The following is a 55,700-nucleotide window of genomic DNA, read 5'->3' as shown; positions in this document are numbered from 1 at the left end:
ACGACGGGCAGGTGGTCCGGACAGTACGGCCGAAAGCCGCGATAGGCGCGCAACACCGAGGCGCCGGCCAGGACCGGGAACAACTCGATCGCCTGCGCGGCCAGTCGGCGCAACACCGGCACCGAGAACGAGGGGTCGAAGTCCACCCGCTCCCGACTCGCGCCGATCAGGACGGTCCCGGCCGGGGTGCCCTCGATCACCGCCGACGAGGCGAGGTCCGCCTCGTCGCTGGCCACGTCCCCGGCATAGGCCGCCGCGTACACCTTGTGCCGCACGATCGGCGGCAGCGGCTCGGTGACCAGTACGAAGCCCCGGCGCGGCAGGATCGGCAAGGGGATCCCGGCGAGCGCGGCCACCTCGCCGGACCAGGTGCCGGCGGCGTTGACCACCGCGCCGGCGGCCAGGTCGCCGTGCGAGGTCCGCACGCCCACCACCCGCTCGTCGGCCCCGCGCAGGAAGCCGGTGACGCTCACCCCGGTGTGCAGCCGAACGCCGTCGGCCCGCAACATCGAGGCGGCGGCCAGGGCCGGCTGTACCTGGGCGTCCTGCGGATAGTGGGTGCCGGCCACGACGGCGCGCGACAGGTGCGGCTCGTAGTCGGGCAGGCGCGTGGCGTCGACGGCGTGCGCGGTGACCCCGCGGGCGCGCTGGGCCGCCGCCGTCGCCGCCATCGCGGCGGCCTCGGCCCCGGTCCGGGCGACGATCAGGCCGCCCTTGGGCTCGTATTCGAAGTCGTCGCGTTGTTCCGCGAGTTCGGCCCACAGGCGGAGCGAGAGCAGGGCCAGCGCGAGTTCCGGGCCGGGCTCCTTGTCCGAGACGAGGAGGTTTCCCTCACCCGCGCCGGTGGTCCCGCCCGCGACCGGACCCCGGTCGAGCACGGTGACGGACAGGCCCGCGCGCGCGGCGAAGTGGGCGCACGCGGCACCCACCACGCCCGCACCGATGACGACGACATCACTGAGACGGAGTTGGCTCACGTCAGTAAAATGTCACATTGCCCTTACGAGGTAAAGGGTTTGTCGACGCGGTTCCGTGGACAGGACGGCCCGCGACCCGTCCGAAAGCGGGGTTTCGGGTCGGTCGCGGGCCGTTCACGGGCCGTTCGTCGGCTCGGTTCAGTGGCGGGCGCCCTTCCCGGGGGTGTGCCGCCCGCTCCACGCGACCAGGTCGGCGCTGCGGTTGGTGATGATCCCGTCCACCCCCGCGTCGTTCAGCTTCGACCACTCGTTCGGGTCGTCGGGGGTCCACGCGAACACCGCGACGCCGGCCGCGTGCAGGCGGCGGACCAGGTCGGGATGCTTGGCGACCAGGTAGTAGGAGGGGTTGTACGAGGTCAGCCGCAACTCCCGGGCCAGCGCCACCGGATCCGCCTCGTCCTCGTCGCCCAGCAGGCCGAGCGGCAGATCGGGGGCGAGATCGCGGGTGATCCGCAACGACTCCCGATCGAAGCTCTGTACGAACACCCGGTCCGACATGCCGCTGTGGCGCACCTCGTCGACGATGCGGGCGATCTCCTCCCGGGTCTGCGGGTTCTTGATCTCCAGGAGCAGCCGCCCGCCCCGGGAGCGCAGATCCGCGAGTTGCCCGCGCAGGGTCATCACCTTCGTGCCGGCGAACTCGGGCCGAAACCACTTCCCGGCATCCAGACCGGCCAGCTGGGCCGAGGTCAGATCGCGAATGCGCCCGTGTCCGTCGGTGGTTCGATCCACCGTCTCGTCGTGCATGATGTGCGGCACGCCGTCCCGGCTCGGCTGCACGTCGTTCTCGATCCAGTCCGCACCCGAACGCCGGGCCGCCTCGTCGGAGGGCAGCGTGTTCTCCGGGGCCAGCGTGGGTGCGCCGCGGTGCGCGAACACGGTCATCCGGGCGCCGGCAGATCGCATGTACCGGCGACCGTCGATCACCGAGGAGCCGTTCGGCGCGCCGGCGCCGTCCAGGGACGGGCGCATCGCGGCCGGCTGGGGCGGCTCGGTGGTCGTCGCCACGCCGGCGGCGGACGCCTTTTTGCCGTCTTTGTGCATCCAGGCGGGCTCGGCGCACCGGACGGTGCCGACGGCGATGCCGGCTATGGCGAGCGCGACGCCGATCCGCCGCACGGGGTATCCCCGGCGGCGGTGCCGGTGTTGGGGTGGATCGATGGGCATCCCGGCATCGTAGAAGGTATGTCGAGCTGCCATTCGAATCCCCCCTGGATGACAGTGTGTGATCCTCGACATGCGTACCGTCACGAACGGTGTGAGAGTGGTCGGTGACCGCCCAACGGCTCTCTCCAGGAGGAAACGGTCATGGCCAAGCAGAAGCAGAAGCCGCATCTGAAGAGCAAGAACCCGATGCTCGCCCACACCGAGCACACCGACTCCGCCCCGGCGCAGCCGACCGAGGCGATCGACACGCTCGAAGGCCCCAAGGCCGACCGGCGCGGCAAGAGCGACCGACCCAAGGGCCGTCGTCGCTGACCGTCCGGTCGCTCCGGGGCGAGGGCCCCGGGGTGTCGACCCGAAGACTTCGCGGATACCCGGGGGAGGGGCGTGACGGACACACCGCCCCGCCCGGACGCACCCGAGGACCCCGCCGACCACCCGTCGGCGGGGTCTTCGGGTGTCCCACGCGGAGCGCGGGCGCCGCGACCGCGGGCAGGCGCTAACCGCGCGTGGGTCCGTACACCCGGCCGGTCCGGGTGGACACGTTGCCGAACAGGGCGCGCGGGGTGAGCCGGGCCAGGCCGACCACCGCCTTGTAGCGCAGGTCCGGCACACTGACCGACTTGCCCACCGCCAGATCGCGAATCGCCGCGGCGACCACCCGATCGGCGTCCAGCCACATCCAGTTGGGGATGTTGGACGTGCCCATCCCGGCCCGCAGGTGGAACTCGGTCCGCACGAAGCCCGGGCACAGCGCCATCAACCGCACACCGCTGCCCGCGAGTTCCTTGGCCGCGCCCTCGGTGAAGCTCACCACCCACGCCTTGCTCGCGCCGTACGTGCCGCGCGGCAGGAAGGCGGCGACGGAGGCCACGTTCACCACCCAGCCGCGCCCGCGCTCGCGCATCGCCTCGCAGGCGGCGGCGGTCAGCCGCAGCACCGCCTCGCAGTGCACCTTGAGCATGCGCAACTCCTCCGCGGTGGACGCGTCGAGGAAGCCGCCCTTGTTGCCGAACCCGGCGTTGTTGACCAGTACGTCCACCGGCGCCTCGCGGTCGGCCAGGCGGGCCTCGACGGCGGCGATCCCCTCGTCCAGCGACAGGTCGGCGGCCAGCACCTGCACCGACACGCCGTGCTCCTCCCGCAGTTCGCGGGCGCATTCGGTCAACCGTTCGCGGTCGCGCGCGACCAGGACGAGGTCGTGCCCCTCGTGGGCGAGGCGCCGGGCGAACGCGGCGCCGAGCCCCGCGGTGGCACCGGTGATCAGTGAGGTCGTCATACCTCCCCACCCTAGTAACCGCGGACCGGCCGGCCGGTCCACGCCATCCGGGCGGGGCCGGTTCGGCGCGTGGCCGCCGCGGGCGGCGGCCGGCTGGAACAATGGCGCGCGGGGGCGGATCCCGGAGGGAGGTACGCGATGGCGGCTGCGGTGCGCAAGGTCGGCGGACTCGTGCCGCCCGCCCGGGGGACCCGGCCGCGCAATCGACGCGAACTGATCCTGGCCGCGGCGGCCGACCTGTTCTACCGCCGGGGCTACGCCGACGTGGCGATGAGCGACATCGCCGAGGCGGTGGGCATGGGCCCCTCCGCCCTGTACCGGCACTTCCGCAGCAAACAGCACCTGCTCCTGCAGGTGGTGCTCGACGGGATCGCGCCGGTGCGCGACGCGCTGGCCCGCAGCGCCGTGGACGACCCGGACACCGTGCTGCGCGCGGTGGTCGCGGCCACCCTCGACCACCGTGAGGTGGGCGTGTTGTGGCAGCGCGAGGGCCGGTTGTTGCCGCCGGAGGAACGCGCAGAGGTGCGCCGCGAGGTGCGCGCGGTCACCGCCGTGGTCACCGCGCTGATCCGCAAGGCCCGCCCGCGATTGTCCGCCGGGCAGGGCGAGGTGCTTGCCCGCAGCGGCCTCGGGGTGCTGCTCAGCCCGTCCTTCCACCGGATCGACCTGCCCCGTCCGGAGTACGTCCGCCTCCTGGTGGACCTGTGTCGGGCGGCGGTCACCGCGGATCCGGCGGCGCTGGGGCCGATCGCCGAGGCCCCGACGCCGGCCGGGATCGGGCTGCGCTCGCGGCGCGAGGCGCTGCTCGGCGCGGCGGTGCGGATGTTCGCCGACCAGGGCTACGCCGGGGTGGCCATCGAGGACATCGGGGCCGCCGCCGGGATCGCGGGCCCCAGTGTGTACAACCACTTCGAGAGCAAGGCCGACCTGCTGTGCGCCGCGGTGACCCGGGGCCTGGAGTGGCTTTTGCTGGACATGACGCGCGCGCTCGCGGGCGCCGACGACGCCGAGACGGCGCTGCGCGTACTGCTGCGGTCGTATGTGCGCTTCTCCCTCGACCGCAACGATCTGGTGCAGTTGTTGGTCGCGGAGGTTTCGCACCTGCCGACGCAGGCGCGCCATCGGGCCCGGCAGGCGCGGGTGGACTACCTCATGGAGTGGACCCGGTTGTTGTGCGCGGTCCGGCCGCAGTACGGCGTCGCGGAGGCGCGGATCCGGGTGCACGCGGCGCTGAGCGCGATCAACGACGTGGCCCGGATGCGGCATCTGCGCGAGACCGACGGCGTGGCGCCGACCCTGGCGGTGGTGGCCGGCGCCGTGCTCGGCCTGACGCCGGCCTGACCCCGCTCGGGGGGCGGGTGGTTCAATCGGCGGCCGGGGGCTCCGGGAGCGGGTCGGTGCCGCCGAGGCGTCGGCCGAGCCGGACGGCGATCTCCTGCATCCGGCCGGTCATCCAGCCCTCCTCCATCGCCCGGATGCGCGCCTCGGGGCCGGAGATGGACAGCGCGGTCGCGGTCGGCGCGCCCGGCACCACCACCGCCACGCAGCGCACGCCGAGTTCCTGCTCCTGGTCGTCGATCGCGTAGCCCCGGGCCCGGATCGTCGGGAACTGGGCCAGCAGTTCGGCGGGATCGGTGACCGTGTGCTCGGTGTGCGAGGCCAGCGGCCGCCCGCCGAGCACCCGTGCCGCGTCGGCCTCGGGCAGTTGGGCGAGCAGCACCTTGCCCACCGCCGTGCAGTGCGGTTGCACCCGGCGGCCGACCTCGGTGAACATCCGCATCGAGTGCCGGCTGGGCACCTGGCCGACGTAGACCACCTCGCCCGCCTCCAGGACCGCGAGGTTGGCGGTCTCGCCGGTGGCCTCCATCAGCTCGGCCAGATACGGCCGGGCCCAGCTGCCGAGCAGGCGGCCCGCGGTCTCGCCCAGGCGGATCAGCCGCGGGCCCAGGGTGTAGCGGCGCGACGCGTCCTGGCGCAGATAACCCAGTGACACGAGGGTGCGTACCAGGCGGTGGATCGTGGGCATGGGCAGTCCTGAACGCGCGGCGAGTTCGCTGAGCGTCAGCACCCCGCCGGCGTCGGCGAGCAGTTCGAGGAGGTCGAACGCGCGTTCCAGGGACTGGACGCCGCCACCCGTGCCGTTGCTGCCTGCGTTGACTGCGGCCACCGACGATCCTCCACACGACTCGGTTCGACGGGATTCGTCGAGACTGAGTTCAACATGTTGTTGAACTTCCGTTTCCCGGAAACTAATGTCCACTCTACAAAAGAACGTCGACGGCGAAGGAGAGCCACCCATGAGTGCACCGACCATCGTGGTCAAGCACGGCGGCGCGAGCGGCGGCTCCGTGCCGCGGGCGGACGAAGTGCTCGGCCCCGAGGCGCTGCGCTTCGTGGCCGCGTTGCAGCACCGGTTCGGCGGTCGCCGCCTCGAACTGCTCGACCGGCGCCGCGCCCGGCGCGCGGAGATCGCCCGCACCGGCCGGCTCGACTTCCTCCCGGAGACCGCCGACGTGCGCGCCGCCGACTGGCGGGTCGCCGAGGCGCCACCCGCGCTGCGTGATCGCCGGGTCGAGATCACCGGGCCGGCCGACCGCAAGATGACGATCAACGCGCTCAACTCCGGGGCCCGGATCTGGCTCGCCGACTTCGAGGACGCCTCCGCGCCCACCTGGCACAACGTGGTGGCGCACCAGCTCAACCTGATCGACGCCTACGACCGGCGGATCGACTTCTCCACCGCCGAGGGCAAGAGCTACCGGCTGCGCCCGGACGACGAACTGGCCACCGTGGTGATGCGCCCGCGCGGATGGCACCTGGACGAGCGGCACATCGTGGTCGACGGCGCGCCGGCGTCCGGCGCGCTGGTCGACTTCGGGCTGTACTTCTTCCACAACGCGGCCCGGCTGCTCGATCGGGGCCTGGGACCGTACTTCTACCTGCCCAAGATCGAGAGCCACCTCGAAGCCCGGTTGTGGAACGACGTGTTCGTGCACGCGCAGGACCTGCTCGACATCCCGCGCGGCACGATCCGGGCCACCGTGCTGATCGAGACGGTCACCGCCGCGTTCGAGATGGACGAGATCCTGTACGAACTGCGCGAGCACGCCTCGGGGTTGAACGCCGGGCGGTGGGACTACCTGTTCAGCATCGTGAAGAACTTCCGGGACGCGGGCGAGGCGTTCGTGCTCCCCGACCGCAACGCGGTCACCATGACCGCGCCGTTCATGCGCGCGTACACCGAACTGCTCGTGCGCACCTGCCACCGGCGCGGCGCGCACGCCATCGGCGGGATGGCGGCGGTGATCCCCTCCCGCCGGGACGCGGGGGCCAACGCGGCGGCACTGGCGAAGGTGCGCGACGACAAGGACCGTGAGGCCGCGGACGGCTTCGACGGGTCGTGGGTGGCCCACCCGGACCTGGTCCCGGTGTGCCGCGAGGCGTTCGACGCGGTGCTCGGCGATCGGCCGAACCAGCTCGAACGTACCCGCGACGAGGTCGAGGTGACGGCGGATCAGCTCCTCGACGTGGCCTCCGCCCAGGGCTCGCCGACCGCCGCCGGGCTGCACGGCGCGGTCGGTGTGGGCCTGCGCTATCTGGAGGCGTGGCTGCGCGGATACGGCGCGGTCGCCGTGTTCGGCCTGATGGAGGACGTCGCCACCGCGGAGATCTCCCGCTCCCAGGTGTGGCAGTGGATCAACAACGGCGTGGTGCTCTCGGACACCGGCGAGAAGGTCACCGCGGACCTGGTCCGCCGCCTCGTCGTCGAGGAACTGGGCGCGCTGCGCGAGGACTTGGGCGATGAGAACTTCGACGCGGGCCGCTGGACGCACGCGCGCGAGCTGTTCCTGCGGGTCGCCCTGGCCGAGGAGTTCGTCGACTTCCTCACCCTGCCGGGATGCGAACTCATCGACTGAGTCGAGCCGTTCGTTCATCCCCACACGCGCGGAACGGCCGGGTCCATCCCGGCGGTCGTGGGGCGCGTCCGATCGGACGGGCCCGGCCGTTTCGCACCCTCCCCCCACACCCCTGCCGACTTCGAACAGGAGACAGCCGATGGCCCGCATGTTCCTCAATGGTCAGGCGATGGAGGGTGGCCCGTTCCACCACCACCTGGAGGGCGCGCCGCTGGTCGCCCGGACCCGCACCGCCCCCGGATACCGCTTCTTCTCGATCGGCGACCGCTGCCCGGGACTGCTGCCCGACCCGACGAGCGAGGCGCGGATCGCGGGCGAGGTGTACGAGGTCCCCGACGAGGTGTTGCGGGACAACCTGCTGCCGACCGAACCGCCGGAGTTGGAGTTCGGGATCATCAAGCTGGAGGACGGCTCGGCCTGCTTCTCGATGATCCTGCGCCGCGGCGAGTCGGAGTCCGGCCGGCACAGGGAGATCACCGAGTTCGGCGGGTGGCGGGCGTACCTGCGCACCCTCGGGCGCGAGGCGTAGCCGTCGGCGTGGAGTGCTCCGCAGGCCCGAGCACGGGCGCGACGTGTGGGCGAAACGCCTCGGCGGCGCCCATATGATCACGGTATGACTGCCGAGAACGCCGCCCTGGCCGCCGTCCTGGAGGACACCGACGGGGAGATCGACCCCGCCGACCTGCTCGCCGCGATCGTGGCCGGCGGGGTGGTGGTGGCGATCGACGACACCGAGTCGGTGGTCTTCATCCACGGGCAGGACGGCAAGCCGTGGTTGGCGGCGTTCGTCGACGCGGCCACCTGCGCCCGGGACGTCCCGCACGCCCGGCCCTACGTGTGCGACGCGGCCCGGCTGGTGGACATCGCCGGGCGGACCGGGGTGCGGACCATGACGGTGGCCTCCGCGACGCAGTGCGCGACGGTACCGCTGGCCCTGGTGGCCAAGGCGTCGGCCGCCCGGGACTGACCCCTGCCCGCCGGCGCTACTTCGCGCGCAGTCGGGCCGCCGCGCGGCTCACGTTGCGGGCGATCTCCTCCTCGTCCACCCGGGACAGGTGGCCATGCTCGACCACCTCGCGGCCGTTCACGAGCAGCAGGGTCAGCGGAGCGGCGGCGCCCAGGACCAGCGCGGCCACCGGGTCGGCGATGCCGGCGTGCAGCACGTCGTCGATCCGCCACATGGCCAGGTCGGCGAGCTTGCCCGGTTCCAGGGAGCCGATCTCGTGCTCCCGGCCGAGCACCTTCGCGCCGCCCGCGGTGCCCAGGCGCAGCGCCTGACGGACCGTCAACGCGCCCGGGCCGCCGCGCAGTCGGGCGATCAGCAGCGCGTTGCGCAGCTCGGTACCCAGTTCCCCCGACTCGTTGGAGGCGGCGCCGTCCACGCCGAGACCCACCGGGACGCCGGCGGCCAGCATGTCCGGCACCCGGGCGATGCCCGCCGCGATCCGGGCGTTGGAGGAGGGGCAGTGCGCCACGCCCGTGCCGGTGGCGGCGAACTTGGCGATGTCCGAGTCGTCCATGTGGATGCAGTGCGCCATCCACACGTCCTCGCCCAACCAGCCCAGGCTCTCCAGGTAGTCGGTCGGCCCCATGCCGAATCGTTCCCGGCAAAACGCCTCCTCCTCCACCGTCTCGGCACCGTGGGTGTGCAGCCTGACCCCCTTGGCGCGAGCCAACTCGGCTGCGCCGCGCAGCAGTTCGGGGGTCACGGAGAACGGCGAGCAGGGTGCGGCGGTGACCCGGACCATGGAGTCGAAGGAGGCGTCGTGCCAGCGGTCGATCGCCTCGGCGGTCGCGGCGAGCGCCGCGTCGGTGTCCTCGACGCACGCGTCCGGCGGCAGTCCCCCCTGCGAAGTGCCCAGGTCCATCGATCCCCGGGTGGGTTGGAACCGCATGCCCAACTCGGCCAGTGCGCGGATCTCCGCGCCCAGGATGTCGCCGCCGTCCTCGGGGAAGACGTAGGCGTGATCGGCGGAGGTGGTGCAGCCCGAACGCAGCAGCGCGGCGGCCGAACCCTGCGCCGCGGCGTAGCACATCTCGTCGTCGATCCCGGCCCAGACGGGGTAGAGCGTGACGAGCCAGTCGAAGAGGCCGCACTCCTGCGCGAGGCCGCGCGTGATCCATTGGTAGAAGTGGTGGTGGGTGTCGACCAGGCCCGGGGTGAGCAGGTGCCCGGTCCCGTCGATCCGGCGCACGACCCGTTCCAGGCCGGCGGGGGCGGGTCCGGCGCCGACCGCCTCGATGCGGTTGCCGGCGACCACGACGTGGCCGAAGTCGTATTCGGTGTCCCCGGCGTCGACGGTGGCGATCGCGCAGTTCTCGATCACGATGCGCCCGGGGGTGGTGGTGTCGCCGGCGCCGGCGGAGGTGGTGGGTCCGGTGGAGCTGTCGACGGACATCGGCGGTCCCTTCGCGGCAGCGGTGTCGGTGGGTTCAGTCCACCGGGATCAGTGGTGTGACACCCTCACGGTGCACCGTGCCCTCGATCAGACCGTAGGGCCGATCGGAGGCGTAGTACACCTCCTTGTCGTTCTTGATGCCCATCCGCTCCATGTCGACCAGGAAGTGGTGCTTGTTCGGCAGCGACAGGCGGACCTCGTCCACTTCGTGCCGATGGGTCAATACCCGGTCCGCCATCGCGTACAGGCTCTGCTGGAGCGAGTGGGAGTAGGTCTCGGCGAACGCTTCCAGCAGATGCCGGCGCACCTGTGTGTACGAGCGTTCCCAGTCCGGTTCGCCCGCGCCGGCGGAGGCGTCGAAGGAGAACCGCCAGCGGGCGCAGACCCGGGTGGCCAGGATGCGGTCGTACGCCTCCTGGAGGGTGGTGTAGCGGTCCTTGATGTAGCCCCGGAATTCGGAGGCGGTCGTGTTCATCACGACCAGGTCCTTCAGTCCGGAGACCACCTGCGCCCGTCCGTGTTCCCAGACGATCTCGGTGGTGCGGGTCTCGCTCGCGTCGCGGACGAACGAGTGGTGGATCTCGTCCGCGCCGACGAACCGCTCGCGCCCCGGGGCCGAGGTGATCCGGTTCCACGGGTATTCCTCGATCCGGATCCGGGCCCGGGTGATCGACGGCCGCGATTCGACGAAGTGCCGGGCCAGGCGTATCCCGTAGGCCTCGGCGGAGTCGATGCCGTGTTCGCGGGCGAAGGCGAACACGGTGTTCTTCATGGTGTCCGTCGGCAGCACCTTGTCGTTGCCGCCGGTCAGGTGGGTGTCGGACAGGTCGCCCGACAGCGCGACGCCGACGTTGAGGTCCTTGACCTCGTGCCGCTCGGTGTCGCGGCGGACCCGGACGACGCGGGTCTCCGCCTTTCCGTACTGGTTCTGCCCGAGCACCATCGGCATGTTGTCAGCTCCCTCGATAAACGGAATATCCGTACGGGTTGAGCAAGAGCGGTACGTGGTAGTGCGTTTCGGGATCGGCGGTGAAGACCACCCGCACCTCCGGGAAGAACGGCGTCTCGCCGCGGGCGCGTCGGTAGGCGCCGACGTCGAAGACCAGGCGCACGTCGACGGGGCCGGCGGCCGGATCGACGCCGAGCGCCGGCAGGTCCGGGCAGCGGCCGTCGGCGTTCGTCGCGGACGTGCCGAGCACGATCCAGGTGCCGTCGGCGGTGCGCCGGGACAACTCGACGGGGACGCCGGGGGCCGGGCGGCCCTCGCTGGTGTCGAGGATGTGGGTGGAGATCACGCGCGGATCAGCCCTTCCAGGCGCAGGCGGTTGATCTTCCGCAACTCCTCGCGGGTGACCTCCCACTCGGTCGCCGGGTCGTTGTCGAGTCGGTGGCGCAGTTCGGCCAGGATCTGCGCGGCGCCGCGCCCGCTCGCGCAGATCAGGAAGACCCGGCCGAACCGGTCCCGGTACGCGATGTTCCCGGCCCGCAGTTCGGCCGACAGTGTGTCGTCCGCCTGTCGTACGCCCGCCTGCTCGCGGGTCGACCGCGGATCGTCGTGCCGGGGGCGCCCGATCACGGCGTGTCCGGCGATCGCCTCCAGCAGATCGTCGGTGGTGAGCGCGGCGGTCGCCGCGTCGGAGCCCGCGAACAGCGTGTCCGGGTCCGCGTAGGGGCGTCCGGCCAGCACCGCCGCGATCCAGGCGCGACTGGCGCATACCTGCCCGAGCAGTCGGATCCCCTCGTCGATGGACGCGTCGTCGAGCCGTTTCAGCCCTGGGGTCGATGGCATGTCGAGACCTCCTCGCTCCGCGGGTACTCCCGTCCAGAGGTGAGCACCACGCCCGAGCGAGTACCCGGCGTCGGCACTGGCCGGAACGCTAGGCGGTGCGAATCCCGATCGTCAACAGTTTGTTGAAGTGCGTCATCGGAGTGATCGTGCGACCTCGGTTCAGGGGCGCGCGTCGCGGTTCAGGTAGTTGTAGACGGTGAAGCGGCTCACCCCGAGGGCCGCGGCCACCGTCTCGACGCCGTGGCGGATGGTGAACGCTCCGCGTTGTTCGAGAGTGCGGACCACCCGCTGCTTGTCCTCGCGGCCGAGGTCGGCCAGCGGGCCGTATTGGCGTTCGGCCTCGCCGAGGAGGCGGTCCAGGGCGCTGTCGAGGCCGGGCAGGCGTACGGCGACGGCGGGGTGGCCCTCCCAGTCGAGCACGACGTCCTCGGGGCCGGCGTCGCCGACCGGGACGAACTCGGCGCCGATCGCGGTCACCAGGGGCTTGATCGCGGCGGACAGGGGGTGTTCGGCGGTGCTCACGCCCGGCCTCCCGGCGTCTGCGGCACGGTCGTCACCTGGATCGAGATGCGGGACGCGCCGACCCCGAACGCGCCTCGGCACACCCGGTCCAGCGCCGCGAGCACCACCGCGGCCTCGCCCTCGGCGGTCGTACCGAACGGGCCGACCTCCACGTCGAGACCCGCCTCGTCGAGGGCCCGTCGGGCCTCCAGGGCATGGGCCGGCACGCCGTCCAGATCGAACGGCTCGGTCGAGAACTCCATCCGCAATCGCACGCCCGAACCCTAGCCGGCCGATCCGGGGCAGGCCAGGCTGCCGCGCACCCACCCTTGACAAAGTGTTGAAACCGCGTGGCATGATTTCGTTCAGCAGAATATTACTTCCGCATTATGGAATCGACGTGGAAGAGGTGATCCCGTGAGCGCTCGCGAACTGCGCTTCGACGTCAATCTCTCGATCCTCTTCACCGAACTCCCGCTCCTCGAACGGCCCGCGGCCGCCGCCGAGGCCGGCTTCACCGAGATCGAGCTCTGGTGGCCCTTCGCCGGGCCGATCCCCGCCGACGCCGAGTCGGACGCGCTGGCCCGGGCCGTCCGCGACGCCGGCGTCGCCCTGGTCGGGCTGAACTTCGACGCCGGGGACATGCCCGCCGGGGATCGTGGCCTGCTGTCCCGGCCCGCCGAGGCGGCGCGCTTCCGGGCCAACATCGACGTCGCGACCGGCTTCGCCGGGAGCCTGGGCTGCCGCGCGCTGAACGCGCTGTACGGCAACCGGGAGGACGGCATGGATCCGCGGGCCCAGGACGAACTCGCCCTGGAGAACCTGGTGTCGGCGGCCGTCGCCGCCGAGCGGGTCGGGGCGACCGTGCTGATCGAGGCGCTGAACACGCCGGAGAACCCGCGCTACCCGCTCGCCGGCGCGGCCGACGCGCTCGCCGTGGTGGACAAGGTGAACGCCGCGACCGGCCTGGGCAACACGGCCTTCCTGGCCGACTTCTACCACCTCGCCCGCAACGGCGAGGCGCCGGCGGGAGTGATCGACGCCCACGCCGACCGCTTCGGCCACGTGCAGATCGCCGACACCCCCGGACGGGGGCAACCCGGCACCGGCGAACTGGACTTCGACGACCTGTTCCGCCGACTCGTCGCCGCCGGGTACACCGGGCGCGTCGGCCTCGAATACAAGCCGGTCGGCGCCGCCGCGGACAGCTTCGGCTGGCTCGCGCGCGAGCTGCGCGGCAACAAGGGAGGGACCGGATGACCGGCGCGGCGGACACCGGGCGGATCGGCTTCGTCGGTCTGGGCATCATGGGCGGCCCGATGGCGGCCCATCTGGTCCGGGCCGGCCACCGGGTCACCGGATACGACCTGGAGCGAGCCGCGATCGACCGGCTGATCGCGGCCGGCGGCGAGGGCGCGGCGGGCATCGCCGACGCGGTGCGCGAGGCGGACGTGGTGATCACCATGGTGCCGGCCGACCCGCAGGTCGAGCGGGTGATGTTCGGCGCGGGCGGCGTCTTGGCGACCGTCGCGCCCGGCACGCTGGTGATCGACATGAGCTCGATCAAGCCCGGCACCTCGATCGCGGTGGCCGGGGCCGGCGCCGAGCGCAAGCTGCGGGTGCTGGACGCGCCGGTCAGCGGCGGCGAGGCGGGGGCGATCGAGGCGGTGCTCTCGATCATGGTCGGCGGCACCGAGCGGGACTTCGCCGCCGCCCGGCCGCTGTTCGAGGTGCTCGGCCGCACGGTCGTGCACGTCGGTCCACACGGCGCGGGCCAGACGGTCAAGGCCGCGAACCAGCTGATCGTCGCGGGCAACATGCAACTCGTCGCCGAGGCACTGCTGTTCCTGGAGCGCGCGGGGGTGGACACCGAGGCGGGGCTGAAGGTGCTCGCCGGCGGACTGGCCGGCAGTACCGTCCTGGACCGCAAGGGGCGGGTGATGCGCGACCGCGACTTCGAGCCGGGGTTCCGGATCGACCTGCACCACAAGGACATGGGCATCGTCACCGAATCGGCCCGCGAGTTCGACCTCGTGCTGCCGCTCGCCGGACTCACCGCGCAACTCGTCGCCTCGCTGCGCGCCCAGGGCGGCGGCGGGCTGGACCACTCCGGCCTGCTGCTCGGCCTGGAACGGCTCAACGGCGGTCCCCGCGAGTGTGGTTCGGCGACCGTCGGCACCAAGGACAGTGTTTCGAAGCAGGGAGACAACTGATGGCACCCCGTCGTGTTCCGGTCATGAACGCCGTGGTGGAGGTGCTGAAGTCGGAGGGCGTGGACACCGTGTTCGGCTGCCCCGGCGCGGCCATCCTGCCGCTCTACGCGGCCCTGGAGGCGGTCGGCGGGATCGAGCACCTCATCGTCCGGCACGAAGAGGGCGCGACCCACATGGCCGACGGCTGGGCCCGGACCAACGGCGGTGTCGGCGTCGCGATCGGCACCTCCGGTCCGGCCGGCACCAACATGATCACCGGCCTGTACACCGCGCTCGCCGACTCCGTCCCGATCGTGTGCGTCACCGGTCAGGCCGTGTCGAGCAAGCTGCACCAGGAGGCGTTCCAGGCGGTCGACATCGTGGAGGTCGCCAAACCGGTGACCAAGTGGTCGGTGCAGGTCAAGGAGGCCGCACAGGCTCCCTGGATCTTCCGCGAGGCGTTTCGGCTGGCCCGCTCGGGCCGCCCGGGCCCGGTGTTGATCGACCTGCCGCTGGACGTGCAGCGCCGGGAGATCGGGTGGGACTCCGAGGTGGACGCACCGCTGCCGGTGACCGAGGTACACCCGCACCAGCCGCGGGTGGACGCCGCGCTGGACCTGCTGCTCGCCGCCGAACGCCCGCTGCTGCTCTCCGGCGGCGGGGTGATCATCGGCGAGGCGCACGAAGAACTGGTCGAACTCGCCGAACTGCTCCAGGTCCCGGTGCAGGTCACCCTGATGGGCAAGGGGTCGATCGACGAGGACCACACGCTCTACAGCGGGATGACCGGCGTGCAGACCTCGCAGCGCTACGGCAACGCCTCGTTCCTGGAGTCGGACCTGGTGCTCGCGCTCGGCGCCCGCTTCGGCGACCGGCACACCGGCACGCTCGATGTGTACCGGGGGGAGCGGAAGTTCATCCACGTCGACATCGAACCCACCCAGATCGGCAGGGTGTTCGAGCCGGACCTGGGCATCGTCTCGGACACCCGGCTGTTCCTCCAGGCGATCCTGGCCACCGCCGAGAAGCGCGGCATCCGCCGTGAGGCGGGCGCGTGGGTCGCGCGGGTCCGGGAGTTGCGCGCGTCGTTGACCCGGCGCGAGGACTTCGACACCGTGCCGATCAAGGCGCCGCGCGTGTACAAGGAGATCAACGAGATCTTCGACGCGAACACCTACTTCGTCACCGCGATCGGGCTCTACCAGATCTGGGGCGGCCAGCACCAGAAGGCGTACAGGCCGCGCCACTACCAGGTCTGCGGTCAGGCCGGCCCGCTCGGCTGGGAGATCCCGGCGGCGATCGGGGTCAAGAAGGCGCTGGGGCACAACGATCCGGACGCCGAGGTGGTGGGCATCGTCGGCGACTACGGCTTCCAGTATCTCGTCGAGGAACTGGCCGTGGCGGCGCAGTACAACGTGCCGTTCGTGATCATCATGATCAACAACGAGTATCTGGGCCTGATCAGGCAGGCGTCGATCCCGTACGAGATGAACTACCAGGTCGACATCCACTACGACGAGGTGGGCACCGACAACGTCAAGTTGATGGAGGCATACGGCTGTTCGGGCACCCGGGTGATCGAGCCGGGCGACATCCGCCCGAGCATCGAGTGGGCCCGCGAGGAGGCGCGGCGCACCTCGCGGCCGGTCCTGGTGGAGATCATGATCGAGCGCGAGGCGAACACGCCGCACGGGCCCGCGATCGACGCGGTCGAGGAGTTCGAGCCGGTGCCGTAGCGGACCGCCGCTCCCATCGACTCCGTCCGGTGGCGTCGACCCATTCCGGTGTCGTGCCCGCGTCACCGGGCGGTTGCCGTCCCCGTCGGTCCTGCCCGAAACGGCGGCCGCGTAGTTGACTGTGCCCTCTGTACAGCCCACCCGACAGCTCACCCGAAGGAGCAGCGCATGGGCCCGGTCGTCGTGCTGGCCCCCGACAAGTTCAAGGGGACCCTGACCGCGGCGGAGGCCGCGGCCCGGATCGGCGCCGGGATCCGCCGGGCACGCCCGGACGCACGGATTCGCGAGGTGCCCGTCGCCGACGGCGGCGAGGGCACGGTCGACGCCGCGGTGTCGGCCGGCTTCACCCGGATCCGGGCGCGGGTGAGCGGTCCCACGGGGCGGCCCGTCGACGCGGCCTTCGCGGTACGCGGCGCCACCGCCGTGGTGGAACTGGCCCAGGCATCGGGGCTCGCCCGGCTGCCCGGCGGACCCGAGCCGCTGACCGCCGACACCACCGGGGTGGGCGAGTTGATCGCCCGCGCGCTCAAACTGGGCTGCACCCGGATCGTGCTCGGCCTGGGCGGCGCCGCCGCCACCGACGGCGGCTCGGGCCTGGCCCGGGCGCTGGGGGTGCGCCTCCTCGACGCGGCCGGTGCGGACCTGCCCCCGGGCGGGGCCGCGCTGCGCGAGCTGGACCGGATCGACGGAGCCTCTGCCCTGGCCGCGCGGCTGGCCGGCGTCGAGGTGGTGATCGCCTCGGACGTGGACAACCCGCTGCTGGGCCCCAAGGGCGCGGCGGCGGTGTACGGGCCGCAGAAGGGCGCCACACCCGACGACGTGGCCGTGCTCGACGCGGCCCTCGCGCGCTGGGCGGAGGTGGTCGCCCCGGACCTGGCCGACGCCCCCGGCGCGGGAGCGGCCGGCGGCGCCGGATTCGGCGCGCTGGCGCTGCTCGGCGCGACCGTGCGCCCCGGCATCGCCCTGCTGCTCGACCTCCTGGGCTTCGCGGAACTGCTCGACGGGGCCCGGCTCGTGGTCACCGGCGAGGGCAGCCTGGACGCACAGACCCTGCACGGCAAGGCACCGGCCGGGGTGGCCGCCGCCGCCCGGGCCCGGGGGGTGCCCGTGGCGGTGGTGTGCGGCCGCGTCGAGTTGAGCCGGGAGCGACTCGACGCGGCCGGCATCGTCGCCGCCTACGCGCTGACCGATCTGGGCCCCGACAGCCCGTCCCGCGCAGGCGCCCTCGCCGAGATCGCGGGCGAGCGGTTGGCCCGCGACCTGCTCACCGCATCGGAGGACGCGCCGTGACCCACACCCCCACCCTCGTGCTGCGCTCGCGCCGGGTGCTCACCCCCATCGGCGAGCGGCCCGCCGACGTGGTCGTGGCCGGCGACCGGATCGCCGAGGTGCTGCCCCACGGCACCGCCCGCAGCGCGCCGGTCGAGGATCTGGGCGACGTCGCCCTGCTGCCGGGCCTGGTGGACACCCACGTACACATCAACGAGCCGGGCCGCACCGCGTGGGAGGGCTTCACCAGCGCCACCCGGGCCGCGGCCGCCGGCGGGGTGACCACCCTGATCGACATGCCGCTCAACTCGATCCCGGCCACCGTCACGGTCGACGCGCTGCGAATCAAGCGGGACGCGGCCCGCGGGCGGGTGTACGTGGACGTGGGCTTCTGGGGCGGGGCGATCCCGGGCAACACGGGCGAGTTGGCCGCGCTGCACCGGGCCGGCGTGTACGGCTTCAAGAGCTTCCTGGCGCCCTCCGGCGTGGACGAGTTCCCGCACGTGAACGCCGCCGAGCTGACCGAGGCGCTGACCGAACAGGCCCGGCTGGGCGCGCTCGCGATCATCCACGCCGAGGCGCCGCAGGTCCTGGACGCCGCGCCGCGGGTGCCCGGTCGGGCCTACGCCGACTTTCTCGCGTCCCGACCCGACGCGGCGGAGACGGTCGCCGTCGGGCAACTCTTGGACACCGCGGGGCGCACCGGCGCGCGGGTGCACGTGCTGCACGTGTCCTCGGCGGACGTACTGCCGCTGCTCGCCGCCGCGCGCGCGGACGGGATCGCGGTCACCGCCGAGACCTGTCCGCACTATCTGACCCTGGTCGCCGAGGGGGTGCCGGCCGGCGACACCACGTTCAAGTGTTGCCCGCCGATCCGCTCCGAGGACAACCGCGAGCGGCTGTGGCGCGGGGTCGAGGCGGGCGCGTTCGCCGCCGTGGTCTCCGACCACTCGCCGTGCACCACCGACCTCAAGCGGCTCGACGTCGGCGACTTCGCCGCCGCGTGGGGCGGCATCGCCTCCCTGCAACTGGGCCTGCCCACGGTGTGGACCGCGGCCCGGGCGCGCGGCCTGGCGCTGGCGGAGGTGGTCGCGCTGATGTCGACCGGACCGGCACGCCTGGTCGGCCTGGCCCGCAAGGGCACGATCGCGCCCGGATACGACGCGGACCTGGTCGCGTTCGACCCGGACGCGGTGTTCACGGTGGACCCGGGCGGGCTGCACCACCGCAATCCGGCCACCCCCTACGCCGGTCGCACGCTCACCGGCGTGGTCCGCACCACGTGGCTCGCGGGCGCGCCGGTGAACGTACACGGCACCCCGCGCGGGCGCCTGCTGGATCGTGTGGGGACGGCCGCGTGATCACCCCCGCGATGCGCCGCCCGCGCGGCCACGGCCCACCTTCCCCGAGCGGTCTCCCGTAGCCGCGAGCGCCCGCCCGCGGTTGTCGACTCCCGTTCCGGGCGAGGAGATTCCCCATGACCACCGACTTCACCGCATACGTCAATCTGGCCTCGCGCGCGCTCGGCGCCGGCGTGGTCGCCGCGAACGACGAGTGGTTCGCGGAGAAGGAGAACCTGCTCCGGGCCGAACCGCCGGTCTTCGCGCCGCACACGTTCGGCCCCAGGGGGCAGATCATGGACGGCTGGGAGACCCGCCGCCGGCGCGGCCCCTCGGCAGCGCACCCGCACCCCGAACCGGACGCGCACGACTGGGCGATCGTGCGCCTGGGCGTGCCCGGCATCGTGCGCGGGGTCGTGATCGACACCGCGTTCTTCACCGGCAACCATCCGCCGGGCGCCTCGATCGAGGCCGCCTCCGTGCCCGGCACACCCTCGGTCGAGGAACTGCTCGACCCGGCGGTCGCGTGGACCACGATCGTCGCCCGCACCGAGCTGCGGGGCGATACCGCGCATCCCTTCGAGGTGGCCGTGGCACGGCGGTTCACCCACGTACGGCTGAACATCTTCCCCGACGGCGGGGTGGCCCGACTGCGCGTGCACGGCGAGGCGGTACCGGATCCGGCCTGGCTCGACGGGCTCACCGTGGACCTCGCGGCGCAGGAGTACGGCGGGGTCGCCGAGGCGGCCAGCGACCGCTACTTCTCCTCGCCGCACAACCTCAACGCGCCGGGCCGTTCGCGGGTGATGGGCGAGGGCTGGGAGACCCGCAGGCGGCGCGACGCCGGCCACGACTGGGTGCGGCTGCGCCTGGTCGGACGGGCCGAACTCCTGGGCGCCGAGATCGACATCGACAACTACCTCGGGAACGCGCCGGGTTGGATCGCGCTGGCCGGGAGCGACGCGGCCGTGGATCCCGACGCCTGGTTCGAACTGCTGCCGCGCACCAGGGTCCAGCCGGACACCCGACACCGATTCCGCTTCACCGACGTGCCCCCGGTCACGCACGTACGCATCGAGGTCTTCCCGGACGGCGGGGTGGCCCGACTGCGGCTGCCGGGCCGACTGACCGAGGCGGCCCTGACCGCCCTGCGCGACCGCCTCCACACCGCCGGACCCGCATAGCCGACGAGGGAGTCGGATCCGAGACGAGCGAGCAGATCCCGCGGGAAGCCTCCGTCAGGGCTACTTAGCCCGTTCGCACCCCCACCAGTCTCACTCGTTCGGGTAATGGCCGGCCATCGGCGCAGCGGCGACGATTGACCGCGCAAACGGGTTCATCCAGGGGAGGCGGAATCGTTGTCGATCGATGCTGGGGCGCGCACGGAAGGTGACGCCCAGGACACGCAGGCCCGTTCGAGTCTTGCGACGGAGGCGGCGCGAAATCTCGCGACGACCACCAAGACCGTCCCGCAGATGCAGGACATCACGTCGCGATGGCTGCTGAAGATGCTGCCGTGGGTCCAGGTATCGGGTGGTACGTACCGGGTCAACCGACGGCTGAGCTACCGGGTGGGGGACGGCCGGGTCCAGTTCGTCCAGACCGGTTCCGATGTGCGGGTGATCCCGGCGGAGTTGGGCGAGTTGGCGCCGCTGCGCGGATTCGGGAACGAGGAGGTGCTGCGCGCGCTGGCGGACCGGTTCGTGCGGCGGGAGTTCGCGGCGGGGGAGACGCTGGCGACCCTGGGGGAGCCGACCGACCGGGTCTTTTTGGTCGTGCACGGCAAGATCAACCGGTTCGGCGAGGGCCGCTACGGCGACCGCACGGTGCTCGGACTGCACGGCGACGGTGACCACTTCGGCGAGCGCATGCTCGTCGACCGGGACGCGACGTGGGGGTACACGGCGACCGCGGCCACCTCGGTGATCGTGCTCGAGATGACCCGGGAAGCGTTCGACGCGGTGGGGGCCGACGCGTTGCGCACGCACCTGGCCGAATACGCCGAGGACACCAGTCGGCCGCAGAACGCCAAGGGCGAGGCGGAGATCCCGATGTCCGCCGGCCACCACGGCGAGGCGCTGTTGCCGGGCAGCTTCGTGGACTATGAACTCAAGCCGCGCGAATACGAGTTGAGCGCCGCACAGACCGTGCTCAAGGTGCACAGCCGGGTGGCGGATCTGTACAACCAGCCGATGGATCAGATCGAGCAGCAATTGCGGCTGACCATCGAGGCGTTGCGCGAGCGCCAGGAGCACGAGCTGATCAACAACCGCGAGTTCGGGCTGCTGCACAACGCGGACTACGATCAGCGCATCCAGGCCCGGTCCGGCCCGCCCACCCCCGACGACATGGACGAACTGCTCAGCCGGCGACGCGGCTCCAGGCTCTTCCTGGCCCACCCGCGCACGATCGCCGCGTTCGGCCGCGAGTGCAGTCGGCTCGGCCTGTACCCGACCACGGTCGACGTGGGCGGCAACCAGATCCCGGCCTGGCGCGGCGTGCCGATCTTCCCGTGCAACAAGATCCCGATCTCGGCGGGGCACACCAGTTCGATCCTGGTGATGCGTACCGGCGAGGACGACCAGGGCGTGGTGGGCCTGCACCAGACGGGCCTGCCCGACGAGTACCAGCCGGGCTTGTCGGTGCGCTTCATGGGCATCAACGAGCAGGCGCTGATCTCCTACCTGGTCACCGCCTACTACTCGGCGGCGGTACTGGTTCCGGACGCCCTGGGGGTCCTGGAGAACGTCGAGATCTCCCGGGCCCGATGAGCGGGAGAGATCACCCCGTGTGCGGCAGGGGTGATCGGATGAGAAGGATCACGAAAACCATGTATGGGTGTCAAACCGGTCGTTTTCGGTTATAGGTCGGGCCGGACGTCGCGCGATCAACGGACGCGCGCGGTCTACCGCGACAGGAGACCCGAGACATGGGCATCGACGACAACATCCGCAACAAGGCCCAGGACGCAGCCGGCCAGGCCAAGGAGAAGGTCGGCGAGGCGACCGGCAACGAGGACCTGCGGGACGAGGGCCAACAGGATCAGGGCTCGGCCAAGGCCAAGCAGGCCGTCGAGGGCGCCAAGGACAAGGCCAACGAGGCGATCAACAAGATCAAGGGCTCGCTCAAGCGGGACTGATCGCAGGGCCTGCCCGGTCGCCGCGTGCGACGGGAGTCGGGCAACCGCGAGGCCCCCGGTGCGCCGGGGGCCTCGCGGCGTGGGCGAGCGGGCCGGCCCGGGGCGGGGGCGTCGACGAGGTCGGCGTCGGCATGGCGGGGTGGCGGGGTCAGGCCGCGGCGGGGTGGATCGGGCCCGTGGCGGTGCGCAGGGGGCGGGCCGTGGCGCCGGTTCGCGTGGCCACCACCTCGGCGAAGATGGACAGGGCCGTCTCGTCGGGGGTGCGGGCGCCGAGGTCCAGGCCGATGGGGGAGTGCAGCGCGGCCAACCGCTCTTCGGTGAGCCCGACTTCGCGCAGCCGGGTCAGGCGCGCCTCGTGCGTGCGGCGGGAGCCCATGGCGCCGACGTAGGACACATCCAGGCGCAGCGCGAGGTCCAGGAGGGGGACGTCGAACTTCGGGTCGTGGGTCAGGACGGTGATCACCGTGCGGGCGTCGAGGGTGTTCGCGATCGAGGCCAGGTGGCGGTGCGGCCAGTCCACGATCACCTCGTCCGCGTCGGGGAAACGCCGCCGCGTGGCGAACACCTCCCGCGCGTCGCACACCGTCACCCGGTAGCCGAGCAGGTTGCCCATGCGGGTCACCGCCGCCGCGAAGTCGATCGCGCCGTAGACGAGCAGGCGCGGCGGCGGGGTGCGGGTCTCCACGAAGACGGTGACGTCGTCGGGGGCGGACTCCGGACACGGACGGCCGTCCGGGCGCAGCGTCACCGGGCCGGTGCGGCCCAGGGCGAGCATGGCTCGGGCCTCGGCGACCACGGACGCGTCCAGCGCGGGATCGGCGCCGAACGTACCGGTCACCGCCGACTCCGCGGGGGCCACCGCGCGCGCCGCGCCCACGACCGTGATCGCCCGCCCCACCAGCGCCGCCGGTCCGGCCACGACGCGGGCCGCGGCCACGGGGATGTCCCGTTCGGCCGCGGCCAGGGCCGCCTCCACCGTCGCGTCGCCGGCGCGTTGTACGAAGATGTCGAGCACTCCGCCGCAGGTCAGCCCCACGGCGAAGGCGTCCTCGTCGTGGTGGCCGAAGCGCTGGAGCACCGGGGTGCCGCTCTCCAGCGCCTCGCGGCACAACTCGTACACCGCACCCTCCACACACCCGCCGGAGACGCTGCCGACGACCGTGCCGTCGGCGCCCACCGCGAGCGCCGCGCCCGGGGGGCGGGGGGCGCTCCCGCCGACGCCGACGACGGTGGCCAGGGCGTACGGCGTTCCCGTACGGCGCCACGCCGCGAGTTCGCTCCCGAGGTCGAGCATCGACGTCTCCTGGGGTGTGGGTGGTGCGGTATGCGGACGTCAGCCGACGCCCAACCACTCCTTGATCGGATGCAGGGCGAAGAACACGAGGAAGGCCAGGGTGAGGATCCACATCAGCGGGCCGACGTCGCGGAACCTGCCCTGGGCGGCCTTGATCAGCGTGTAGACGATCACGCCGGCGGCGACGCCCGCGGTGATCGAGTACGTGAACGGCATCAGCACGATGGTCGCGAACGCGGGGATGGCCGCGGCCCTGTCGTCCCAGTCGATGTGCTTGACCTGGGTGATCATCATCGAGCCGATCACCACGAGCGCGGCGGCGGCGACCTGGTCGGGGACCACGCCGGCGAGCGGGGTGAAGAACAACATCAGGCCGAAGATCGAGCCGGTGACCACGCCGGCCAGCCCGGTGCGGGCGCCGTCGCCGACGCCGGTCGCCGACTCGATGAAGACGGTCTGACCCGACGAGCTGGTCACCCCACCGACGATGCCCCCCGCACCGTCGATGGCCAGGGCCTTGGACAGCCCGGGCATCCGGCCCTTGTCGTCCACGAGCTCGGCCTCGTTGCCGATGCCGATGATGGTCGCCATCGCGTCGAAGAAGCCCGCGAAGACGAGGGTGAACACCAGGACGGAGGCGGTGATGCCGCCGGCCTCGGAAAAGCCGCCGAACACGCTCACCTCGCCGAACAGCCCGAAGTCCGGCGCATCGACCACCTTGTCCGGCAGGTTCGGCACACCGCCGCCCCAGGTCTTGTCGGATATGTCGACGATCGCGTTGACCACGATCGCCAGCACGGTGCCCAAGACCAGGCCGATCAGGATCGCGCCGCGGATGCCGCGGGCCATCAGCATGAAGATGGTGAGCACCGTGACCGCGAAGATCAGCACCGGCCAGCCGGCGAGTTCACCGGCCGGCCCGAGCGTCACCGGCGGTCCGCCCGGCGCGGCGTTCTCGGTCACCACGCCCGCCTTGTTCAGCCCGATCATCGCGATGAACAGGCCGATCCCGATGGTGATCGCGTACTTGAGCGCCATCGGGATGGCGTTCATGATGCGCTCGCGCAGGCCCGAGACGACCATCAGCATGATGATCAGGCCGTAGATCACGCACAGGCCCATCGCCTGCGGCCAGGTCATCTCGGCCGCGACCTGGTTGCCCACCACGCCGGCCACCGACAGGCCCGCGGCCAGGGCCAGCGGCACGTTGCCGATCAGGCCCATCGCCACCGTGGTGATGAACGCGGCCAGCGCGGTCATCGTGGTGACCTGCGCGGGGTCGAGCTGGTGTCCCTTGACGTCCTTGCCGCCCAGCAGGATCGGATTGAGCAACAGGATGTACGCCATCGCCATGAACGTGGTGAGGCCGCCACGCAGTTCGCGGCCCACCGAGCTGCCGCGCGCGCTGATCCGGAAGTACGTGTCCAACGCGCCCGAACCGGACGAGCCGGCCGGCGGCGGGTCGCCGGCCCCGGTCGCCCCGGATCCGCGCGGCGGATTCGGGGGATTCTCGCCGGGTTCCGTCGGAACCGATGTCTGAGCCACTTTCCCACTCCCAAGTGTCCTAGGTGTTGTTGGGGTGGAGCCGGTCGCCGCGGCACGGCCGCCCGGAGCCTGTTCCGGGCAGGCGGGCGCGACGACCTTCCTGCGTGGGGGCGCGTCCGCTCGACGGCGCGGCGATCGGCCGCGCGGGGTCGAGCCGGTCCGGCCCCGGGGGCCGCGTCTGCGCCGCCGCCGGGACCGTACTACGGTGATGAGAACGGGAACTGACGGTGTCTCAGAGCCCGGTGAGGTGTTCCGGCCGGACCGGCACCCGGTTCAGGGCCAGGCCGGTCGCCGCGCGAATCGCCGCGACGATCGCGGGCGTCGCGGACAACGTGGGTGCCTCGCCGGCGCCGCGCAGCCCGTACGGGGCGTGCGGGTCGGCCAGTTCGAGGAGATCCACCGGCATCGGCGGGGTGTCGAGGATGGTGGGGATCAGGTAGTCCGTGAAGGACGGATTGCGCACCCGCCCCTCGGCGACCACGATCTCCTCCATCACCGCCAGGCCCAGCCCCTGGGTGCTGCCGCCGTGGATCTGGCCGAGCACCGCGAGCGGGTTCATCGCCTTGCCGACGTCCTGTGCGGCGGCCAGCTCGACCACCTTGACCAGGCCCAGTTCCACGTCCACGTCCACCACCGCGCGGTGTGCGCAGAAGGTGTACTGGACGTGTCCGAAGCCCTGTCCGGTGGTCCGGTCGAACGCCTGGGTGGGGCGGTGCCGGAACTCGACGGTCTCGTCCGCGGGTTCGTCGCCGAGCAGGTCGACCAGGTCGGCGACCACCGCGTCGGCGCGATCGACCACCTTGCCGCCGACCAGGCGCAGGCCCGCCACGAGATCGGCCGGCCAGCCGTGACGGAGCCGGCCGCGCTCGAACACCGTGCCGCGCACCGCCTCGGCGGCCAGCTTGACCGCCCCGCCCGTCATGTACGTCTGCCGCGACGCGGAGGTCGACCCGGCGGAGCCCACCCGTGTATCGGCCGGCGCGATGGTCACCAGGTCCACGCCCAACTCGGTGCGCACGATCTGCGCGTGCACCGTGACGCCGCCCTGGCCCACCTCGGCCATCGCGGTGTGCACCAGCGCGACCGGCGCGCCGTTCACCACCTCCAGCCGGACCCGCGCGGTGGAGTAGTCGTCGAAGCCCTCGGAGAAGCCGACGTTCTTGATCCCGACCCCGTAGCCGATCCCGCGCACGACGCCCTCGCCGTGCGTGCTGTTGGAGACCCCGCCCGGCAGCTCGCGCACGTCCACACCGTCGCCGGTGTGCCGGTGCTCCGCCGCCGGCAGCGGCATCGCCTCGACCCGGCGCAGCAGTTCGGCCACCGGCGCGGGCGCGTCCACGACCTGCCCGGTGGGCAGCACCGAGCCCTGCTCCATCGCGTTCAGCCGGCGCAACTCCACCGGATCCAGGCCCAGTTCCGCGGCCAGCCGGTCCATCTGGCTCTCGTAGCCGAAGCACATCTGAACCGCGCCGAAGCCGCGCATCGCACCGCACGGCGGGTTGTTCGTGTACACCGCGGTCGCGTCGATCGAGGCGTTCGGGATCACGTACGGACCGATCCCCAGCGAGGCCGCGTTGCCGACCACGGCGGGGGAGGAGGAGGCGTACGCGCCGCCGTCCAGCACGATTTCCGCCCGGACGAACACCAACCGGCCGTCCCGCGTGGCGCCGTGCTCGAAGACCATCGTCGCCGGGTGGCGGTGCACGTGGCCGAAGAACGACTCCTCGCGGTTGTAGACGATCTTCACCGGCTTGCCGGTGTACTGCGCGAGCAGACACGCGTGCACCTGCATCGAGATGTCCTCGCGCCCGCCGAACGCGCCGCCGACGCCGGCCAGCGTCAGTCGCACCTTCTCCGGCGGCAGACCGAGCACCGGGCACAACTGCTGCCGGTCCACGTGCAACCACTGGGTGGCGATGTACAGATCGATCCCGCCGTCCTCGGCGGGCACCGCGAGCCCCGACTCCGGGCCCAGGAACGCCTGGTCCTGCATGCCGACCTCGTACTCGCCGCGCACGATCACATCGGCCCGTGCGCGTACCTTCGCCGAGTCCCCGTCGCCGTGGTGGATGTGTTGGCTGTGCACGATGTTGCCGAAGGCGTGCGCCTTGTAGTCGGCCGGCGCGTGCACGTAGCCGTAGCGCTCCGGATCCAGCGCCTCGACCGGTCCGATCGCCGGCAGCACGTCGTAGTCCACCACGATTCGGGCCGCCGCGCGCCGCGCGGTCTCGGGGTGGTCGGCGGCCACGATCGCGATCGGCTCGCCGTGGAAGCGCACCTCGTCGATGGCGAGGACCGGCTGATCGGCGATCTCCAGGCCGTAGAACCTGCTGCCGGGGATGTCCTCGTGGGTGAGCACCGCGTACACCCCCGGCAGGGCCAGCGCCGCGGACACGTCCAGGGACCGGATCCGGGCCCGGGCGTGCGGACTGCGCAGCGTCGTGCCCCACAACATGTCCTCGTGCCACAGGTCCGAGGCGTAGGCGAAGTCGCCCTTGACCTTGAGGATCCCGTCGGGCCGCAGTGGCGACGCGCCGATGCCGTCCCGACCGGGCGCGGCGACGTCGAGCAGGTTCTTCGGCATGGTCGGACCGGCCATGGCGTCAGCCCTCCGAACCGGCCGGGGCCGTACCGCGCGCGTCGGCCCTGCGCGCGGCCGCCAACCGGACCGCGTCCATGATCTTCTCGTAGCCCGTACAGCGACACAGATTGCCGGACAGCGCCTCGCGGATCTCCGCGTCGGAGGGGTGGTGCGCCCGGTTCAGCAGGTCGTGCGTCTGGACCAGCAGGCCCGGCGTGCAGAACCCGCACTGCACCGCGCCCGCGTCCACGAACGCCTGCTGGACCGGATCCAGCGTGTCCCCGTCGGCCAGTCCCTCGACCGTGCCGACCTCACGATCCTGCACCTGTCCGGCGGCGACCAGACACGCGCACACCGGGGCGCCGTCGAGATAGACCGTGCACGAGCCGCACTCGCCCTGCTCGCACGCGTTCTTGGACCCGGGCAGCCCGACCCGCTCGCGCAGGACGTAGAGCAGGCTTTCGCCCTCCCACACGTCGTCCGCCTCGGTCGGGCGGCCGTTCACGGTGAATGTGACCCTCATGCGGCGGCCCTCCCGGTGGTGCGGTGGTCGTTCCAGGTCCAGAGCAGGGTTCGGCGTGCCATGACGGCCAGCGCGTGGCGCCGGTACGCGGCCGACCCGCGCACGTCGTCGATCGGCGCGGCGGCCACCGCCACCAGTTCGCCGAAGCGCCGCGCGGTGGCCTGCGGCAGTTCGCCGCCGGAGGTCCACAGGCCGCTCTCGTCGAGTTCGGCCCGGATGAACTCCTCCGCCTCGCGCGCCCGGCGCGGGGTGGGCGCGGCGGAGCCGATCCCGGTGCGCACGTCCCGGGTGCGCGGGTGCAGCGCGACCGCGAACGAGCAGACCGCGATCACCATCGCGTTGCGGGTGCCGATCTTGGCGAACTGCTGCGGCCCGGTCGCCGACGGGATGTGGATCGCCCGGATCAGCTCGTCCGCCTCCAGCGCGTTGCGCTTGACCCCGAGATAGAAGTCGTCGATCGGGATCAGCCGGGTGCCGCGCACCGACGCCGCCTCCACCGTGGCGCCCGAGGCGAGCAGCGGCGGGTGCGCGTCGCCCGCCGGCGAGGCGCCGCCGAGGTTGCCGCCGACCGAACCCCGGTTGCGGATCTGCGGTGAGCCGACGGTGCGTGCGCCGAGGGACAACCCCGGCAGCCGGTCGTGCAGCGACTCGATGATCCGCGCGTACGGTACGCAGGCGCCCAGACGCACCGTGTCGTCGTCCTCGATCCGCCATTCGTGCAACTCGCGGATCCGGTTGAGGTCCACCAGGGCATCGGGGCGGCGCCGGTCGAAGTTCAGCTCGACCATCACGTCGGTGCCACCGGCGATCGGGACCGCGGACGGGTGCTGCGCCTTGACGGCGAGCGCCTCCTCCCACGTCGCGGGCCGCAGGAATTCCATGTCGGGTGTCTCCTTCTGCCTTGCGTATGGCCCTACCGTCCTTGTACCCGTCGCGGGGGGCGCGTCGCTCGGGGTGTGGTGACCGGTCGTTTCGTGACCGGTCGTTTTTGTGGAGGGGAGGGTGCGCACCAGTACACCGAGACGCGGGTCACTGTGAGTACCCACCAAAGACATGACCCAGGCGTGTCACACGGGCGGTGTTCCCGTACTTTTCTCCAAGTGTTCGTCCGGTCGCCGAACCGGTATGACGGATCCGCCGCGCGGCCGACGCCGCGGCCGGCTCGATCGAGAGGGGGCCGTCGATGCGACTGCGCGCGCTTCTCGGCGATGGCACGACCGGCGTCGGCATAGCCGGCATCCGTCTGCTGGTGGGCGAGGGGGAGTTGGATCGTACGGTGCGCGCGGTGATGACCACCGACCTGCACGACCCCAGCCGCTACCTGACCGCCGGGGCCCTGGTGCTGACCGGGATGGGCTGGCGCTCGGGTCCGGCGGACTCGGACCGCTTCGTCCGGGTGCTGACCCGGGGCGGCGCCACCGCGCTTGCCGCGGGGGAGGCCGAGATCGGCGCCATCCCGGCCGATCTGGTGGACGCCTGCGAGCGGCACCACCTGCCGCTGTTCGCGGTCGAGGAGGAGTTGTCCTTCGCCCACCTGACCGAGTTCGTGGTCCGGCGGATCTCCGCCGAGCGGGCCGACGACCTGACCGCGGTGGTCGACCGGCATCGGCGCCTGGTCCAGGCGGCGGCCGGCGGGGCCGGGCTGGACGGGGTGCTCGGGCTGGTCGCGGCCGACATCGACATCCACTGCTGGGTGCTCTCGCTGACCGGGCGGCAGGCCGCCGCCGGCGGGCCGGACCTGGCGCCGGGGTCGCGGATCAAGCTGGCCCGCGCGCACTTCGCCGCCCGCGAGCGCCGGGCCCGGGTGCCGTTCCGGCACCGGGTCGACGGGCGCTCGTTCTCGCTGCTGCCGGTGCCCGAGGCGGGCGGGGCGGCCGACCCGGACGCGTGGGGCGACTGGTTCCTGGCGGTCGAGGACGACGTGAGCGACTGGCCCGACCGGCACCAGGCGCTGCTGGGCGAACTGGTCCGGCTGGTCTCGGTGGGCCGGGAGCGGGTCGAGGACGGTCGCCGGCACACCCGACGCCTGGCCGAGGACGTGCTGAACCTGCTCGCGACCGGCGCCGATCCGTTGGAGGTGGCGACGCGCCTGCGGGTGGCCGAGCCGGACGGGGGCGACACGTGGCACCGGCAGTTCGTCACCCTCACGCTGCCCGACGTGCCCGTGCGCGACGCACCCCGGCTGGCCCGGGTGCTCCTGGAGGAGGCGTTGGCGGATCGGCCGACGCCCGCCCTGGTGTCGGCGGCGGGCACCGGCGCGGTGGCGCTGATCTCGTGCGAGAGCGGGGACGACCGGGACGGCGCGGAGCCGGATCCCACCACGGGCCTGCTGCGCGAGCGGCTGGCCGCGTTGGACGGGCCCGCGACGGACGACCTGCGGGCGCACATCGGGGTGAGCGCCCGGGTGGCCCGCGCCGACGCGCTGCGCGGCGCCCTGGAGGAGGCCTGGCACGCGGGCCGGATCGCCGGGACCAGGACGGGCCGGATCGAGGTGGTCGGGCACGCCGAACTCGCCTCGCACGTGGCGCTGTTGGCCGCGGTGCCCGAGGACGTGCGCCGGGCCTTCCGGGGCCGCTTGCTGGAACCGCTGCGGGCGTACGACGCGAGCCATCAGGCGGATCTGATCGGCACGTTGGAGGTGTTTTTGGACTGCGACGGGTCGTGGACCAGGTGTGCCGCGCGATTGCACGTACACGTGAACACGCTGCGCTATCGGATCGGCCGGATCGAGGAGCTGACCGGGCGTCAGTTGGCTCGTCTGGAGGACAAGGTGGACTTCTTCCTGGCGCTGCGGCTGCGCTGAGCGGGCGCGAGCGGGCATACCGGCCGCCCGAGTTACCCGCACACGCGTCGAAATCGGGTCGGCCGGGTCAGCCGAAGGAGACCCCCGACGTGACCGGGACGACCGTGCCGGTGATCGCCCGGGCCCGGTCGGAGGCCAGGAAGGCGACCGCGTCGGCGATGTCCTCGGGACGGGTGATCCGGCGCAGCGCCGAGGACCGGGTCAGCTCGGCCCGCACCTCGCTCTCCGGCACCTCCCGGCGCGCGGCGATGTCGGCGATGTACCCGGCGAGTTTGGCGTTCTCGGTGTAGCCCGCGACGACCACGTTGACCCGGATGCCGTCCGGCCCGACCTCCTTGGCCAGCACCCCGGAGGCCACCTCCATCGCGGCCTTGGTCGCCGCGTAAGCGCCCAGCCCGACGAGCTTCGCGCGCGGCGCCTCCGAGGAGATCTGCACGATCGACCCGCCGCCGACCGCGCGCAGATGGGGCAAAGCGGCCCGGGAGACGGCCAGTACGCCCAGCACGTTGAGCTCGAAAGCGCGCCGGAACTCGTCCGGGTCCAACTCCTCCAGACGTCCCGCCGGGTTGTACGTCGCCACGTTCACCACCACGTCCACCCGGCCCGACTCCCGGGCCGCGGTGTCCACCAGAGCGCGGCAGGCGTCCTGGTCGGCCAGGTCGGTCGGCACCGCGAGCACCCGACGGCCCGTCAGCTGTCGGATCTCGTCCGCGAGTTCGCGCAGCGGTTCGGGGCGGCGGGCGGCCAGCACCAGGTCCGCGCCGTCGCGGGCCAGCGCCAATGCCGACGCGCGCCCGATGCCCGCTCCGGCTCCCGCGACGATTGCGACCCGTGCGTCCGGTTCCTCCGCCATCGACACCCCTTTCCCGTGCGTGAAATCCGCGACTCGCCACCCGTCCTATCGCACGGTGCTTTGCATTGCCATGATCATCCGGTTGGGTTACTGTGCGCGGCCGTTCGCCGCCGAAGCGTCAACCCGGCAAGCCGTACCGACACCACCGGAGGCACCGATGCCCACCGTCGTACTGATCGGAACGCTGGACACCAAGGGGTCCGAATACGCGTGGCTGGCCTACCGGCTGCGGGCCAGAGGCGCCGAGGTCCTGCTGATGAACGTCGGCGTCCTGGGCGACTCGTTGGCCCAGGCCGATGTACAGGCGGGCGAGGTCGCGGCCGCGGCGGGCACCGATTTGGAGGACCTGCGCACCCGCGCCGACCGGGGCGCGGCGACCACCGCGATGGCCGAGGGCGCGGCCTCGATCCTGCGCGAACTCTTCGAGCAGGGACGGGTGGACGGGGTGCTCGCGATGGGCGGCTCGGGCGGCTCGGCGATCGCGTCCCACGCGATGCGCGCGCTGCCGGTGGGCGTGCCCAAGCTGCTGGTGTCCACGATGGCGGCGGGCGACGTGTCGCCGTACGTCGGCGCGGTGGACGTGACGATGATGTACAGCGTCGTGGACATCGCCGGGATCAACCGGCTCTCCGAACGCATCCTGGGCAACGCGGCGGACGCGATCGCGGGCATGGCCGGCGGCTACGCCGAGGACCGCGCGGCGGTCGCCGGGGTGACCGGCGAGGGCCGACCGCTGGTGGCCGCGACCCAGTTCGGGGTGACCACCCCCGCGGTGGACGCGGCGCGCGAGCGGCTCAACGAACTGGGCTACGAGGTACTGGTGTTCCACGCCACCGGGGCCGGCGGCCGGTCGATGGAGAACCTGGCCGAGGGCGGCTTCCTGGCGGGGGTCCTCGATCTGACCACCACCGAGTTGGCCGACGACCTGGTCGGCGGGGTGCTCAGCGCGGGGCCGCGACGGCTGACCGCGGCCGGGCGGATGGGCTTGCCACAGGTGGTCAGCGTGGGCGCGCTGGACATGGTCAACTTCGGCCCCCGCGACACCGTTCCGCCTCGCTTCGAGGACCGGCTGTTGTACGTGCACAACCCGACAGTGACGCTGATGCGCACCACACCGGCCGAAAACGCCGAACTGGGACGGCGGATCGCGGCCAAACTGATCGACGCGACCGGGCCCACCGCGCTGTACCTGCCGCTGCGCGGAGTCTCGGCGATCGACGTCGAGGGCGGACCCTTCTACGATTCCGACGCCGATACGGCGTTGTTCGACGCGCTGCGCGCCGGCCTCGACGGGACCGCCGTCGAGGTGCGCGAGGTCGCGACGGACATCAACGATCCGGCGTTCGCCAAGGCGGCGGCGGATCGATTGCACGAATTGATCACGAAGGGACACGTGGACTGAGATGAACGGACGCGAGGCGCGGGGCCGACTGCGCACGACGGTCGAGCAGGGCGGCGTCGTGATCGGCGCGGGCGCGGGCACCGGATTGTCCGCCAAGTGCGCCGAGGCCGGGGGTGTGGACCTGATCATCATCTACAACTCGGGCCGCTATCGCATGGCCGGCCGGGGTTCGTTGGCGGGACTGCTGCCGTACGGCGACGCCAACGCGATCGTGGTGGAGATGGCGGGCGAGGTGCTGCCGGTGGTGCGCAGTACCCCGGTCCTCGCGGGGGTGTGCGGCACCGATCCGTTCCGGATCATGCCGCACTTCCTGGACCGACTCGCGGCCATGGGCTTCGCGGGAGTGCAGAACTTCCCGACGGTCGGCCTGTTCGACGGTGTCTTCCGGCAGAACCTGGAGGAGACCGGGATGGGCTACGACCTGGAGGTGGAGATGATCCGGCTGGCGGCGGAGCGCGGTCTGCTCACGGCGCCGTACGTCTTCGACCCCGAGCAGGCCCGCGCGATGGCGGCGGCCGGCGCCGACGTGCTGGTCCCGCACCTGGGGCTGACCACCAAGGGCAGCATCGGCGCGACCACCGCGGTCACCCTCGATCAGGCGGTGGAGCGGGTGCAGGAGATGCGCGACGCGGCCGCGGAGGTCAACCCCGACGTGCTGGTGCTGTGCCACGGCGGGCCGATCGCCGAACCCGAGGACGCGGCGTACGTCCTGGCCCACACCACCGGCGTGGTCGGCTTCTTCGGCGCCTCCAGCATGGAGCGCCTGCCGACCGAGGTGGCCATCACCGAGCAGGCGCGGGCGTTCAAGAGCATCACTCCGAGTGGGGGCGTCGCCACGGCGGGCGACACTCCGGCCCATCCGTAACCCACGCCCCCGGCAGCCAACGCGTGGCGCAAGCGCACGTCCGTCCGTCCGACCATCACGAGCGTGAGGACCCGGCATGTACAAGTTGACCGTGCTCTACGGCCACCCCGACGACCCGGCGGCGTTCGACGCCTATTACTGGGACAAGCACGTCCCACTGGCGCGCACCATGCCGGGACTGACCGGCTGGACCATCGGCAAGTGCGAGCCGGATCCGTCCGGCGCGGAGCCGCCCTATTACCTGGTGGTCGCGCTGTACGCGCCCTCGCGCGCGGAACTCGAGGCGGTGCTGGATTCGCCCGAGGGGCGGGCCACGGTGGCCGATGTGCCCAATTTCGCGACCGGCGGCGCGACGTTCCTCTGGGACGAGGAATGGGTAGTGGTTCCGGTAGAGCTGCCCGCGACGGAATAGCCCGTCGCTGACGCACGCGTGACCACGCGGCCGCGCACCGCGTACGCCGGACCGTGACCTGCAAGGACGGCGACAAATCGGGCAAATAGGTGTTATTCCTCCCTATGGGGGACGTCACAAACCGCCCGAAATGTTTGCCAACCCGGCGAACCGGTGCGTAGCTTCGTGGTTGTTCGCACAAGCGAACTCCCCGGGCGGTACGCCGAATCCTGCCGCCGCCCGAGGGAAGCAGTCGATATCGACTGGCGGCAGGAGCGGGGGAACCAAGTGAGCCGACATCGGCACTGCCGATGCCTGGGGTGAAGCCATGCCTGTGACAGGCGAGGCCGGGCCAATCGTCCGAACCCGACAGCTAACTTCGTAGGCGCCCGACGAGGTAATCAATGACCTTCCGTGCCATCACCGCTCCGGTTCGTTCGCTCTCTCGTGGCCGTCGCGCCGGCATCGCCGTCGCCGCCGGTGCGGGTCTCGTCCTTCCCCTCGTGGGCATGGCGGGCAGCGCGAACGCCGCGACTTCGTCCACCTGGGACTCGGTCGCCCAGTGCGAGAGCACCGGCAACTGGAGCATCAACACGGGCAACGGCTTCTCCGGCGGTCTGCAGTTCACCCCGAGCACCTGGAACGCGTTCGGCGGCAGCCAGTACGCGGCCAGCGCCGCGCAGGCTTCCAAGGCGCAGCAGATCGCCGTCGCCGAGCGGGTCCTGGCGAGCCAGGGCCCGGGCGCCTGGCCGGTCTGCTCCGTGAAGGCCGGTCTGGGCAAGGGCGGCAACCCCAACGCCACGGCCGAGTCCTCGACCACCGGCAAGACCAAGTCCTCGGTCGAGCCGAAGGCCGCGCCGGCGTCCGAGGCCAAGCCCGCGACCGGCAACGCGCCGAAGCTCAACGTGCAGCCCAAGCAGGACGTCGCCAAGCAGGACGCGCCGAAGTCGGCCGCGACCGAGCGGGCGTCGGGCTCCGGCACCTACACCGTCAAGTCCGGTGACACGCTGTCCGCGATCGCGGCCAAGCTCGGTGTCAAGGGCGGCTACAAGGCCCTGCACACGGCCAACGCCGGTGTCATCGGCGACAACCCGAACGTGATCGCCGTGGGCACCAAGCTCGCCGTCTGATCCACCCTCACCACGTGGGCCCCGCCGAACACTTCGGCGGGGCCCACGTGCATGTGGTCATGCTCGGGTGGGCTGTTGGGCGGACTGGGCCGGCAACGTGACGGCGGGGTCGGTGGGTTCGGCGGGAGCCTTGCCGCCCGCGCGGCCGGTGTGGTTGAGCAGCAGGTTGAGCACGACCGCGATGATCGACCCTGCCGAGATGCCGGACTCGGCGATCATGGCGACCTTCTCCGGGAACGCGTGGTAGAAGTCCGGGAACGCGATCGGGAAGACGCCGAACGCCAGGGCGACCGCCACGATCAGCGCATTGGAGCCGGCGTTCAGATCGGCCTTGCCCAGAGTGCGGATGCCGGCCACCGCGACGGTGCCGAACAGGACCACGCCCGCGCCGCCGAGCACGGGCTGCGGGACCAGCGCGACCAGGCCGCCGACGATCGGCATCAGGCCCATCAGGACCAGGAAGCCGCCGCAGACCGCGACCACGAACCGGCTGCGGATCCGGGTCAGCGCGACCAGTCCGATGTTCTGCGCGAAGGCGGTGCAGGCAAAGCCGTTGAACACGCCGCCGAACGCGGTGGCCAGGCCGTCGGCACGCAGCCCGCCCGCGATGGTGCGGTCGTCGGCGGGTTTGTCCACCACCTCGCTCAGCGCGATGATGTCGGCCGTCGACTCGGTCATGCACACGATCATCACCACGAGCATCGACACGGTCACCGATACGTCGAACTGCGGTGCCCCGAAGGCGAAGGGCCGCGGCACCTCGAACACCGCGAGCCCGCTCAGCGCGTCCCCGTCCACCCGGTCGAACGGGATGGCCAGTAGCGTGCCGACGAGCAGCCCGAGCAGGATCGCGACGCGCTGCGCGAATCCGGTCAGCACCCGATGCAGGACCAGGATCGCCACCAGCGTCGCGGCGGCGAGGCCCAGGTTGGTCATCGAGCCGTAGTCGGCCGCCTTCCGGTCGCCGCCCTGCGCCCAGTTGCCCGCCACCGGCAGCAGGGACACGCCGATCAGGGTGATCACCGTCCCGCCGACCACCGGCGGGAAGAAGCGGACCAGTCGGCAAAAGACCGGGGCGAGCACGAAGCAGAACACGCCGGCGACGATGGTCGAGCCGAAGATCACCGGCAGTGTCGCGTCCTGCTTGGCCGCGGCCACCGCCAGGATCGGCGAGACCACCGCGAAGGTGACGCCGTTGACGAACGGCAGTCGCGAGCCGATCCGCCAGAAGCCGATCGTTTGGAGCAGCGTGGCCAGGCCCGCGATCAGCAGGCTCGCGCCCAGCAGCGTGGTCGTCTCGGCGGGGGGCAGGCCGAGCGCGCCGCCGATGATCAGCGGCGGGGCGGCGACGCCGGCGTACATGGTGGCCACATGTTGCAGGGCGCCGACCAGCATGCGCCCGGGCGGCAGGACCTCGTCGACGGGATGCGTGGTCGCCTGCGCGGATCTTCCGGTGATTTTCCAGCCCATGTCCGTGCCTCCACATGCGGGTGCCGTCGCGGGGACGGTCCGGCCCATTGGCGTACGGGATCGCAGGTTCGGGCAGCGGGAGTGGATGCGGATCCGGGGCGTTCCCCCGACCGACCGTTTTCGTGATGCGGAATCAACATTCCGTTGAACAGAACGAGACTGTAGGGAGGGGTCGGATCGGCGGTCAATAGCCACAGCTGTCGGCGGCTCGGTCGGTGAACCAGTGATCGCATTCTCAACTTATTCGGGCAAAACGCACTGGAGACGATAAGATTGCGTTTGAATCGGCCTTGCCACGTGAAATTCTTTTGACATAGGTTCGCCTGGCCGTGGTTCCTGCGTTTCCCTGAGGGGGTTTCATGTCCGACATGACCCGCGTAGCCGTCCGTACCGCCGTCGACCACCCACAGTGGCCGGTGCTCAAGGAAGCCGTTTCCGACCTGCGTCCGCTTCAGGCCAAGGACGGCTCGATCGAGCCGTCCGGGCACGCCGCGGCCCGTCTCCTGGTCGCCGACATCACCGCCGCCATCGCGGCGCTCGCCCCGCTGTTCCCGTACGACGAGGCCTACCTCGACGCCGTCGTGGCCGATTTCCACCGCTGGGCCGAGGCCGACTTCGCTCGTCCGGACTTCCTGGACTCGCTGGTCGCCTTCCGCCCCGAGCAGAACCGGCGGGACGGTCTGGAGCACCTGGTGGTCTTCCCGATGACCACCCAGAACGGCAATCCGAACCGCAACGTCGAGGCGGTCCTGCTGCGCGTGGTGTGGCCGCAGTGGCTGGCCGACCTGGAGGCGACGCGCTACGACAACGCGATGTTCGTGCCGCTCGCGTTCGTCGACTTCACCGACGGATACGACACCGACTCGGCGGTGCTCTTCCCCGAGACCGTGGCCGTCCGCGAGGTCCCCAGGTTCACCTGGGGCGGCATCTTCTGCGACCGCGAGGCGGCCCGCTTCCGCCGGGTCGGTACCGCCGCGGCGGACACCCTCGGCCTGGAACTGCCGCCGGAGGCACAGGCGTTGGTCGAGAGCCAGCAGCTCGCCCAGAACGCGTTCGTGTTGTGGGACCTGATCCACGACCGCAGCCACATGCGCGGGCACATGCCGTTCGACCCGTTCATGATCAAGCAGCGCATGCCGTTCTGGATGTACGCCCTGGAGGAGCTGCGCTGCGACCTGACCGCGTTCCGCGAGGCGGTCGCGCTGTCCGCGGAGGGCGAGCCGACCGCGCCGCTGGTGCGCTACGCGGTGATCTTCGACCGCTTGTTCCGCTTCCCGGTCACCGGTGGGCGGGTGCGCAACTACGACGGGCTCGGCGGGCAGCTGTTGTTCGCCTACCTGCACCGCGCGGGTGTGCTCGACTGGTCGGACAACCGGCTCACCATCGACTGGGACCGGATCACCGACGCGGTGCTCGGTCTGTTCGACGAGGTGGACCGGCTCTACCGCGAGGGTGTCGACCGGTCGAAGGTCGGCCACTGGCTGGCCGGCTACCGGTTGGTCGCCGAGTATGTGCCGTCGCACCCGGGGTCGGTGTGGGCCAAGGGGACCGCCGCGCTGCCGATGGACGGCCCGCCGAAGGCGCTCGTGGACGCGGTGCTGCCCGACGAGTTCCCGCTGAGCATGTTCTACGAGGCGCTGAACCGGCGGCTGCGCGACGTGATCGCGTCCACGCGCGGGATCACCGCCGACGCCCCGCCGGCGGGCCCGATCGAGGCGCCCGAGCGGGAGGCCGCGGTGTCGTGACCGTGCGCATGCGACGGACGCGACCGACGTGATGGGTGCGGCAGGCGCCCACCGGGGTACGGGGCAGGACGAACGGCACGTGAACGAGGAGTCGCAGTGATGAACGGTCTCGAAGGCGCGGTGATCGCGGTCGCGGGCGCGGGTGGACCCACCGGGCGAGCGGTGCTCGAACGGCTGGTCGGCGCCGGCGCCCGGGTGTACGGCGCGGACGCGAACGCCGAACGATTGCGGGCGAGCGTGGACGCCGCGCCCGGAGCACACGGCGCGGTGGTGGACCTGCTCGACCCGGACGCCACCCGCCGCTGGGCGGAGGAGGTCGAGCGCGAGCACGGCCGGGTGGACGGGCTGGTGCACCTGGTCGGCGGCTGGCGCGGCGGCAAGAAGTTCGGCGACAACTCGCTCGACGACTGGGCCCTGCTGCACAACCTGCTCGTACGGACCCTCCAGCACACCACGCTGGCCTTCCACGAGGCGCTCGCGCGCAGCCCGCGCGGCCGGTTCGTACTGATCTCCGCCGCCGCGGCCGGACAGCCGACCCAGGGCAACGCGGGCTACGCCGCCGCCAAGGCCGCGGCGGAGACCTGGACCCTCGCGCTCGCCGACGCGTTCACCGACACCGAGGCGGCGGCCACGATCCTGGTGGTCAAGGCGCTCGTCAACGACGAGATGCGCGAGGCCCGCCCCAACGCAAAGTTCGCCGGATTCACCGACGTCGCCGATCTCGCCGCCGAGATCGCGGGTCTGTGGAACACCCCGGCCATCGACCTGAACGGGAAACGACTGTGCCTGAACGTCCCCTGACCCCGCGTCACGACCCCGATGCGCGCGGTTTCGCCAGCGACAACTACGCGGGCATACATCCCGAGGTGTTGGCCGCCATCGGCACGGCCAACGGCGGACACCAGATCTCCTACGGCGAGGACGTCTACACCGAGCACCTGACCGAGGTCTTCCGCGCCCACTTCGGCGAACGCGCCGAGGTGTTCCCGGTGTTCAACGGCACCGGGGCCAACGTGGTCGGCCTGCAGTCGATGACCGACCGATGGGACTCGGTGATCTGCGCGGCCACCGCGCACATCAACGTGGACGAGTGCGGCGCGCCGGAGAAGGTGGCGGGCCTGAAGCTGCTCACCGTGGCCACCCCCGACGGCAAGCTCACCCCCGAACTCGTGGACACGCACGCGTGGGGCTGGGGCGACGAACACCGGGCCCAACCGCGGGTGGTCTCCTTCGCGGAAAGCACCGAACTGGGCACGGTCTACACGGTGGACGAGATCGCCGCGTTGGTCGCGCACGCGCACGACCACGGCATGCTCGCCCACCTGGACGGCTCGCGCCTGGCCAACGCCGCCGCCGCGCTGGACGTGCCGCTGCGCGCGCTGAGCACGGACGTGGGCGTGGACGTGTTGTCCTTCGGCGGCACCAAGAGCGGCCTGATGTTCGGCGAGGCCGTGGTCGTGCTCAACCCGGACGCGGCGCGCGGCATCAAGTATCTGCGCAAGGCGGCGATGCAACTCGCGTCCAAGATGCGGTTCGTGTCGGTGCAGTTCGAGGCGCTGCTCTCGGGCGACCTGTGGCTGCGCAACGCGCGGCACGCGAACGCGATGGCGGCGCTGCTCGCCGAGAAGGTCGCCGACCTGGACGGGGTGACGCTGTCCCGGATGCCGCAGGCCAACGCGGTGTTCGCGGTGCTGCCGACGGATGTGACCGAGCGGATGCAGAAGCGGTTCCGGTTCTACACCTGGGACGAGTCGATCGGCGAGGTGCGCTGGATGACGGCTTTCGACACCACCGAGGCGGACATCGAGGCCTTCGCGACCGCGCTGGCCGAGGAATTGGGCGCGCGCTAGCCGAACGGGCGCACGGCGGGGGCGGGTCGGGGCGGGTGCCCCGGCCCGCCTTCCGCGTAGTGCCGGGACTTTGTCGGGTCGACCTCGAAGTGGTGCCGGTTTCCGGCCGGTTGCGGACTTCTTTCGGGGTGCACGGCTCGGCGAGGGCGTGTTCGCCTCGGGTGCCGGATCGACGGCGGCAGGTGCTAAAGTCGCCGACCCAGGTGATCGGAGCGCGCCGTCGTGGACCTGCGAAAGCCCTACCTCGCCGAGCACTTCGCACCCGTCGCCGACGAGATCGACCGGCGCGACCTGAAGGTCCGGGGCACACTTCCGCCGGAGCTGAACGGTCGCTACATCCGCAACGGGCACAACCCGCGACCCGGTGACGTGCCGTCGCACTGGTTCCGGGGCAGCGGCATGCTGCACGGCATCCGGCTGCGGGCCGGTCGGGCCGAGTGGTACCGCAACCGGTGGGTGCGCACCCCCGCGTGGAACGGCGCGCCGTACGTGCGCGCGGACGGCAGCGTGGACCTGACCGCGAGCATCGCCGGCACGCACATCGTCGAACACGCCGGTCGGCTGCTCGCGCTCCAGGAGGCCAACCTCCCGTTCGAGGTGACCCGCGAGTTGGACACGGTGGGCCCGTACGACTTCGCCGGAAGCCTGACCACCGCGATGACCGCGCATCCCAAGACCGATCCGGGCACCGGCGAACTGCACTTCTTCGGCTACTCGCCGACCCCGCCGTATCTCACGTACCACGTCGCGTCGCCCCGGGGGCGGATCATCCGCAGCGAGGTGATCTGCGGCGCGGGGCCCTCGCTGATGCACGACTTCGGCCTGACGCGACGTCATGTGGTCTGGCTCGACCTGCCGGTGGTGTTCAACCCGGCCGAGTCCTCCGGTGTGCCCTACCGCTGGAGTGAGTCCTACGCGCCCCGGATCGGCGTGATGCCGCGCACCGGCCCTGCCGTGCCGACCTGGTTCGAGGTGTCGCCGGGGATGGTGCTGCATGTGGCCAACGCGTACGAGGACGCGCGCGGTCGGATCGTGCTGGAGGCGCCGAGGTTCGATCGGGCCGCGTGGGAGACGAGTTGGCGGTGGTGGGTGGGCGCGCCCGGCTATCCCGAGTCACCCGTGGTCGGCGCGATCTCGCACCGATGGATCCTGGACCCGGCCTCGGGTGTCGCGGGCGAGCAGGAACTGGACTCGCTGGTCGTCGAGTTCCCCACGATCGACGCCCGCGCGGTGGGCCGGCCGCACCGATTCGGCTACGCGTCGGCCTTTCCCGGGGCGGGGCTGCGCGAGTACGCGATCGTCAAGTACGACCGGGTGAGCGGGGAGCGGTGGATCGCCGGGCAGGGGCGCGACCGTATGCCCGGCGAGGCGGTGTTCGTGCCGGCCGAGGGTGGCACCGCCGAGGACGACGGCTACCTGCTCACCGTGGTCGGTGATCTTGCCCGAAACGCCTCGGAGTTGCTGGTGCTGGACGCGCGCAGGATCACCGCGCCCCCGATCGCGGCCGTCGAACTGCCGCGCCGGGTGCCGGCCGGCGTCCACGGTTCGTGGATTCCCGACCCTGACGGATCGGTTGCCGACGGCTGAACCCGATCACGGTGATCTCCGTGCTCTACAGTCCGAGCAGCGTGCTCGGGAGGGCCGGGCGCCGGGTGGGGTGGGAGTGCGATTCGGGTGGGTGCGACCAGGCTGCTTGCGGTTCTGCTGTTCGTCGGCACGACGGCGTTGGGCATCGTGCTGTATTTCGTCGAGGACACGTCACTGGCGGATCTGCTTTCGCTCGGGGCGGGGGCGGTGTGTCTGTTCTGGCTGATCCTGGTGCTGACCGCGCCGTGGAACCTGTACTTCCGGGCCCAGCGGGTGATCACGGAGATCGCGATCAGCCGGGAGCGGGGCCTGGCGGTGCCGGAGGGGCGTGACGTCGAGGCCCGGCGGATGGCCCGCCGACTGCTCTGCGGCGCGATCGGCGCACACGTGCTCTCCGCCGCGGTGATCGCGCTGATCACCTGGATCTCCGGTGGTGTGGTGGGCTACTGGTTCGCCGGGTTCTACCTGCTCAGCACCCTGTTTCGACCCGGTCAGGCGTATGCGGAGCACCTGTCCCAGCGGCTGCGCACCATGCTGCGCGAGGTGACCCACCCCCGCGACGACGTGCTCGCGGTCAGCCAGGACGTCACGGCGCTCAAGGCCAAGGTCGAGGCCCTGGAGACCCGCACCAAGGAGTTGCTGGAGAGCATCGAGCAGCTCAAGGAGACGACGGTCTTCGCGGCGACCGACACCACGAGGCGCTTCCAGGAGGCGGACCGCAAGGTGGACGCCCTCGGCCGCCGCTTCGAGGACACCATCAGCCGGTTGACGGACAACCAGGAAGTCATCTCCGGCATCAAGGCGTTCCTGCGGCTTTTGCGCACCGAGCAGAGCTGACCTGGCCGTTCGGCCTACTCGCGTCCGGTGCTCACCGCCAACGCCGTCTCGCGCACGTCCGGATCGGGATGGGCGCGCAACACGCGGAGAAGGGCCCGCCATGCGATCGGCCAACCGGCGGCGGCGCCGACGGTCCGGACCAGCGTGCAGCCGAACAGCCCCGCCGCCGGTACCGGCGGGCCGTTATGCGGACCCGTGCGCTCGGGGTGCCGTCGATTATTGCGTCGTTCGTGCTGCTCCCACCTGGGAGGATGGGCGCGTGTACGGGTCGGGTGAGGTTGATGGCGCGGGGTTTCCCGGTGCGGCGGTCGGGCTTTTCGAGACGCACGTCACCGTGGGGACCCCGGATGTGGACGGGTTGGTTCGGTGGGCCGCCGAGGCGGGTCTCGGGGTGACGCACATCGTGTTGGCGCGAGGGCGGAGCGTGTCGCAGCCTATGGTCACCGAGCGGGCCACCACCACCCTGCCGGCGGCTCGGGAGCGGGCCGCGGAGTTGGCCGATGTGTTGGCGCGGGGCGGGCATCGGGTGACGCGGACCAAGATCGAGGTGGCGCCGTCGCATCCGGGGGTGCCTCGGACGGACGCGCGGGCGCGCGAGCTCGGGCCCGGGATGTATTTCGAGCATCACGTGAAGCTGGTGTTGGCCGAGGGTGCCGCCGAGTCGGGCGGGTTGACGGCCGAGGTGCTGCGCCATGGGGCGCATCTGTCGTACAACGCGCGACGGGTGCGGGTGGACGGGCGGGCCGAGCGGTTCGTCACGCAGCGCTGCCACGGGGTCGGGGACGTGGCGGCCACCCGGGCCGCAAAGGACCTGGTGGCCGCCCTGGCCGGGTACGAGATCGCCTCGGTGGAGCGGGAGTTCGTGGTGTACGACGACAACGGGTCGCTGGATGACGGCTGGTTGGGTGGGCGGTCAGGGTAGGAGCACGTCCAGGAACGGGTTGGCGAAGACGCGACTCGGGTCGTACTTGTTCAAGGTGGCGCGGGCCGTGTCGAAGTTCGCCGTCGTGGGCAGGCCCGTGCGGAACGCGTTCGGGATGCGGCCGGTCACGGCGGCCGTGTCGGTCCAGGCGCCGCCCGCGCCGTACGCCCAGCCCTTGGACCACTCCGGGCGGACACAGGCGTAGTCGCCGGTGTAGTTGGCCCAGATCCAGGAGTCCATCTCCCGGTAGAAGTCGTGGTTGGCGGGGGTGCCGGGCAGGGTGGCGACGTCGAGCCAGACCACGGTGTCCCATTCGGGATGGTCGGGGCGCGGGCGGGCGGCGGACAGGGTCGGCTCGACCGCGTTCGCGACCACGACCTCGCTCGCCCGGTCCACGCCGGTCACCCGCAACTCGATCGGACTGTTGCACGGATACTGTCCGTTGGCCTTGTACGCGCTCAACAGGCCCGTGTAGCGCGTGAAGAACTCGTTGAGCACCCGTTGCACGTTCGCGCGCGCGGTCAGCACCGCCCAGCCGCCCTCGTGGATGCGCAGCGTGGTCGGTTCGACGAAGAGCTGGGTGTTCTTCGACCAACCCCAGATGTCCCAGGTCCAGGTCACGATCAGTCCCGAACCGACCACCGCCATCTCCGCGTTGGTGAACACCTCGGTGCCGCCGACGTTGCCGGTGGCGATGTCGGCGAGGAACTTCGCCTGGTCCTCGGTGACGAAGTTGGCGAACGTGTACGGGTAGGGCGCGTTGATCTGGGTCGACACCCACGGCTTGCTCGGCGCGACGCTCCACACCTTGAGCCACGGCACCGTGGTGAACGGGAACCAGATCACCTCGACCCGGCCGGAGTCGCGCAGGTAGTCGGCGAGTTTCCTGCCGGAGCCGCCGGGCGGGCCGAGCAGGGTGCCGATCTGGTCGTGGTAGAAGTTCTGGCAGCGCAGCCGTTGGTTCGTGTTGGTCTGGAGGGTGACCTCGGTGACGAAGGCCCGGCCCAGGTGCACCAGGAAGGGGCCGATCTCGGGGTTGTCGCGCCGGAAGCTCTTCAGGACGTAGGCGCCGGCCGCCGGATCCCACACCACGGCCGTCAGTGCCGTCACCAGGTTGCTCAACGTGCCGTAAGTGCCGCCCTGGGGCAGGGTTTCGCCCGGTGTCGGGATGCCGCTGCCGTGTGCGCCGATGGCCAGCACCCCACCCACGCTCAGCTTGCCCGGCGCGGTGGTGGCGATCATCCCGCGACCGGCCTCCTCCAGTTTGGTCAGCAGGCGCTCGATGCTGCATCCGGTCTCGACGGTGACCGTGGTGGGCGAACCCGGGTTGATCACCAGCGAGGTCAGGTTTCGTGTGGTGTCCACCATCAGGGTGCGCGAGGTGTCCGCGCCGGGCGGGATCAGGATCGGCGACCAGTTGTGGCTCATGCCGCGCGGGCGGAGCCGATAGCCCTTGGCGCGTGCCCAGTTGGCCAGGGTCACCACGTCGGAGGGGTGCGCGGGGACCGCCGTCCAGACGTCGTCGGCGCGCATCTCCCCGGACCAGTTCCGGTATTGCTGCACGCCCAGCGTGATGCCGGCCGGGAAGTCGGGCGGGGCCGGCGGCGCGGTGGCCCCTGCGGCGGGGATCAGGCCGACGGGGGTCCACTGTGCCGCGACGAGCGCGGCGCCGGCGAGGCCGCCGAGCACCGCGCGGCGGGACGGGCTCGGGTCGGGGCCGGGATTCGGGTTCGGGCGGTTCGGGTTCGGGTGGTTCGGTCGGGGCATCAGGATGCCTTTCGGGGCGTCCCGAGGGCCTGCAGCCCGGGGGAATTCGACATGCGGAATCGGTGGCTCCGGTTCCGGAAGATCGATCTGCTGCGTGCCGAGGAGCGAGGTGGAGCGGTGCTGTCGAACACCACGGCGCGGGAGCGGAGAAACGGATCCGGGCGCCGTGCGATGCCGTGCCGGTGCGGGCCGTGCCGGGCGTGCCGAGGCGGCGGGTTCGGGGTGGTTCCGAAACCCGGGGCCGGTCGGTCGAACGGTGCGACGCGGCTGGCCCGAGGGTCCATCCGGGGGCCGCGCAAGTCAACACCGAAAGGTGGGTGACACGTGTCGAGGATCGAGAAGCCGGCGCGGCCGGATCCTCCGGGTATCAGCCGGTTTCGGGGCGTGATCCCGTCAGTACTCCCGGTGTCGACGCGGGGGTGGAATCCGAGCGATCGTGGTGATCCGAACGGCCCGAACGCTCCGCGTGCTCCGGGCGGTCCACGTGCTCCGGCGCGGGCCGACCCGCCTTCGAGCGATCCCGGCCCGACCGCTCCCGAGCCGGGCGTACCGGACGCGCGCGCGACACCCACGCGACCCCGCTCGGCGGCTCGACGGACGCGGCCCCGGGCTCGGCTCCGTCTCCGGCTTCGGCTTCGGCTTCGGCCGAAGTCTCGGCCCGTGGCCGCTCGTTCGGGTCACCCGGCGCACCGGAATCCACGGCCGTCGTCGCGCCGGCCCCCACGGACAACCGCGCGTCCAACGCGAAGCCCCCATCCGCCCGCGGCCCCGCCCGGAACGTGCCCCCCGTCAGCTCGATCCGCCGATGCAGCCCGACCAATCCCGTGCCACCCGCGCCCAGTTCGATCTCGGGCGGCCGGGTGGGCGCGGTGTTCGTCACGGTGATCCGCAACTCGTCGTCGGTGTGCCGCACCAGGACCCGGACGAAGGCACCCGGTGCGTGCTTGTGCACATTCGTCAGCGCCTCCTGGACCACCCGATACGCGGTGCGCACCACCACCGGCGAGGCCGGCCGGGCCGTACCCTCCACCTCCAGGCGCACATCCACCCCCGCCGCCGCCGACTCCTCCACCAGCGCCGACGCGTCCAGCACCGCCGGTTCCACCGGGGCGCGCGCGTCACGCTCCCGCGCGGCGCGCAGCACCGAGACCAGATCGCGCAGTTCGGCCAGCGCCTGACACCCGGTCGAACGCAGGTCCTCCGCCGCCCGCCGGGTCGCGTCGTCGACCGCCCGGGAACGCATCGCGCCCGCCTGGAGGACCATCAGGCTCACCCGGTGCGTGACGATGTCGTGCATGTCCCCGGCCAGCCGGTTGCGCTCCTCCTCCCGTGCCTGTTCGGCACGCAACTCCTGTTCACGCTCGGCTCGTTCGGCACGCTCGCCGAGGGCCGCGATGAGCCGGCGGCGTGAGGCGATGTAGAGGCCGTAGCACGCGGGAGTGAGTGTTCCGAAGGTGTTCCCGGTGTTGTTGGCGAGATCCCGCCAATCCCAAGGCTGCCACGTGGCCAGGCACAGGACGCCGATCAACAACCACATCCGCCGGCGGTCGCTCACGTAGACCGCGACCGCGTAGGCCGCCAAGAGGGCGCCGAAGGACTGGCCCTGCAGCAGCGTGGGCGCGATGACCGCGACGCACACCTCGGGATGCCGGCGTCGGACGATCAGGATCAACCCGGCGATCACCTGGGCCACGTACGTCAGCCACGCGTTCGCGACGTCCGCACCCGACTCGTGCAGGTGCACCGCCAGGGCGATCGCGGGAACCAGCGGCCCGACCACGATCGCCACCGTGAGGTCGAAGGCGAACGAGCGTCGGGCCTGCGGCCAGGAGGGGAACGGGCGGCGGATCGACTCGGCGGCGGAGCGAAAAGTCACGGATGCCACCGTAGCCGGCCGCACCCGGCGCGCCGTCAGCCCAGCGGAGGAGAGCACGCGTGGTACCTGAGGCGCGATCCACCCCCGGTGCGGGCCGCCCCGGAACCGTCCCCGACGACTCCCGACCACGCGAGTGACCCATGTAGTCCCCCAGAGCTACCCGCAGGGTCCACTCCCTGGCGCGACGCGGGCTACGGACGCCGATTCCTAGCTTCGAGTCCGGAACTTCGAGGACGGGAGCGGGAGATGCGTGGTCGGCTGCGAATGGGCCTGGTCTCGGTGCTGGTGGCGGCCGGGCTGACCGGACCCGGCGTGGGCGCGGCGGAGGCCGCCGCGGCGGCCCCGCCGACGCTGCCGGCGATGTCCGCGACCACCCTGGGCGAGCGCTACACCGCCAACCAGCGGGCCATCGCCGACGCGGCCGGGCTGGCCCGGGGCACCGGACACACCGGCCGGGCGGACAAGCTGGCGCGGATGGCCGACCCGGCCCGGACCTTCCTGTCCTTCGACGGCCGCGCGGGCCGGGTGCGCGCGGTCGAGGTGGTCGGCGACCTGGCCGCCGCCGACCGGATCGCCGTCCTGGTGCCGGGCGCCGACACCGACCTGGACCACTTCGACACGCGCGGCGACAAGCCGTACTCGGCCCCCGGCGGCGGCGCCCGCGCCCTGTACGCGCAGATCCACGCCCAGGACCCCACCGCCCGCGTCGCGGTGATCGCCTGGCTCGGCTACTCCCCGCCGCACACGATCAGCCTCGACGTGCTGACCACCGGCCGGGCCGAGGCCGGCGCGCGCGAGTTGCGCCGCTTCGTCGCCGGGTTGTACACGATCGCGCCCGCCGCGCAGGTGTCACTGCTGTGCCACTCCTACGGCTCGGTGGTGTGCGGGCGGGCGGTCTCCACGATCGACGTGGCCGACCTCGCGGTGTTCGGCAGCCCCGGCCTGGGTGTCGACGACCGGGACGACCTGGGCACCGGCGCCCGCGTCTGGGCCGGTCGCGGCGGCTCGGACTGGATCGACGTGGTGCCGCACGTCAGCATCCCGTTCTTCGACACCACCGTCGGCTTCGGCGCGGACCCGACCTCGCGCGGCTTCGGCGCCCGCGACTTCGCGGCCGGCGGCGGTGGCCACTCGGACTACCTGCGGCCCGGCGGGCGGGCCCTGTCCAACCTCGCGCTGATCGTACGAGGCCGCGCGACGGAGGTGACCCATGGCTGAATCGGGCGTGCTGGTACGCCGGATCGAGCAATCGACCCCCGCCGACCGCGAGCGGGAGGTGGACGGTCTGCGGGCGTTCGCCATCCTCGGCGTGGTCATCGGCCACTGGATCGTCACGGGCGTGTCCGCCGGCGCCGACCACTGGCGGACCGACAGCCCGCTGCGCCGGCTGCCGGACTTCGCCCCGGCCACCTGGCTGCTCCAGCCGCTGGCGGTGTTCTTCCTGGTCGGCGGGTACGTCGGGGCACGCTCGTACGCCCACGCGAGGAGCCGGCGCACGTGGGCCCGGCGGCGGATGATCCGGCTCGGCCGACCGATCGCCGCGCTGCTCGCGGTGTGGACCGTACTCATCGCGCTGCTCGCCGACTTCGTGCCCGGCGACACCCTCTACACGCTCGGCAGGCTCGTGCTCTCCCCGCTGTGGTTCGTGCTCGTCTACGCGGGCCTGACCCTGCTCACCCCACTGGTGGTCCGCCTCGGCCGGGCCGGACCGCCGCTCGCGCTCGCCGTGGTCGCCGCGGTGGACCTGACCAGGTTCGGCGCCGACGGGCCCGCCGCGCTCGGCTGGGTCAACGTGCTCGCCGGCTGGCTGGTCCCGTACGGCCTCGGGGTGCTCTGGGCCGGTCCGCATCGGGCCCGGATCGAGCGACTGGGCGGTCCGCTCCTGGTGGTGGGCGCGCTCGGCTGCGCCGCGCTGATCCGCTGGGGCGGCTATCCGGTCAGCATGGTCGGCGTCCCGGGCCAGGCGATCTCCAACCTCAACCCGCCCACCCTCGCGGCGGTCGCCTTCGGTCTCGCCCAGTGCGGCCTGGCACTGCTGGTCCGGGCCCCGCTGCGCCGGGCGCTGAGCCGGCGTCCGCGCACGTGGGCGGCGGTGGCGCTGGCCAATCTGGCCGCGATGACGGTGTTCCTGTGGCACCAGAGCGCGATGCTCGCGACCACCGCGGTCGGCATCGCCCTCGGCGGACTGCCCGGCCTGGGCACCGCGCCCGACGGACTGCCGTGGGTGGCCGCGCGGATCGGCTGGATGCCGGTGTTCGCCGCCGTGCTGCTCGTGTTGTGGACGGTGTTCCATCGGTGGGAGGCCGCCGGCAAACGATCGCGGGGCGCCTCGGCGGCCTCACGTAGCTCCCGAGAGTGACATCCCGGATCAACCGAGCCGGGGACGCCGGGCCCCGGGCCTGGCCCTAGCCTGCTGTGGATGAGCACGAAGGCAGGCGGATCGGGCGGGCCGGACATCGACGTCGCGCATGGGGCGGGCGGCGCCGAGACCTCGACCACCGGCCGGGCCGGCGCGGCCCGCCGGGTGCGGCGGGGGTTGACCACACTGCGCGACGACCTGTTCGACGCCCGGGTCCGCACGGAGCGCCCGCCCGCCCCGTTCAGCAGCCGCGCGGTCGCCCTGGCCCTGCACTACCTCACCGTGGTGCTCGTCGTGGGCATCCAGGGGGCGGTGTTCGCCGGCTATCCCGGCGTGTCCGGCGGGGCGGCCTTCGCCCTGGGCCTCGCCACCGGGGTACCGATCCTGCTCGCGCCACAACGACCGATCGTGGCCTGGTGGATGTCGCTCGGCTCGACCGCGGTGTGCGCGCTGGCCGCCACGCCGGACGGGTCCGGCGGAGCCGGCGGCATGCAGTGGCCGTGGAGCGCGGTCGGCGTGGTCGCCCAGGTGGTGGTGATGGCCCATGTCGCCTTCCACACCCCGGTGCGGATCGTGCTGGAGACGTGGGTGTGCACCGCGCTGCTCGGCGTGGTGCTGGTGCGCAACGCGCAGGACGACCCGTCGCGCTGGGACACGATGCCCGCCGTGGCGCTGCTGACCGCGACCGTGATGATCGTCGTGGTCGCCTTCCGGGGCCGCAGCGACGCGCGCCGCGAACTCGCCGTACAGTCCGACCTGACCGCCACCGAGCGGGAGCGCAGCGCACTCCTGGAGGAACGTGCGCGGATCGCCCGCGAGTTGCACGACGTGGTCGCGCACCACATGTCGGTGATCGCGATCCAGGCCGAGGCGGCCCCGTACCGAGTCGCCGACCCGCCACCTGAGTTGGTGCGCAGCTTCGTCACGATCCGGGCCAACGCGGTCGACGCCCTGGCCGAACTCCGCCGCGTGCTGGGCCTGTTGCGCACCGAGAGCGACGACGAGGGAGCGGTGGCGGTGGACCGGGACGGGCGGCCCGCCCCGCTGCCGACGCTGGAGCGACTGCCCGAACTGATCGACAACGTGCGCGCGGCCGGGATGACGGTGGAGCGGGTCACCGTCGGCGCCCCGCGCCCGCTGCCCCAGGGCGTCGACCTGTCCGCGTACCGGATCGCCCAGGAGGCGCTGAGCAACGCGCTGCGCCACGCCTCCGGCGCGCGGGTGCGGGTCGAGGTCGCCTACGTGCCGACCGGACTCGGCCTGCGCGTACACAACGAACCGCCGCCGCACCCGACGCCGCCCGCGCGTGACGGCTCCGGGCAGGGCGTGATGGGCATGCGCGAGCGGGCCGCGATGATCGGCGGCACCCTCGAGGCCGGGCATACTCCCGAGGGCGGCTACCACGTCGAGGTCTTCCTGCCGACGGACGGGCAATGACGCCGTCCACCGGTGGGTGCGCCGAGACACCCGCCATGGACCGCGACCACGACCGAACGGTAGGGACACGATGGCCATCCGCGTGCTGATCGCCGACGACCAGATGCTGGTGCGCGAGGGCTTTTCGGTCCTGCTCGGCGCCCAGCCCGGGATCGAGGTCGCGGGCGAGGCGGTGGACGGACGCGACGCGGTGGCACAGGTCGCGGCGCTGCGCCCGGACGTGGTGCTGATGGATGTACGGATGCCGGTCCTGGACGGCCTCGCGGCCACCCGCGAGATCACCGCCGATCCCGACTGCGCGACCCGGGTCCTGGTGCTGACCACGTTCGATCTGGACGAGTACGTCTACGAGGCGCTGCGCGCGGGGGCGAGTGGGTTCCTGCTCAAGGACGCGTCGGCGCGGCAACTCGCGGACGCGGTAAGGGTGGTGGCGGCCGGTGAGGCGCTGCTCGCGCCGACCGTGACCCGGCGGCTGATCGCCGAGTTCGCCCGGCTCGGCGGTCCGGGCGCCGGCCCGCGCGCGCGGGTCGAGCAGCTCACCGAGCGGGAGACCGAGGTGTTGTCGCTGATCGCCCACGGGTTGTCCAACGCGGAGATCGCCGCGCGGTTGGTGATCGGGGAGCAGACGGTCAAGACGCACGTCAGCCGGCTGTTGGCCAAGCTGAACCTGCGCGACCGCACGCAGGCGGCGGTGTTCGCGTACGAGAACGGCGTGGTGCGGGCGGGCGAGCGCCGCTGACGCGGGGGTTCAGCCGCCGTCGGTGGTGCGCGGGTAGGTGTCGATCAGCCGGGTCAGGTGGGTGCCGGCGAGCAGCAGCGGCTCCTCGCTGCGGGTCACCTGGGCGGCCAGTTCGGCGCCTTCCAGCGTGCTGATCACGGTGTGCGCGAGTTCGCGCGCGTCGGTCTCGGCCAGGCCCGCCTCGATCAGCTTGGCGAGCACCGCCTCCCGCCAGTGCGCGAACGCCTCGGCCGCGGCGGCCTGGATGTCCGGCAGGCCGGCGGCCGTGCCGAGCGCGGTCGCGGTGACCGGACAGCCGTCGACCCAGTCGGAGGCGCGCAGCCCCTCGGCCAGACTCCGGGTGAGCGCGCGGATCGCCGCGCCCGGGTCCGGCTCGGCCGCCAGTACGGCGCCCAGGATGTCGACGAACTCCGCGTCCCCGTGTCGGATCGCGGCGACCGCCAACTCCTGCTTGCCGCCCGGGAAGAAGTGGTACATCGAGCCGAGCGTGGCGCCGGCCTCGGTGGAGATCTGCTTGATCCCGGTGCCGTCGTAGCCCTGCCGCTGCATCAGCCGCGACGCCGTGCGCACGATGCGCTCGCGGGTGCCGAGCGGGGCCGCCCCGGCGGCCTCGGACGGATCGGGTCGGCTCTGCCGCGTCTTGGTCTGCACGGGCCGAGTCTACCGAATAGAGCGTTCGCTCCAGAGGAGTGCTACGTTTCTCTCACTGGATAGAGCGTTCGTTCTAGTCCGGGCATCCCTTTGCTCATATCGCGAAAACGGGAGTACTCATGGGCGACAAGCAGGCGGTCACGGTCATCGGTCTCGGTCCGATGGGGCAGGCGATGACCCGCGCGTTCCTGGCGGCCGGCCACCCGACGACGGTGTGGAACAGGACGGCGAGCAGGGCCGACGCGCTGGTGGCCGAGGGGGCCGTACGGGCCGACACGATCGAGGCGGCGCTGGCCGCGAACGAGCTGGTGGTGCTGAGCCTGACCGACTACGCGGCGATGTACGCGCTGCTCGAACCGGTCGCCGCGGCGCTGGCCGGGCGGGTGGTGGTCAATCTGAGCTCGGACACCCCGGAGCAGGCCCGCAAGGCGGCCGCGTGGGTGGATCGGCACGGCGGCCGGCAGCTGACCGGCGGGGTGCAGTCGCCGCCCTCGGGCATCGGGTCGCCGGAGATGTCGACCTTCTACAGCGGCCCCGCCGACGTCTTCGAGGCACATCGGGACACGCTCGCCGTACTCACCGGCACCGACTACCGGGGCGCCGACCCGGGTCTGGCCGCGCTGCTCTACCAGCTCCAGATGGACATCTTCTGGACCTCGATGCTCAGCGCGACGCACGCCCTGACGGTGGCCCGGGCGAACGGCATCTCGGCCGAGGAGTTCCTCCCGTACGCGTCCTCGACGGCCGCGTCGGTGCCGGATTTCCTCGCCTTCTGCGCGCCCCGCCTGGATGCGGACGACCACCGCGGGGACATGGACAACCTGGCGATGGGCGTGGCGAGCGTCGAGCACGTGCTGCACACCACGCGCGACTCGGGCGTGGACACCGCACTGCCGGCCGCGGTCCTGGAGATCTTCCGCCGGGGGATCGCGGCCGGGCACGCCGGGGACAGCTTCACCAGCCTGACCGAGGTCTTCCGGTCGAGCCGGGGGTGATCCGCGATGCCGGCAGGCCCCGGCGCAGCGGCAGGACACAGCGCGGATCCGGGACGCGCAGCGCCACGCCGAGGGGGCGCAGTGTGCCGGTGCCCGGGGTCCAGGCGAACGCGGTGACCGCGTCGGCGTCGGGGACGGCCGCGTACAGGACCCGGCCGACGAAGGCCAGGTCCTGCGGTGCGGCGCCGCCGACGGGGAGGTCGGACATCGTATGCGGGGCGCCGGTGGCCAGGGTGGTGATGGTGCCCGGGCCGCGGTTGGCCGCGTATACGTGGGCCCCGTCGGGCGCGGTGACGATCGCGGACGGCAGGCCGGGCGCGGCCAGCGGGTGGCGGGTGAGGTCGGGCAACGCCAGGATCACCGGGTCGAGTTCGCCCAGCAGCCAGCGACCGGACAGGTGCCGGGGGCCGGTTCCGGGCGGCACGGGCCGCGTGGCGAGCAATTGCGGCCGGTCGTCGGCGAGTCGGTAGGTCAGCAGCGCGTCGCCGCCGAGGTCGACCACGGTGAACGTGTCGGTGTCCGCGAAGACGATCTGGTGCGGATGCGCGGCGGATTGCCGGCTCGCGACCACGCCGGAGCCCGACCCCGGCAGTGGGACGGAGGCGGCCACACCCGCGAGCGCGCCGTCCGGGGCGAGCCGGTGTACGACCAGGTCGCCGCTGCCGTAGTTGGCGGTGACCAGTCGGCCGCCGTCGGGGGAGACCGCGAGATGGCAGGGGATCGCGCCGTGCGACGGGGCCTGTTGCCGGATCCGGGCGCCGTCGGTCGTCGCGATCACGGTGATCGTGCCGACCGGCGCCTCGTCGACGCCGTAAACCAGGTCGAGACGTGGATGGGCGGCGGCGTACGCGGTGCGGACCGGGGCCGGCCGGCCGGCCGGGGTCAGCACGCCCGTGTCCGGGTCGGCGGCGCAGACCAGCGTGCCGGCGCCGCCGACCAGGACCGGCACCCGACTCGGCGGCACGGGGTGAATTCTCGCCGAGTCGGGTGGCATCGCGGCATCCTGACGGCTCATCAGAACGCGTCCGCCGGCCAGTGGATCGCACCGGGGGCGGTGATCGTGGCGCGCACCCGGGCCCGGTCGCTCTGGATCGGCCGGGCCAGCCCGAACGTGGTGTGCCCGGTGCTCAGGTCGGCGAGTACCGCGCCGACCGCCCGGGTCAGCGCCGCGTCGATCGGCACGTGCAGCGTCACCACCGTGCCGGGGCCGCCGAGTTCGCACGCCGCCGCCCGCAACAGCGCGGGCAGCGCGTACGGGCGGCCCGGGCCGAGCGCGAGTTCGAGCACGTCGCCGGTGTCCGGCCGGACCACCACGTAGTCCCCCTCCTCGGTGACCAGCACCCGGCTCGGCGGCGCGTACCAGTGCGGGAAGCGGTGCGCCCAGTCGGCCGCGGAACGCACCGTGGTCAGCGGCCGGTCGGAGTTCCACGCGGCGTGCGTGGCGACCATCCGGGGCAGGTCGGCGGGGGCGGCCGGGCGCACCCGACGATCCCCCCACGCCGCCTCGGGGCCGGCCACGCCGCGCAGATACGGGGCCGCGAAGGTCTCCCAGCCGGATCCCGTGTACACCCCCGGCGTGCCGCTGAACATCAACGACCACGCACAACCGTGGCGCGTCATGTCGTCGACGGCCAGGCCGAGCAGCCGCCGGATCAACCCCCGGCCACGGGCCCGCGGCGCACTGGCCACGCTGCCGACGCAGCCGACCGTGTCCACCCCGCCCGCCGGATTGCGGATCGGACGGGGCTGCCAGTGCACGACGGCGTCGATCCCGCCGTCGTCGCCGGCGGCCACCAGGGTGCGCGGATGCCGGCCCGCGTCGCGCGCGTACAGCGCGGGCAGATCGGGCGCGTTCGGGAAGGCCACCGCCCACAGGGCGCGGAGCGCGGTTTCGTCGGCCGTGGTGCTCGGGCGCAGCCGCATCTCAGATCGCCAGGTTCCCGCTCGTGGCCACCCGCGCGCCGTCCGCCGGCATCGCGGTCCGGGTCACCCCGTCCTCGACACAACCCGTGTGCAGCGCGGAGGAGGCGCCGCCGAACGCCTCCGGGCGCAGCTCCAACCGGCCGCCGGTGAACCGGGTCTGGCCGGCCATCCAGTGGTTGACCCCGCCCACCAGGCGCACGTGCGCACCGTCGGTGGTCGAGGCCGCGCCGGTCAGGTGCCAGCGCAACACGCCCGCCCCGGCGCCCCGGGACAACAGCGCGTCCGCGCCGTTGCCGCCGGTCAGCCGGGTGCCGGCGCTCACGTGCAGGTTCTGGTCGCGGACGGCCGACAGCAGGATCCCGGTGTCGGTCAGGGTGCTCGCGGTCAGGCGCAGTACGGCCGAGCCGACCTCCAGGGGCGCGGCGGTCGGCCCCGCGCCGACGAGGGTGCAGG

At 72.3% G+C, this 55,700-nt stretch carries 52 protein-coding genes and 1 riboswitch (2 of these 53 only partly in view); of the genes, 29 read left to right on the top strand and 23 right to left on the bottom strand.

Translation table 11 applies throughout. The annotated features are described in order from the left end of the window. Both ACFRCG_RS14600 and ACFRCG_RS14595 read right to left on the bottom strand, forming a co-directional pair. On the bottom strand, positions 1-977 hold the 5' portion of the coding sequence (locus tag ACFRCG_RS14600) for an NAD(P)/FAD-dependent oxidoreductase (RefSeq protein ID WP_380031476.1). It extends 172 nt beyond the left edge of the window; only the first 977 of its 1,149 coding nucleotides appear in the window; the start codon lies at positions 975-977; its stop codon lies beyond the left edge, outside the window. A 138-nt stretch (positions 978-1,115) separates the two neighbouring features. After that, on the bottom strand, positions 1,116-2,144 hold the full coding sequence (locus ACFRCG_RS14595; protein ID WP_380031475.1) for a glycerophosphodiester phosphodiesterase: 1,029 nt from the start codon (positions 2,142-2,144) through the stop codon (positions 1,116-1,118). Between the two features lie 141 nt (positions 2,145-2,285). On the opposite strand from ACFRCG_RS14595, the gene ACFRCG_RS14590 reads away from it, so the two are divergent. Then, a complete protein-coding gene (locus tag ACFRCG_RS14590) occupies positions 2,286-2,456 on the top strand; it encodes a hypothetical protein (RefSeq protein WP_380031473.1) in 171 nt (56 codons plus the stop codon). A 184-nt stretch (positions 2,457-2,640) separates the two neighbouring features. Here ACFRCG_RS14590 and ACFRCG_RS14585 read toward each other — a convergent pair whose 3' ends face one another. Continuing rightward, entirely contained in the window at positions 2,641-3,420 is a 780-nt protein-coding gene (locus ACFRCG_RS14585; RefSeq protein WP_380031470.1) for an SDR family NAD(P)-dependent oxidoreductase, read from the bottom strand. Between the two features lie 138 nt (positions 3,421-3,558). On the opposite strand from ACFRCG_RS14585, the gene ACFRCG_RS14580 reads away from it, so the two are divergent. Then, entirely contained in the window at positions 3,559-4,761 is a 1,203-nt protein-coding gene (locus ACFRCG_RS14580) for a TetR/AcrR family transcriptional regulator (protein ID WP_380031468.1), read from the top strand. Between the two features lie 22 nt (positions 4,762-4,783). Here the strand turns inward: ACFRCG_RS14580 and ACFRCG_RS14575 are convergent, their stop codons facing one another. Continuing rightward, positions 4,784-5,587 (bottom strand): IclR family transcriptional regulator, encoded by an 804-nt coding sequence (locus ACFRCG_RS14575; protein ID WP_380031466.1) that lies wholly within the window; start codon positions 5,585-5,587, stop codon positions 4,784-4,786. Positions 5,588-5,717: 130 nt separating this feature from the next. On the opposite strand from ACFRCG_RS14575, the gene aceB reads away from it, so the two are divergent. The 3 genes from aceB to ACFRCG_RS14560 all read left to right on the top strand — a co-directional run bounded on the left by aceB (position 5,718) and on the right by ACFRCG_RS14560 (position 8,304). Further along, positions 5,718-7,337, top strand: a complete 1,620-nt coding sequence (gene aceB, locus ACFRCG_RS14570) for a malate synthase A (RefSeq protein WP_380031464.1) — start codon at positions 5,718-5,720, stop codon at positions 7,335-7,337. A 139-nt stretch (positions 7,338-7,476) separates the two neighbouring features. After that, entirely contained in the window at positions 7,477-7,866 is a 390-nt protein-coding gene (locus ACFRCG_RS14565; protein WP_380031462.1) for a gamma-glutamylcyclotransferase, read from the top strand. Positions 7,867-7,950: 84 nt separating this feature from the next. Then, positions 7,951-8,304, top strand: a complete 354-nt coding sequence (locus ACFRCG_RS14560) for a hypothetical protein (RefSeq protein WP_380031460.1) — start codon at positions 7,951-7,953, stop codon at positions 8,302-8,304. A gap of 16 nt (positions 8,305-8,320) precedes the next feature. Here the strand turns inward: ACFRCG_RS14560 and ACFRCG_RS14555 are convergent, their stop codons facing one another. The 6 genes from ACFRCG_RS14555 to ACFRCG_RS14530 all read right to left on the bottom strand — a co-directional run bounded on the left by ACFRCG_RS14555 (position 8,321) and on the right by ACFRCG_RS14530 (position 12,301). Further along, a complete protein-coding gene (locus ACFRCG_RS14555) occupies positions 8,321-9,736 on the bottom strand; it encodes an 8-oxoguanine deaminase (RefSeq protein ID WP_380031458.1) in 1,416 nt (471 codons plus the stop codon). Positions 9,737-9,770: 34 nt separating this feature from the next. Next, positions 9,771-10,685, bottom strand: a complete 915-nt coding sequence (pucL, locus tag ACFRCG_RS14550; RefSeq protein ID WP_380031456.1) for a factor-independent urate hydroxylase — start codon at positions 10,683-10,685, stop codon at positions 9,771-9,773. Positions 10,686-10,689: 4 nt separating this feature from the next. Then, the gene (gene uraH / locus ACFRCG_RS14545; RefSeq protein ID WP_380031454.1) at positions 10,690-11,031 is read right to left on the bottom strand and encodes a hydroxyisourate hydrolase; all 342 of its coding nucleotides are present in this window, start codon (positions 11,029-11,031) and stop codon (positions 10,690-10,692) included. Beyond that, on the bottom strand, positions 11,028-11,525 hold the full coding sequence (gene uraD, locus ACFRCG_RS14540) for a 2-oxo-4-hydroxy-4-carboxy-5-ureidoimidazoline decarboxylase (RefSeq protein WP_380031453.1): 498 nt from the start codon (positions 11,523-11,525) through the stop codon (positions 11,028-11,030). The genes uraH and uraD overlap by 4 nt, the downstream gene beginning before the upstream one ends. Before the next feature lie 159 nt (positions 11,526-11,684). Next, positions 11,685-12,047, bottom strand: coding sequence for a helix-turn-helix domain-containing protein (locus ACFRCG_RS14535; RefSeq protein ID WP_380031451.1), 363 nt, complete (start codon positions 12,045-12,047; stop codon positions 11,685-11,687). After that, positions 12,044-12,301 carry a thiamine-binding protein gene (locus ACFRCG_RS14530; RefSeq protein WP_380031449.1) on the bottom strand — a complete coding sequence of 86 codons (258 nt, stop codon included), beginning with the start codon at positions 12,299-12,301 and terminating at the stop codon, positions 12,044-12,046. Before ACFRCG_RS14530 ends, ACFRCG_RS14535 begins: the two co-directional genes overlap by 4 nt. Positions 12,302-12,443: 142 nt before the next feature. Between ACFRCG_RS14530 and ACFRCG_RS14525 the strand changes: the two genes are divergently transcribed. The 8 genes from ACFRCG_RS14525 to ACFRCG_RS14490 all read left to right on the top strand — a co-directional run bounded on the left by ACFRCG_RS14525 (position 12,444) and on the right by ACFRCG_RS14490 (position 21,702). Beyond that, positions 12,444-13,286: a hydroxypyruvate isomerase family protein gene (locus tag ACFRCG_RS14525; protein ID WP_380031447.1), complete on the top strand. Its 843-nt coding sequence runs from the start codon at positions 12,444-12,446 to the stop codon at positions 13,284-13,286. After that, a complete protein-coding gene (locus ACFRCG_RS14520) occupies positions 13,283-14,239 on the top strand; it encodes a 2-hydroxy-3-oxopropionate reductase (RefSeq protein WP_380031445.1) in 957 nt (318 codons plus the stop codon). Before ACFRCG_RS14525 ends, ACFRCG_RS14520 begins: the two co-directional genes overlap by 4 nt. Continuing rightward, positions 14,239-15,954, top strand: a complete 1,716-nt coding sequence (gcl, locus tag ACFRCG_RS14515) for a glyoxylate carboligase (protein ID WP_380031443.1) — start codon at positions 14,239-14,241, stop codon at positions 15,952-15,954. Before ACFRCG_RS14520 ends, gcl begins: the two co-directional genes overlap by 1 nt. Before the next feature lie 168 nt (positions 15,955-16,122). Further along, a complete protein-coding gene (locus tag ACFRCG_RS14510) occupies positions 16,123-17,244 on the top strand; it encodes a glycerate kinase (RefSeq protein ID WP_380031441.1) in 1,122 nt (373 codons plus the stop codon). After that, positions 17,241-18,584: an allantoinase AllB gene (gene allB, locus ACFRCG_RS14505; RefSeq protein WP_380031439.1), complete on the top strand. Its 1,344-nt coding sequence runs from the start codon at positions 17,241-17,243 to the stop codon at positions 18,582-18,584. Before ACFRCG_RS14510 ends, allB begins: the two co-directional genes overlap by 4 nt. Before the next feature lie 116 nt (positions 18,585-18,700). Beyond that, positions 18,701-19,747 (top strand): allantoicase, encoded by a 1,047-nt coding sequence (gene alc, locus ACFRCG_RS14500; protein ID WP_380031437.1) that lies wholly within the window; start codon positions 18,701-18,703, stop codon positions 19,745-19,747. 291 nt (positions 19,748-20,038) lie between these two features. Continuing rightward, entirely contained in the window at positions 20,039-21,334 is a 1,296-nt protein-coding gene (locus tag ACFRCG_RS14495) for a family 2B encapsulin nanocompartment shell protein (protein ID WP_380031434.1), read from the top strand. Positions 21,335-21,492: 158 nt separating this feature from the next. After that, on the top strand, positions 21,493-21,702 hold the full coding sequence (locus tag ACFRCG_RS14490) for a CsbD family protein (RefSeq protein ID WP_078978080.1): 210 nt from the start codon (positions 21,493-21,495) through the stop codon (positions 21,700-21,702). Between the two features lie 148 nt (positions 21,703-21,850). Here ACFRCG_RS14490 and ACFRCG_RS14485 read toward each other — a convergent pair whose 3' ends face one another. The 5 genes from ACFRCG_RS14485 to ACFRCG_RS14465 form a co-directional block, all read right to left on the bottom strand. Next, on the bottom strand, positions 21,851-22,996 hold the full coding sequence (locus tag ACFRCG_RS14485) for an XdhC family protein (protein WP_380031432.1): 1,146 nt from the start codon (positions 22,994-22,996) through the stop codon (positions 21,851-21,853). A 39-nt stretch (positions 22,997-23,035) separates the two neighbouring features. Continuing rightward, the gene (locus tag ACFRCG_RS14480) at positions 23,036-24,541 is read right to left on the bottom strand and encodes an NCS2 family permease (protein WP_380031429.1); all 1,506 of its coding nucleotides are present in this window, start codon (positions 24,539-24,541) and stop codon (positions 23,036-23,038) included. A 232-nt stretch (positions 24,542-24,773) separates the two neighbouring features. After that, the gene (pucD, locus tag ACFRCG_RS14475) at positions 24,774-27,140 is read right to left on the bottom strand and encodes a xanthine dehydrogenase subunit D (RefSeq protein WP_380031427.1); all 2,367 of its coding nucleotides are present in this window, start codon (positions 27,138-27,140) and stop codon (positions 24,774-24,776) included. Positions 27,141-27,144: 4 nt separating this feature from the next. After that, entirely contained in the window at positions 27,145-27,645 is a 501-nt protein-coding gene (locus ACFRCG_RS14470; RefSeq protein WP_380031425.1) for a (2Fe-2S)-binding protein, read from the bottom strand. Then, positions 27,642-28,526, bottom strand: a complete 885-nt coding sequence (locus tag ACFRCG_RS14465) for an FAD binding domain-containing protein (protein WP_380031423.1) — start codon at positions 28,524-28,526, stop codon at positions 27,642-27,644. Before ACFRCG_RS14465 ends, ACFRCG_RS14470 begins: the two co-directional genes overlap by 4 nt. A gap of 302 nt (positions 28,527-28,828) precedes the next feature. Between ACFRCG_RS14465 and ACFRCG_RS14460 the strand changes: the two genes are divergently transcribed. Next, positions 28,829-30,448 carry a PucR family transcriptional regulator gene (locus ACFRCG_RS14460; RefSeq protein ID WP_380031422.1) on the top strand — a complete coding sequence of 540 codons (1,620 nt, stop codon included), beginning with the start codon at positions 28,829-28,831 and terminating at the stop codon, positions 30,446-30,448. Positions 30,449-30,515: 67 nt separating this feature from the next. Here the strand turns inward: ACFRCG_RS14460 and ACFRCG_RS14455 are convergent, their stop codons facing one another. Continuing rightward, positions 30,516-31,301, bottom strand: a complete 786-nt coding sequence (locus ACFRCG_RS14455; protein WP_380031420.1) for an SDR family NAD(P)-dependent oxidoreductase — start codon at positions 31,299-31,301, stop codon at positions 30,516-30,518. A gap of 157 nt (positions 31,302-31,458) precedes the next feature. Between ACFRCG_RS14455 and ACFRCG_RS14450 the strand changes: the two genes are divergently transcribed. From ACFRCG_RS14450 to ACFRCG_RS14435, 4 genes are all read left to right on the top strand, one after another. Continuing rightward, positions 31,459-32,703: a Tm-1-like ATP-binding domain-containing protein gene (locus tag ACFRCG_RS14450; RefSeq protein ID WP_380031418.1), complete on the top strand. Its 1,245-nt coding sequence runs from the start codon at positions 31,459-31,461 to the stop codon at positions 32,701-32,703. A 1-nt stretch (position 32,704) separates the two neighbouring features. Beyond that, positions 32,705-33,568 carry a phosphoenolpyruvate hydrolase family protein gene (locus ACFRCG_RS14445; protein ID WP_380031416.1) on the top strand — a complete coding sequence of 288 codons (864 nt, stop codon included), beginning with the start codon at positions 32,705-32,707 and terminating at the stop codon, positions 33,566-33,568. A 76-nt stretch (positions 33,569-33,644) separates the two neighbouring features. After that, complete coding sequence (locus tag ACFRCG_RS14440) at positions 33,645-33,980, top strand: EthD family reductase (RefSeq protein WP_380031414.1); 336 nt, start codon at positions 33,645-33,647, stop codon at positions 33,978-33,980. 195 nt (positions 33,981-34,175) lie between these two features. Beyond that, positions 34,176-34,363, top strand: a riboswitch (cyclic di-AMP (ydaO/yuaA leader). Then, positions 34,364-35,089, top strand: coding sequence for a transglycosylase family protein (locus tag ACFRCG_RS14435; protein WP_380031412.1), 726 nt, complete (start codon positions 34,364-34,366; stop codon positions 35,087-35,089). Between the two features lie 57 nt (positions 35,090-35,146). Here the strand turns inward: ACFRCG_RS14435 and ACFRCG_RS14430 are convergent, their stop codons facing one another. Beyond that, complete coding sequence (locus ACFRCG_RS14430; protein WP_380031410.1) at positions 35,147-36,559, bottom strand: nucleobase:cation symporter-2 family protein; 1,413 nt, start codon at positions 36,557-36,559, stop codon at positions 35,147-35,149. Positions 36,560-36,918: 359 nt separating this feature from the next. On the opposite strand from ACFRCG_RS14430, the gene ACFRCG_RS14425 reads away from it, so the two are divergent. The 6 genes from ACFRCG_RS14425 (at position 36,919) to ACFRCG_RS14400 (ending at position 43,500) form a co-directional block, all read left to right on the top strand. After that, positions 36,919-38,304 carry a DUF6421 family protein gene (locus ACFRCG_RS14425; protein WP_380031408.1) on the top strand — a complete coding sequence of 462 codons (1,386 nt, stop codon included), beginning with the start codon at positions 36,919-36,921 and terminating at the stop codon, positions 38,302-38,304. 99 nt (positions 38,305-38,403) lie between these two features. Then, complete coding sequence (locus tag ACFRCG_RS14420; RefSeq protein WP_379998318.1) at positions 38,404-39,105, top strand: SDR family NAD(P)-dependent oxidoreductase; 702 nt, start codon at positions 38,404-38,406, stop codon at positions 39,103-39,105. After that, the gene (locus ACFRCG_RS14415) at positions 39,087-40,154 is read left to right on the top strand and encodes a threonine aldolase family protein (protein WP_380031407.1); all 1,068 of its coding nucleotides are present in this window, start codon (positions 39,087-39,089) and stop codon (positions 40,152-40,154) included. The genes ACFRCG_RS14420 and ACFRCG_RS14415 overlap by 19 nt, the downstream gene beginning before the upstream one ends. 222 nt (positions 40,155-40,376) lie before the next feature. Then, complete coding sequence (locus ACFRCG_RS14410) at positions 40,377-41,741, top strand: carotenoid oxygenase family protein (RefSeq protein WP_380031405.1); 1,365 nt, start codon at positions 40,377-40,379, stop codon at positions 41,739-41,741. 87 nt (positions 41,742-41,828) lie between these two features. Next, positions 41,829-42,578 carry a hypothetical protein gene (locus ACFRCG_RS14405; RefSeq protein WP_380031403.1) on the top strand — a complete coding sequence of 250 codons (750 nt, stop codon included), beginning with the start codon at positions 41,829-41,831 and terminating at the stop codon, positions 42,576-42,578. 424 nt (positions 42,579-43,002) lie between these two features. Further along, entirely contained in the window at positions 43,003-43,500 is a 498-nt protein-coding gene (locus ACFRCG_RS14400) for a hypothetical protein (RefSeq protein ID WP_380031401.1), read from the top strand. On the opposite strand, the gene ACFRCG_RS14395 is transcribed toward ACFRCG_RS14400, so the two are convergent. After that, positions 43,492-45,267, bottom strand: a complete 1,776-nt coding sequence (locus tag ACFRCG_RS14395; protein ID WP_380031399.1) for a cholesterol oxidase substrate-binding domain-containing protein — start codon at positions 45,265-45,267, stop codon at positions 43,492-43,494. The genes ACFRCG_RS14400 and ACFRCG_RS14395 overlap by 9 nt on opposite strands. Positions 45,268-45,634: 367 nt before the next feature. Further along, positions 45,635-47,143, bottom strand: a complete 1,509-nt coding sequence (locus tag ACFRCG_RS14390; RefSeq protein ID WP_380031397.1) for a sensor histidine kinase — start codon at positions 47,141-47,143, stop codon at positions 45,635-45,637. A gap of 246 nt (positions 47,144-47,389) precedes the next feature. Here ACFRCG_RS14390 and ACFRCG_RS14385 point away from each other — a divergent pair, with 246 nt between their 5' ends. The 4 genes from ACFRCG_RS14385 to ACFRCG_RS14370 all read left to right on the top strand — a co-directional run bounded on the left by ACFRCG_RS14385 (position 47,390) and on the right by ACFRCG_RS14370 (position 51,678). Beyond that, positions 47,390-48,361: an alpha/beta hydrolase gene (locus ACFRCG_RS14385; protein ID WP_380031395.1), complete on the top strand. Its 972-nt coding sequence runs from the start codon at positions 47,390-47,392 to the stop codon at positions 48,359-48,361. Then, positions 48,354-49,502: an acyltransferase gene (locus ACFRCG_RS14380; protein WP_380031393.1), complete on the top strand. Its 1,149-nt coding sequence runs from the start codon at positions 48,354-48,356 to the stop codon at positions 49,500-49,502. The genes ACFRCG_RS14385 and ACFRCG_RS14380 overlap by 8 nt, the downstream gene beginning before the upstream one ends. Before the next feature lie 60 nt (positions 49,503-49,562). Beyond that, complete coding sequence (locus ACFRCG_RS14375; protein ID WP_380031391.1) at positions 49,563-50,939, top strand: sensor histidine kinase; 1,377 nt, start codon at positions 49,563-49,565, stop codon at positions 50,937-50,939. A gap of 70 nt (positions 50,940-51,009) precedes the next feature. Then, on the top strand, positions 51,010-51,678 hold the full coding sequence (locus ACFRCG_RS14370) for a response regulator (RefSeq protein WP_380031389.1): 669 nt from the start codon (positions 51,010-51,012) through the stop codon (positions 51,676-51,678). A gap of 9 nt (positions 51,679-51,687) precedes the next feature. Here the strand turns inward: ACFRCG_RS14370 and ACFRCG_RS14365 are convergent, their stop codons facing one another. Then, positions 51,688-52,329, bottom strand: coding sequence for a TetR/AcrR family transcriptional regulator (locus ACFRCG_RS14365; RefSeq protein ID WP_380031387.1), 642 nt, complete (start codon positions 52,327-52,329; stop codon positions 51,688-51,690). 119 nt (positions 52,330-52,448) lie between these two features. Between ACFRCG_RS14365 and ACFRCG_RS14360 the strand changes: the two genes are divergently transcribed. Further along, positions 52,449-53,324, top strand: a complete 876-nt coding sequence (locus ACFRCG_RS14360; RefSeq protein WP_380031385.1) for an NAD(P)-dependent oxidoreductase — start codon at positions 52,449-52,451, stop codon at positions 53,322-53,324. Here the strand turns inward: ACFRCG_RS14360 and ACFRCG_RS14355 are convergent. The 3 genes in view from ACFRCG_RS14355 to ACFRCG_RS14345 are tightly spaced (at most 1 nt apart) and all read right to left on the bottom strand, a layout consistent with a single transcriptional unit that may run on beyond the window. Continuing rightward, positions 53,284-54,339 (bottom strand): lactonase family protein, encoded by a 1,056-nt coding sequence (locus ACFRCG_RS14355; protein ID WP_380031383.1) that lies wholly within the window; start codon positions 54,337-54,339, stop codon positions 53,284-53,286. The genes ACFRCG_RS14360 and ACFRCG_RS14355 overlap by 41 nt on opposite strands. Next, on the bottom strand, positions 54,339-55,247 hold the full coding sequence (locus tag ACFRCG_RS14350; protein WP_380031381.1) for a GNAT family N-acetyltransferase: 909 nt from the start codon (positions 55,245-55,247) through the stop codon (positions 54,339-54,341). The genes ACFRCG_RS14355 and ACFRCG_RS14350 overlap by 1 nt, the downstream gene beginning before the upstream one ends. Before the next feature lies 1 nt (position 55,248). Further along, a protein-coding gene (locus ACFRCG_RS14345; protein WP_380031379.1) for a peptidase C14 crosses the window boundary here: on the bottom strand, positions 55,249-55,700 show its 3' portion. Its footprint extends 1,570 nt past the window's final position; the window shows 452 of its 2,022 coding nt (coding positions 1,571-2,022); the start codon falls outside the window, past its right edge; its stop codon occupies positions 55,249-55,251.

Origin of the sequence: Embleya sp. NPDC056575 (genome assembly GCF_042793325.1) — a bacterium.
Taxonomy (GTDB): Bacteria; Actinomycetota; Actinomycetes; order Streptomycetales; family Streptomycetaceae; genus Embleya.
This window is presented reverse-complemented; position numbering and strand designations above follow the sequence as displayed.

Excerpts from the sequence above, each read along its gene's own strand:
- ACFRCG_RS14360 (WP_380031385.1), top strand. The coding sequence starts at position 52,449 with ATGGGCGACAAGCAGGCGGTCACGGTCATCGGTCTCGGTCCGATGGGG.
- ACFRCG_RS14350 (WP_380031381.1), bottom strand. The coding sequence starts at position 55,247 with ATGCGGCTGCGCCCGAGCACCACGGCCGACGAAACCGCGCTCCGCGCC.
- ACFRCG_RS14590 (WP_380031473.1), top strand. The coding sequence starts at position 2,286 with ATGGCCAAGCAGAAGCAGAAGCCGCATCTGAAGAGCAAGAACCCGATG.
- ACFRCG_RS14445 (WP_380031416.1), top strand. The coding sequence starts at position 32,705 with ATGAACGGACGCGAGGCGCGGGGCCGACTGCGCACGACGGTCGAGCAG.
- ACFRCG_RS14465 (WP_380031423.1), bottom strand. The coding sequence starts at position 28,526 with ATGGAATTCCTGCGGCCCGCGACGTGGGAGGAGGCGCTCGCCGTCAAG.
- ACFRCG_RS14355 (WP_380031383.1), bottom strand. The coding sequence starts at position 54,339 with ATGAGCCGTCAGGATGCCGCGATGCCACCCGACTCGGCGAGAATTCAC.
- ACFRCG_RS14430 (WP_380031410.1), bottom strand. The coding sequence starts at position 36,559 with ATGGGCTGGAAAATCACCGGAAGATCCGCGCAGGCGACCACGCATCCC.
- ACFRCG_RS14595 (WP_380031475.1), bottom strand. The coding sequence starts at position 2,144 with ATGCCCATCGATCCACCCCAACACCGGCACCGCCGCCGGGGATACCCC.
- ACFRCG_RS14470 (WP_380031425.1), bottom strand. The coding sequence starts at position 27,645 with ATGAGGGTCACATTCACCGTGAACGGCCGCCCGACCGAGGCGGACGAC.
- ACFRCG_RS14560 (WP_380031460.1), top strand. The coding sequence starts at position 7,951 with ATGACTGCCGAGAACGCCGCCCTGGCCGCCGTCCTGGAGGACACCGAC.
- aceB (WP_380031464.1), top strand. The coding sequence starts at position 5,718 with ATGAGTGCACCGACCATCGTGGTCAAGCACGGCGGCGCGAGCGGCGGC.
- ACFRCG_RS14370 (WP_380031389.1), top strand. The coding sequence starts at position 51,010 with ATGGCCATCCGCGTGCTGATCGCCGACGACCAGATGCTGGTGCGCGAG.
- ACFRCG_RS14585 (WP_380031470.1), bottom strand. The coding sequence starts at position 3,420 with ATGACGACCTCACTGATCACCGGTGCCACCGCGGGGCTCGGCGCCGCG.
- pucL (WP_380031456.1), bottom strand. The coding sequence starts at position 10,685 with ATGCCGATGGTGCTCGGGCAGAACCAGTACGGAAAGGCGGAGACCCGC.
- ACFRCG_RS14490 (WP_078978080.1), top strand. The coding sequence starts at position 21,493 with ATGGGCATCGACGACAACATCCGCAACAAGGCCCAGGACGCAGCCGGC.
- ACFRCG_RS14520 (WP_380031445.1), top strand. The coding sequence starts at position 13,283 with ATGACCGGCGCGGCGGACACCGGGCGGATCGGCTTCGTCGGTCTGGGC.
- pucD (WP_380031427.1), bottom strand. The coding sequence starts at position 27,140 with ATGGCCGGTCCGACCATGCCGAAGAACCTGCTCGACGTCGCCGCGCCC.
- ACFRCG_RS14460 (WP_380031422.1), top strand. The coding sequence starts at position 28,829 with ATGCGACTGCGCGCGCTTCTCGGCGATGGCACGACCGGCGTCGGCATA.
- ACFRCG_RS14565 (WP_380031462.1), top strand. The coding sequence starts at position 7,477 with ATGGCCCGCATGTTCCTCAATGGTCAGGCGATGGAGGGTGGCCCGTTC.
- alc (WP_380031437.1), top strand. The coding sequence starts at position 18,701 with ATGACCACCGACTTCACCGCATACGTCAATCTGGCCTCGCGCGCGCTC.
- ACFRCG_RS14510 (WP_380031441.1), top strand. The coding sequence starts at position 16,123 with ATGGGCCCGGTCGTCGTGCTGGCCCCCGACAAGTTCAAGGGGACCCTG.
- ACFRCG_RS14435 (WP_380031412.1), top strand. The coding sequence starts at position 34,364 with ATGACCTTCCGTGCCATCACCGCTCCGGTTCGTTCGCTCTCTCGTGGC.
- gcl (WP_380031443.1), top strand. The coding sequence starts at position 14,239 with ATGGCACCCCGTCGTGTTCCGGTCATGAACGCCGTGGTGGAGGTGCTG.
- ACFRCG_RS14395 (WP_380031399.1), bottom strand. The coding sequence starts at position 45,267 with ATGCCCCGACCGAACCACCCGAACCCGAACCGCCCGAACCCGAATCCC.
- ACFRCG_RS14420 (WP_379998318.1), top strand. The coding sequence starts at position 38,404 with ATGAACGGTCTCGAAGGCGCGGTGATCGCGGTCGCGGGCGCGGGTGGA.
- ACFRCG_RS14485 (WP_380031432.1), bottom strand. The coding sequence starts at position 22,996 with ATGCTCGACCTCGGGAGCGAACTCGCGGCGTGGCGCCGTACGGGAACG.
- ACFRCG_RS14440 (WP_380031414.1), top strand. The coding sequence starts at position 33,645 with ATGTACAAGTTGACCGTGCTCTACGGCCACCCCGACGACCCGGCGGCG.
- ACFRCG_RS14455 (WP_380031420.1), bottom strand. The coding sequence starts at position 31,301 with ATGGCGGAGGAACCGGACGCACGGGTCGCAATCGTCGCGGGAGCCGGA.
- ACFRCG_RS14380 (WP_380031393.1), top strand. The coding sequence starts at position 48,354 with ATGGCTGAATCGGGCGTGCTGGTACGCCGGATCGAGCAATCGACCCCC.
- ACFRCG_RS14580 (WP_380031468.1), top strand. The coding sequence starts at position 3,559 with ATGGCGGCTGCGGTGCGCAAGGTCGGCGGACTCGTGCCGCCCGCCCGG.
- ACFRCG_RS14495 (WP_380031434.1), top strand. The coding sequence starts at position 20,039 with ATGCAGGACATCACGTCGCGATGGCTGCTGAAGATGCTGCCGTGGGTC.
- ACFRCG_RS14385 (WP_380031395.1), top strand. The coding sequence starts at position 47,390 with ATGCGTGGTCGGCTGCGAATGGGCCTGGTCTCGGTGCTGGTGGCGGCC.
- ACFRCG_RS14555 (WP_380031458.1), bottom strand. The coding sequence starts at position 9,736 with ATGTCCGTCGACAGCTCCACCGGACCCACCACCTCCGCCGGCGCCGGC.
- ACFRCG_RS14425 (WP_380031408.1), top strand. The coding sequence starts at position 36,919 with ATGTCCGACATGACCCGCGTAGCCGTCCGTACCGCCGTCGACCACCCA.
- ACFRCG_RS14450 (WP_380031418.1), top strand. The coding sequence starts at position 31,459 with ATGCCCACCGTCGTACTGATCGGAACGCTGGACACCAAGGGGTCCGAA.
- ACFRCG_RS14375 (WP_380031391.1), top strand. The coding sequence starts at position 49,563 with ATGAGCACGAAGGCAGGCGGATCGGGCGGGCCGGACATCGACGTCGCG.
- uraD (WP_380031453.1), bottom strand. The coding sequence starts at position 11,525 with ATGCCATCGACCCCAGGGCTGAAACGGCTCGACGACGCGTCCATCGAC.